The sequence below is a fragment of the Acinetobacter sp. SM34 genome (assembly GCF_022012365.1).
In the GTDB taxonomy this organism is placed as follows: domain Bacteria; phylum Pseudomonadota; class Gammaproteobacteria; order Pseudomonadales; family Moraxellaceae; genus Acinetobacter.
Window position 1 is genome coordinate 172,495 of the sequence record NZ_JAKLTP010000004.1, and the last position, 57,671, is coordinate 230,165.

Below are 57,671 nucleotides of genomic sequence, written 5' to 3' on the forward strand. Positions count from 1 at the left end.
GCACTTGTTCAAACACCGACTTTAATGGCAACGTTTCCACCCAGTAATCTAAGCCGGGACCACAACTCGGTACCTGATCGGGTGGCAAATTTTGCAGCCAGACATGACGTGCTGCCACGCCTGCTGACCAAAGAATACTGATTGAACCCAATAAGGTATAAATACGTTTAACCACATTTGAACTCGGGTTATGCAAAAAAGCGACCAGAGAAACAATCCCCAACCCAATTAAACCAATGCGTTGAAATACACACAGCGGACAAGGTTCAAGCCCTTGTACATGTTCCAGATATAACGCAAACGCCATTCCAATGACGCTGGCTAAAAATAAAAAACCACTCACGAAGCGATAACTCCATTGCATGGTGAATCCTCTTAATTTTATCGATAATCGGCAAGATATTGCTCAAAACTGAGACTGCTATCTTGCTCGAGTTGCTGTTGCTGTTGCAATGACTGCCCCGCTAAATCATCAAAATAAGACAATGTATCCGGGCTTAATTCATGCTGCTCATAGGTCGTTGCATGTTGTTGTGCCATGAAACTACCAAAACTCCATGTGCCGCCATTTTCTAAAGTATCGGCAATCACTTGAGCAGACAGGGTTTCATCCACCTCATCAATACGACCGAGCATAACTGCCAAGGCTGCTGAATACATCTTGGTGTTATAGCTGATATCCAGTAAATCAGCCCAAGGCTGCATTTTGATGACCTGCGCACGCGCCCAATCTTCAATCGGGTGCTTCCCAGCTGCATCCACAATAGTGGCATTTGGCGCACGGCCACGATTGACCACTTCGGCCTGATTACGCTCAATCTGTTCCTGTTCCGGGTCGAGCAAATCCGGGCTATCTTGTACCAGGCAATGCAGTGCCAACACTTCCAGAAATGCCGCCGTATTTTCATCAATCCCGATCGGACTATACGGATTGACATCGACTGCACGCAGTTCGACATAACCGACCCCGCGATTTTGCAGCGCTTGCGACGGAGTTTCTCCTGCTTGAGGCACCTGTTTCGGACGGACTAGGCTGTAGTACTCATTTTCAATTTGCAGTACATGATCATTGATCTGAATCGGTTCACCGTGTTCATCATTTAAGCCTAAACGGCTAAAAGGCGCATAAGGCGTTTTCACCGCTTTCTGCAAGCCCTCCAGATAACCTGACAGGTTGTTGTAGTGAATTCCCAATTGTTTCTGTGCGGAATTTTGATAACCAAAATTGCCCATACGCAATGCAGTCGCATACGGCAAGAACAAGGTGCCTTTTAATAAAGGCAATAAATGATGGTCGCGCCCGATCATAAAGCATTTACACACTGAAGGACTAGCCCCGACCAGAAACATCACCAAGGGGGTTAAACGGATAAAGTTACGGATTAAGCCAAAGTAACGGTGACTGCGATAATCCTGCAAACTGAGGCTTTTTAGGGCTTCATCGTTTTCATGTTGTTGCAGTGCTTCAAACACTTGATCTGGAAAAGATAAATTATAATGCACCCCGGAAATGGTTTGCATACGGCGACCATAACGCACCCCTAAACCACGGCGATATAGAGTCTTGAAGCGTCCAATATTGGAGCTGCCATATTGGGCTAAACGAATGCTTTCTTCGTCATCATTCAGCATACACGGCATCGACAAGGGCCACAATTTTTCATCATTTTCTAAATTGCGATGCGCAACGGCATGAATATCGGCTAAATAATCGAGTGCTTTTTTAATGCTGTCTTGTGGAGGGGTAATAAACTCCATCAAGGCTTCGGAATAGTCAGTGGTAATGTGCGGATGTGTTAATGCCGACCCCAATGCCTTTGGATGCCCTGCTTGTGATAAAAAGCCATTGCTTTGCATACGCAGGCTTTCTCGTTCAATACCACGCAGCATGCCATTAAACAGCGAAGAATCCACCCAAGTTGGTACCACAACTTGAGAGGTCGATTCGGGTTGACTCATTACAATCTCGCTTACCGGAAGATAACTACTAAAATAAAATCATCAGTTTATATAAGTATAACGTGAATTGGGGCAGTCAAATCATGCCCTGTCTAGTTTTCAAGCAAAACAACAACTTATTTTCTGGCAAATTTTTATCACAAAGTTACTCTATAAGACATCTGAATTTTGTGTTTGTATTGAATAATAAGTGCTAAGGAATTGTAAATATTATGAATTATCCAGATATTTTGGACTTTTGGTTTAATCCTGAAACCCAGCCACTGTGGTTTGCTAAAAGTGATGATTTTGATGCACTGATCAAGCAAAAATTTCAGGACATTCACCAAAAAGCTGCACATGCCGAACTGTGGTCATGGCGTAAAACCGCTGAAGGCCGGCTGGCAGAAATTATTGTTCTGGATCAATTCTCACGTAACCTGTTTCGGGATCAAGCCCAAGCCTTTGCTCAGGATTCTCTGGCATTGGTATTGGCACAAGAAGCCATTAGCTTGGATTTGGATAAACAATTAAGTCCAGAACAACGTGCGTTTTTATACATGCCCTTTATGCACAGTGAATCGAAACTGATTCACGAATTCGCGTTAAAATTATTTCAACGCTTAAATAATCCAATGAATCTGGATTACGAAAAAATGCATAAGGCAATTATTGACCGTTTCGGGCGCTATCCGCATCGCAATGACATCCTGGCGCGTACTTCAACTGCAGAAGAGCTCGAATTTTTAACCCAACCGAACAGTCGTTTCTAACCATTTATTGTGTCTCCTCCCGCGCACAGTAAATCGTATGGAGGTTTAACATGAAGAATAGCATTATAGGTTTGAGCATGGTCTTGGCAATGACCCTGTCAGGCTGTGCAACCACACCTTCCAAACCGCTGACTTTTGACCAGCTGGGGCAATTCAGCAATACGCCCTTGAATACGCAAACCTATCGCATCAGCTTTCAGGCGCGTCCCAATATGAGTTTTGGAACTGCCGAAGAAATCACCTTAGTGAAAGCCGCTCAGACCACGATACAAAACGGATTCCGCTATTTTAAGGTACTGAATGATCCGAGTAACCGTAACCAGCCACCACGTCAGGCAGTGGTCTATTCCAGCCCGATGTACTATCCCTATGGTTATTATCACCGTTATCCCGGCTTCTGGCCTGACCCGTTTTATGACATGCCGCGCGTGGTGACTATTGACCCGGTACAAGTTTCCTATACCATTGAATGTTATAAAGATCAGAAAAAAGTACCGGATGATGCCTTTGATGCCTATTTGATTTTAAAATCGTTAGGACAAAAGTATGGCCTAAGCCCGAGCGGCCAGATACTACCGCCACCCGTGCCGAAAACAGCAAAATAACAATAGCCTAGCCACTCACAGGAATCCTGCATGACCACAGCGGAAGCAATCACCACACCGAGTTTGCAACGCAGTAAACGCTTTGCCACCATTGCCCTCATCAGTGCCATTGTGACCTGGTTGGTGTTAATGGTAATGGCCAAACTGATTCCTGAATATGCCTGGCTGGTTCATATTTTCATGCTTTCTGCCGAAGCGGGTGTGGTCGGCGGACTGGCCGACTGGTATGCCATTACCGTATTGTTCCGCAATCCTTTTGGGAAAATGCCAATTCCCAAGTTTCTGCTCGACCACACTGAAATCATTCCGCGCAACAAAGCCCGGATTGCCGAATCCATGGGACGTTTTGTACAGGAAAACTTTTTATCTCCGCAAGTGGTGGAAAGAAGCATAAAAAGTACCGATCTGAGTCTGGCCATCGGGCAATGGTTGGCAAAGCCGGAAAATAACACCCAGGTCACGCAAGTCATTCAGCAAACCGTACCCAAGATTTTTGAATTTGTTGGTCAGGAACAGATTGGAAATTTTATTCAAAACAACAGCGTGCAATGGGTTCGCAACACGCGGGTTAATACGCTGGCCAGTGAAATGTTGCGCGCGGTCCTGGAAAATGACTTTCATCAGGATGTATTGCAACGCGGACTCGATTTGGCCCATGGCTGGATGGTGTCGCACCCTGAGCAGGCGCGGGAGCTGAGCCGCCAACTGTTCAAGGAATTGGGAGTATGGAAACTGGCCAAAGGTGCCAGCTGGATTGGGATTGATGTGCAGCAACGCACCATTGATTCACTGATTGAACGGGTGGAATCCATGCTGGCCGATCCGCAGCATCCCTGGCGGCAAAGAATTGAACAGATGGGCCAGCAGCTGATGCTGGAACTGGCCGATAATGAAAGTGAGGCCAGTGAACGGCTAAACCGTAGCAAAGATGCCCTGCTAGATAGCCCTCAGGTACTGAATTTTATCAGTGGTGCCGTAGTCATTCTTTGTGATGCCATCAAGGCCGATTTACTCAAAGCCGATTCAGGCATTGCGCAAAACCTGCGTATTGCGATTCAACAACTCGGGGAAAATATCATTTTCAATCCGGCAGTACGTCAATTGCTGAATGAACGGATGAGTGGGCTTGCCGTCAATTTAAGTGATCAATACAGTGAAAAAGTGATCCGTTTTATCAGCGAACGTATTCATGAATGGGATTCACGCGAAATGATCGACAAAATTGAAAATGAAGTCGGTGGCGATTTACATATGATCCGGGTCAATGGTGTGGTGGTCGGTGGCTTTATTGGCCTCATTCTGGGCATTATTCGCGCGCTGATTGACTGGGCGCTTTAACGAATTTAAGGCCTCAACATATAATCTTGCTAAACTAAAAAGCAGCATGTATGCCATAAATCATGCTTTTTTGAATCTTTTGCAGAATTTATCTGGCCTCAATTCTGCGCTCGTTGTCGGACAAGATTCATTCAATACAAATGGGTTCACCTAAAGACTGTGAAATTTGTTATATTTGCTGTTTTTCTGCGACATTTATTTTTCGACTGACTATGAATACGGCAATACAAGCAGCTCTCGATCATGCAGTGCAATCTCTTCAAGCTGAAGGTGTACTTCCATCCGACTGGAATAACAGCGGTCATTTAACGCGAACCAAAGACCGAAGCCACGGTGACTTCGCTTCAAATATTGCAATGATTGGTTCTAAAGCTGCGGGTATGAAACCTCGTGATCTTGCAGAAAAAATTCTTGCAAGCCTTCCTGAAGTAGCAGACATCAGCAAAGCAGAAATTGCGGGTCCCGGCTTTATTAACTTCTTTTTAAATGCCGACCAACGCTTCGCTGTTTTAGACCAAATTCAAGCGCAACAAGATCAGTTTGGCCGTACCCAAGCCAATGCCGAAAAACGCATTCAAGTCGAATTTGTTTCTGCCAATCCGACTTCAAGCCTGCACGTCGGTCATGGTCGCGGTGCAGCCTATGGCATGACTGTTGCCAATCTGCTGGAAGCAACCGGTGCCAAAGTTGACCGTGAATATTATGTCAATGATGCCGGCCGTCAGATGGATATTCTGGCAACGTCTACATACTTACGTTACCTAGAATTAACCGGTCAGCAACTGGTTTTCCCTAAAAATGCCTATCAAGGCGACTATGTAAAAGAAATCGCACAAAGCATTATCGACCAAGATGGCGATGCTTATGTACGTCCAGTCGCTGATGTTTATAAAGATGTTCCTGAGGATGTACAGTTTGCGGCTGAACTCGATGCAGATGGCAATAAAGTCGTGCTTTCAGGTGACAAAGAAAAGCACATCGATGGCTTGATTTTCAATTCACAACAATTAATCGGTCAAGGCTACCGCGTATTCTTACAAGCGGCCTTAAAAGCCATTCTTGATGATATTAAAGATGACCTTGGCGAATTTGGCGTCACCTTCAACCAGTGGTTCAGTGAAGAATCATTGACGGATAAAATTGAAGAAGCGCTTCAAACTCTTGATCAACGTGGTTTCTTGTATGAACAAGACGGTAACATCTGGTTTAAATCGACTGAATTTGGCGATGAAAAAGACCGTGTCGTGAAACGCCGTAATGGTCAAACCACTTACTTTGCATCCGACATTGCTTACCACCTGAATAAATTACAACGTGGCTATACCGATATCGTAGATATCTGGGGTTCAGACCACCACGGTTATATCGCACGTGTTAAAGCTGCCATTGATGCCATGGGTTATGACTCGAAAAAATTGACCGTTCTTTTAGTCCAGTTCGTGAGTTTATGGCGTGGTGGCGAGATGGTACAAATGTCATCTCGTTCAGGTCAGTTCGTGACTTTACGTGACCTGCGTAAAGAAGTCGGCAACGATGCTGCGCGTTTCTACTACGTGATGCGCAAGTCTGAACAGCACATTGACTTCGACCTGGATCTTGCTGTGTCGCAAAGTAAAGACAATGCGGTGTATTACATTCAATATGCACATGCGCGTATTTGCCGTATGCTTGAAAAAGCAGCATCCAGCAATGTGAATTTTGATGCCGTGAATGCACGTCAATTTGCTGCGAAACTTGATCTTGATGCTGAAACTGAAATTTTAGCTAAACTTGCGGCTTACCCTGAAATTGTGATTCGTGCAGCCAACAGTTATGAACCGCATCAAGTCGGTAACTATCTGAAAGAATTGGCAGCATTATTCCACGGTTGGTATAATGAGCATAAAGTACTCAATGATGATGCTGAACTTACGCAAGCCCGTTTATTGCTTTCAGTAAACGTACAGCAGGTTTTACGTAATGGTTTAGAATTATTAGGTGTATCTGCTCCTACATCAATGTAATTAGCACAAAAGGAAATCCCACGTGTTTGGAAAAACGCAGCGCGGTGTCTCTGAGCGACCGAATAAGCCGAAAAAGCCATTAATTCCTGCATGGCTGGGAACGCTTGTCGTTATTTTAATCGTGTTGAGTTTTGCTGTAGCTTTGATGCTATGGAAACCGTGGGCACCGGTTAAACCGAAAAATCAGATCAGTTCTGAACATTATCAGGAAGATACCAACAAGGATTATCGTTTCTACGACTTATTGCCACAGCAGCAAGTGACGCCTATTCCAGATCAGGCAGTGCCTGAAACCAAGAACTCTGGAACCGTAGTGATTGTTGAAGCACCGGAAGCAGAAACGGCTCCTCCAGCTAAGACAGCCGAACCAGGACTAGAAACTTCTGAAGCACCAGTTGCCCACCAGCCGAGTTATATTCTGCAGGTTCGTAGCTATCCCGATCCGGATAGTGCCGATGCCCGCCGTGCTGAAATTATCTTGAATGGTTTATCTGCCGATGTGGTGAAAACAGTGGAAGGCGGTCAAACCTGGTATCGGGTGATTTCTGGGCCTTATGATTCTTCTGAAGCTGCGATTATTGCCCAGCAAACCTTACAACGCAGTGGCATTGATTCTATTGTAGTGAAACGTTAATTCAGATTTTTTTCTAAATGACATCAAAAAGAGCCTTTATATAAGGCTCTTTTTATTTTAACAGTAGATTTTCCCTAACCCTCTCCCGGAGGGAGGAGGAATATTATTAAACCGTATGCCCCAAAGCCTCGCCCATTACTACAACAGAGTTGGCTTTAAACATCGCGTCCCACTGCATTTTATCTTTTTCAAATAAAATTACCGCAGTTGAACCCAAGTAGAAACGTCCCAACTCTGCGCCTTTTTCAAGGAACAGGTTGTGCTGGTTCAATTCCAGATGTCCAGTCGGTTTCACCTTACCGGTAGCTACAGTTTCAATGCCTGCAACAATCATGGCACCCACTAAAACCACCGCCATACGGCCCAGTTCAGTATCAAACAGGCAGACCATACGTTCATTACGGGCAAACAGTCCCGGAATGTTTTCCGCTGTGGTTTGATTCACCGAGAACAATTCACCTGGAACATACAGGGTTTCAGTCAAAGTCCCGGCAAAAGGCATATGCACACGGTGGTAATCTTTAGGTGATAAATACACTGTAGCAAAATGACCATTTTTAAATGGCTCCGCCAGTTGCGGATCGGCAATCAGTTTTTCCACCGAAAAGCTTTGCCCTTTGGCCTGAAAAATATCGCCATCTTCGATTTTACCCAGCTGTGAAATTGCGCCATCTGCAGGCGACACAATACTATGCGGATCAGCATCAATTTGACGCACACCCTGTTTTAAAGAGCGGGTAAAAAATTCGTTAAATGATTTGAATTTCAATGCATTGCTTTGTTCAGCAATCGACATATCAATTCCATACTGGGCTTTAAAAGCCTGAATCACGGTATTTTTGATAATCGGATGTTCACTGGCAGCCAGTTTACCCACGACACGTGATAATTGGTGTTGTGGCACAACACGTTGTGCTTGAATAAAAATTTGTTTTTTTAAACGTGATGCGAAGCTCAAGATGGTAACTCTCCGGTAATAATCGGACTGTCGAGGCGGTTGCCCCATTCACTCCACGCACCATCATAAGCCTGTATCTCCCAACCGAGCAATCGGCCCAGAATATAGGCCAAACCCGAACGATGATGTGACTGACAATAGACCACCACAGGTTGTTTTAAATTGAAACCCAGTTGTTCCAAGCGCTGTTGAGTGCGTTGTAAAGGATGCAATTTTAAATGATTTTCACGATTTAGGGCAGTACTCCATTCAAAATGTCGGGCATTTGGAATGTGACCGCCGCGTCGCGCTGCAAGACGAAGACCGGTATATTCATCTTCGGTGCGGCAATCCCACAATTGAATGCTATTGTTTTGTACTTTTTCTAACAGCTCTGCATATTCAATACGGTACTTTTCGATATTGGTTAGATTAATCTCCACCAGAGGCACTACGGGAACTAATTTCTCCACTTCTGAAGAAGTAGGCAAACCGGCTGCCAGCCAGGCATGAATGCCACCATTTAACAGGCTGGTATTTTCAAAACCCAGACAATGCAGGTTCCAGATCAGACGCCCTGCCCAAGCCCCACCTTCATCATCATAAGCCACCACATGATGTTCCGGAGAAATATTCAGATATTCAATCAGGGCTTTTAAGCCCTCTACATCAGGCAACAAACCTGAAGCCTGCTCTTCTTGGCGTACCAGCTGCTTCGGTTGCACATGAATGGCATGCGGAATATGCAATTGATCATAAACAGAACGACGGCTTAAATCGACAATGCGTAATTTTTCATTGCCTAAAAACGGAACCAGCTCTTCTGCTTCTATTAGCAGAGCAAAATTAAACGCAGATACAGTCATACTTTTTTCGTGTTTTATTCAGATCAACATGGACGATCTTAGCATAAGTCATTTTCACTATTATGCTGATTTTTTTGCATTGGTTTAGCAAAAAATCAGCTATAGCCATCATGATTATTCTGTTTCGGTGAGATTAAATACCTGACGTAAATAGGCCAGGAAGGTATCGTTATCGGTCATTGTTTTTCCTGGACTGTCGGAAATTTTTGCTACCGATTGACCATTGCATTCCACTAGTTTTAACACAATATTGAGTGGCGCTTGTCCCAAGTCATTGGTTAAATTGGTACCAATACCAAAGCTGACCTGAAAGCGGTCTTTAAAGTATTGATGCAAGCCCCAGGCTTTTTCCAGATTCAGCCCATCACTAAAGGTCAGCATCTTGGTTTTGCTGTCAATTTTTAATTTCTTATAGTGCGCATAGGCTTTATCACCCCATGCATAGGGATCGCCACTATCATGACGCAAACCGTCAAACAGTTTGGCAAAATACAAATCGAAGTCACGCAGGAATGCATCCATTCCTACCACATCGGTCAGGGCAATCCCTAAATCACCACGATATTCCTGCACCCAGGTTTCCAGTGCCGCTTTCTGAAAATCGCGTAAACGCACATCCAGAGCCTGAAAGGCCTGTAAAAACTCATGTGCCATGGTTCCGATCGGAGTAATTCCCAATTCTTTCGCAATCAACACATTGCTGGTACCACGGAAAATATTCGGTGAGGCTTGGTTAAATACTTCAATCACATGCTTTTGCCAGGCAAAACTATAACGACGACGCGTACCAAAGTCAGACACCAAGAAAGGTGGTTCATGAGGCTTCAATTCTTTTTCATAATGCTTTAACAGTTCGACTTTGGCTTGCAAACGGCGTTCACCTTCTGCCAAAACTTCATCACTGCGAATACGCATGAAATACAGTTCATTGACAATGGCCAGCACAAAGATTTCAAACATCATCGCCTGAACCATGGGTCCCTCAACCCAAATATCCAAACGACCTTGTTCATCAATACTGGCTTTAATAAAACGACGTTTCAGCTGGAACAGTTCCAGATAATCGACGAAGTCACTTTTGATAAAACGTAAACTGCGCAGATAGAGCAGCTCACCTTCTTTAAACTTAAGCTGGCATAAATAGTCGAGTTGCTGATTCAAATCGCCCAGAATATCCGTCAGTGGATAAACGGTATCCTCTAAATTACGGCAACGGAAATGATAAACACTGTGCGTTTGAGGAAATTTATGCAATACCACCTGTAACATGGTGAATTTGTACAAGTCGGTATCAAGCAAAGATTGAATGATTGGAGCCATATCTAATGAAATTTCGCTGTGCTGACTGCATTAAAACACACTTTTTATCTTGATATTGCTAGTTTTGCGTACAGCTGTACCCGTCAAGGCAATAGAGTCACGGTTAAACCTCACTGTTATTCCGTAATAGAGCTGTATTTTATTTCCTGTGAGCGGCCTTGAGTCACGACTCTCGCATTTGCATCTTCATATCCAGTTTCGTTAAAGTCTGCTTGGGTTTATTCATGCAAAGATAGAGTAAAACATCTTTAACCAAACCTGATGATTCTGTTGAGATATTGTGTGTATTTTAAAGCTTAAATTTCTGTCTGTTTGCTACAATGCTGCGGATAAATTGAAGATTTAAATTGGTTAAGTTATGCGTGCATTATTGCAACGGGTTCTAGAAGCAAAGGTTGTGGTGGATGGTGAAACCACTGGGCAAATTGAAAAAGGCATTTTGGTTTTTCTGGGATTAGCTAAAGAAGACAATCTGGAAAAAGGCAAAAAGCTGATCGACAAGATCTTGAAATATCGTTTTTTTGATGATGAACAAGGCAAGATGGGCTGGAATGTCAGTCAAGCGGGTGGCGGATTATTATTGGTTTCACAATTTACCTTAATGGCGCAAACGCAAAAAGGCTTACGTCCTGACTTTGGTCCAGCGATGCCGCCAAGTGAAGCCAAAGCACTTTATGAACAATTGGTTGAATATGCAAAATCACAATTTGAGAATGTGCAAACTGGCATTTTTGCAGCCGATATGAAAGTGCATTTGGTCAATGATGGACCGGTGACGTTTAATCTGGAAGTTGAATAAGGCGACAATATTGCCATCATAAAAAAACCCTCGATTGAGGGCTTTTTTATTTTTAAATGCAGATCTGAAATTATTTACCGGTTTTTTCACGGATAAATGAACGCACCAATTTCACTTTTTCTTGTACTGGCTTAGGTAATTTTGGTGGAATCAGTTTGGCAACTTTGTTAAACCAGACCAAAAGACCAAAATCTCCTTCCATTTTAATGGTTCCATTTTGCATGCCAGTCATGAAAGCGCTGGGATCACCTTTTATTAAAGTTTTTACACCTTGTTCACTGTCTGCAAACTGCAAAATGAAGTCCGCTTTTTCCACATCACCTGCTACTGTGTCAATTTGTCCATTGTTTACAATAATTTGACGTGCAACACCCAGGTCAGTACCAATTTGAATGCGGAATTGACGTTCATGAACCAGCTCAATAAATTTTGGACTGGTACGAGCCAATTGCTTCATACGCAAAGCCAAGCCCGCAACTAACAAATCAAGCGGATCCGTGCTTACATCGACCAGTGGTAATTTTACGACAGGAATCGAAGATAGTTTCATGACATTTAAGCCTATTGTAATTGTTGGAAAATTGACGACTTATCCTACCATAACTTGTGTTTTTTGAAGTAAGGCTTTGTATAACAATAATCAATAAAAAAAGATGTGCCTGAGCACATCTTTTTATTTTTTTAATTTAATTTATAGATCTTACAAATTAACGGCTTGAACACTGTTGCTGTTCATCGTCATAAACTGGTGTATGTTCAATATACTGACGTTTGGCTAAAGCTCGTTCTGCACGACGATCTTCACGTAATAGCAGCATAGTTACAATAACCATCACCGACATTAACGCAGTCAGATAGCTGTATGCCATGGGTAAATCAAAAACGATTTGTGTGCTGAAGCGAATGGCTTCAATCACTCCCCAAAACAGCATACCTGCAAACATATAGCTTAACAAACGACGATAAGGCGAGAAGAAAACAGCTATCAAAGCAGCCGCAATCAAGCTTAAGCCAACAATGGTTGCTAAATTCGCTGTAACCATAAAAACCTCCGTCCTATAAAGGATGTTGACACTTTTATATGGGTCTAAATCAAATCCCCGATAGCGTGAATAAATGCTGAAATATATTTATATCAATTTCTATGCAAGCATTATGCGGAGTTTTTTTAAGAAAAAAAGTCTTGTATTTTCAGTAAGCGACATACCTTGTCGCAATATTATTTTGTCATTACATTTTTTTATTTTTAACTTTTTCTGGAAACGAGATGGGCTCGGACTTGCCGTGTCATTACAAAAAAACAACTCATTTTAATCAATAAAAAAACTTTTTTCCTGAATGGCTTGAATGCTGTTTTTATCGGCAATGCCTGGCTACCGTTCATCGTATTTTGCCTGTTTTTAAACAAAAAACGCGACATCAATGTCGCGTTTAGTCAATAAATTTCAATCTTTAGGCACGACTCAGATCTTTATCATGTACGCCGAGCAGATAGAGTACTCCATCAAGGCCGACACTTGAAATCGCCTGATTGGCATTTTGACGAACCAAAGGTTTGGCACGGAAAGCCACACCTAAACCGGCAATAGACAGCATTGGCAAGTCATTGGCACCATCCCCTACGGCAATGGCCTGTTCCAGTGAAATACCCATTTTCGCAGCCAGTTCACGCAGCAATAAGGCTTTACGGGCACCATCGACAATATGTCCTTTGACTTCACCGGTAACCACACCATCTTGTACATCCAAAATGTTGGCATGGACTTCATCAATCCCCAGTTTTTCTTGCAGGTATTCGGCAAAATACTGGAAACCACCGGAAAGAATGGCGGTCTTGTAACCCAAGGCTTTCAAGGTTGAAATCAGGCGCTCTGCCCCTTCCGTCACGGTTAAGCGCTCGGCAATTTGAGGTAAAACAGAAGCATCCATACCTTTTAATAAGGCGACACGGGCACGGAAGCTTTGCTGGAAATCAAGTTCCCCTTGCATGGCGCGTTCAGTAATTTCAGCAACTTGCTCACCGACACCGGCCTCAATCGCCAACTCATCAATCACTTCCTGCTCAATCAAGGTCGAGTCCATGTCAAAGCAGACCAGACGACGATTGCGACGGTAAGCATTATCTTCTTGCACCGCAACATCGACGCTTAATTCAGTCGATAAACGCAAGCATGCCGCACGCATGGCAGTGGCATCCAGCATTTGTCCTTTCAAGCCAAATTGCACGCAAGAGCGTTTAGGTCCATCGGCTTGAATATCCAGCTCCGGACGACCCGACAAACGGGTCACGGTTTCAATATTAAAGCCCTGGTTGGAGACAATCTGAGTCACTGCCTGCAGGTGTGATGCTGTTAATTCCGGTGCCAGTGCCGTCACGATATAACGGGTCTGTCCCCCTTCACTCACCCATTGATCATATTCTGATGTAGAGATTGGTTTAAAGCGCACTGTTAAGCCAATATCATGTGCTAGAATCAGAATCTCCTTCATGGCTAATGCTGTAGCAGTTTGGTCATCTGACGAAACAACAATACCTAAAGTCAGTTGGTTGTGGATGACGGCTTGTCCAACGTCCAAAATTTGTAACGAATGGACGGACAATACCTGCATTAATCGTGTAAATTGATTAGGCTGGTCGGGTCCCAAAAATGATATAAGAATGATTTCTCGCATGAATTGACTCGGATCTGAGCTACAACTATTGCTAGAATCATAATCGAATTTGAACATAAATGCCTTGGAAGTTTACGTTGAATGCGCCTAGACAAGGGCTATTTGCTAGCCTACTGATTGTAAGTTTTGCTTTTCACACCTTTTTACTGGTACTTGCGACGACGCATCAGTTGAATGCTAACCGCGCCAGTCAGGGACAGCTGATGACCTCGCAACTGGTCACAGACAGCCTGTCCGAGCTGGAACCGGCCAATACGGTGTCATTGGCTTTACTGGCCGACCGTTATGCAACCAACCCGAGTGTGGCCTCTATCCGTATTTTAGATGCGAATAATCAGGTACTGGCAACAGGTGGTTTAACCAAGACACGCCAAGGCGAAGTTTTTGTTCGTGAAGCACTGCAAAATGAAAAGAAAGTCGGCAGTATTGAAATTACCCTGATTCAGCCAAGTATAGGGGAGATTTTACGTACCCAATGGCTGGCGATTTTATTATCGCTGCTGATTCATGGTTTATTATGGTTAGCCTATCGCGCCATTGCCCGTCCAAGCCGTACCGAATATCTAGCGCGTATCAACAATGAATCACGCCTCAAACATGAAATTCAAACCCTGACTCAGGCTTTGGAACAAGAACAGCACAATGCCGCAGTCGCGATTGCTCAGGCGCAGAACAACGCTCAGACTAAAGCTAAAACCAAAGAATCCAAGCCTGTAGTGCTGGATGACAATTGTATTGCCTTAAATATTCAGTTTTATGATCCAAAACAGCTGATGGATTCGGTGAATAAAACCGTTTCTATTCCTTATTTTAATTTATGTCAGATTTTCCTGAATAAAGCCGCTGAACTCTGTGTTCAACACTACAAATTAAATAGTTCCGATATCTCCACTGTACATAAATTTGATGAGCATGGCGCAACCATTAGCATGTCGGTCGAAACACCAAATGCAGTGCAATGTCTGGTGATGATCAGTACCGTATTCCAGTTATTATCCGATGTGCTGTACAAACGCTATCGTGAAGAAAAACGTTTCGTGTTGCAAACACGCAGTGCCATTTCCAGCCATGTTGAGGCTATGCACCTCAGCCCTGTCCAAGCAGCAGAACGTCTGGTACAACAACTGGCAGCCAAAGAAAGTGCCATTCATTTACCGAATGAATTACTTAAAGGCATTTCAGATCGTTACCAGTTGGTCAGCATACCAAATCCAACCAATGTGCTCACCCGTCATGCCTTTATGATGAACGGGATGGACAGCGAAGTGGCCGAATTGGCACAAACCTTTAGAACTGAAATTTTAAAAGCCAAGCAATCCAAAGCATCTTAAAAACAGCTCAATAAAAAAAAGCCGGGTTCATGAACTCGGCTTTTTATTGCTAAAATTCTGTGCTGAAGTACCACTGAAGTCAGCAGAGATCTTTTAAGCATTATTCTATTTTATCTGTCCTGCTTGCCCAATAACTGGCTAATGCAGGTCCTGAAATGTTATGCCATAAACTGAAAATTGCACTTGGCACTGCGGTTATTGGGGATGCAGCAAAATGCACTGCAGCCAAAGCCACGCCTAGACCCGAGTTTTGCATCCCCACTTCAATGGCAATAGCTTTACTGTCTGCATAAGGCAGTTTAAAGAAGCGGCTTGCCCAAAAACCTAGCAAATAGCCCAGACCATTGTGCAGCGCGACCACGCCCAAAATCAATAAACCGGATTGCAGAATCTGCACCTTACTTCCGGCAATAATCGCAGCCACAATCGCCACAATGGCAAATACTGAAATCAACGGCATCACTTGAATATAAGCATCAACTTTTTGCTTGAATATCGAGCGCACAATCAAGCCCAGAATGATTGGAAACAGCACCACTTGCAAAATTGAAATAAACATCGAGCTTGCATTAATCTCAATCCATTGGCTAGCCAAAAGATAGAAAATTGCCGGGGTTAATACAGGCGCCAAAATAGTCGAAACTGAAGTACAGGCCACGGATAAAGCAGTATTGCCCTTGGCCATATAAGTAATGACATTGGATGCCGTCCCGCCGGGGCAACAGCCGACCAGAATTACCCCTATTGCAATTTCAGGCGGCAGTTGAAACAGCTGACATAAAGCATAGGCCAGTCCTGGCATGACAATAAATTGTGCAGCCACACCAATCCCCACGGCTTTAGGACTTTGCAATACCCCTTTAAAATCATCGACAGTCATGGTCATGCCCATACCGAACATGATGATCCCCAGCATCCAGGTGATATAGGCTTTCAGCCAGACAAAGGCTTCCGGGAAAATTAAAGCAATAGCGGCAAATAGTACTACCCACAGGGCAAAGGTTTTCTGAATAAATTGCGTAAAGCGCAACAAATAAGACATAAAGATCAATCCGATATTTATTCTAGTATCTCGTCCAGGAAGTAACCTTTACAACATTAAGCAACAAAAAATTAGACTTTTCCCAGACTGGATTAAACTGTTTATGAGGCCTGTTGCTGAACAATATCTTTGACCAGAATACGTTTTACTCCAGCTGCCAGCATGTCTTGCCAGGCATGTTGCAATGAACCGTGTAAATCGATGCCCTTAGTGGCATCGGAAATCACATAGGTTTTAAAGCCCAGTTTGCAGGCATCTATTGCTGTCCATGCCACACAAAAATCAGTGGCAATTCCTGCAATAAAAACGGTATCAATACCACGTTCTTTTAAATAGCCGGCCAAACCGGTTGTGGTTTTTTGATCTGCTTCCAAAAAGGCTGAATAGCTGTCGATATGGACATGAGTACCCTTGCGGATAATCAATTGTGCCGTCGGTAAATTGAGCTCTGGATGAAGTTCTGCATCAGTAGTGCCTTGTACACAATGGCTTGGCCATAAGACCTGACTGCCATAGTCGAGCTGAATACTGTCATAAACCGCCTTACCAGAATGATTGTCTGCAAAAGAGATATGATTTTCAGGATGCCAGTCTTGAGTCAGGACAATATTGTTAAAATACTGCCCCAATACATTGATATTTGGAATGATCTGATCGGCATTCGCTACGGCCAGATTACCGCCTGGGGTAAATCCTCGTTGTACGTCCACCACCAGTAATACGACATTAGTTTGCATCCGTTTTCATCCCCTGAAATCTCGATTTATGCCCAAGCATAGCGCAAATATAGTAGAGTATTTTTAGCACTACCGATAAAAATAGAATGACTGTTCATTCGGATCAATCTTGGAATCAGTTCAATATCTGCATCATTTTGCAATGAATAATAAATTAAAGAGTTGTTTTTATTTCATCGCAAACGATAAGAAAAACAGAAAATTTTCCCTATCAATAGCATGATGATTTTTTTAAATTCTGAGCATAAAAAAAGCCTGCAAATGCAGGCTTTTTTTAATTTTTTCAGTATTACACCTTGGTGCGGTTCACCAGGATCAGCATACATACTGCAGAGATAATGATACATGGAATCGCTGCGGTAATAACCCCTGCTGCACCGAAGCCTGCAGTCAGTAACTGACCTGCAATCACAGGGCCAAGCATTGCGCCGATACGGCCTACTGCAGAAGCAACACCTACACCAGTACCACGTACTTCGGTCGGATACACGATACTACCAAAGGCATACAGTACGCCCTGACAGCCGATCACAAATGCACCTGCCAATGCTGCTGCCATATACATCTGGTTAAGCGAGCTTGCACCATTTAGTGCCAGTAAACCCGCGAGGATACCACCGTACATCAACAGGATGACGTAAGCTTTCTTCCAGCGATCGGTCAACATACCCAGAATAATCGTACCGATGGTCGCAGTCACCATGAAGTAGAACTGTGCGGTTGAACCGTTTTGACGGGTAAAGCCCAGTTCCATAAACAATGATGGTAGCCAGCTCAGCATGATGTAAACCACCATCAGGGTAAAGAAGTAGCTCACCCAGATACAGATCGTGCGTAACAGGTTATTGGAATTAAACAGGTCCTTAAATGAACCTTGCGGTGAAACGGTAAGTTCTGCTGCAGTTTTGTTCTTGGCCTTCAGGTATTCCTTTGACTCAGGCAAGAACCACATCATGAGTGGAATTACGAAGACAGGTAATAAACCACCCAAGTAGAAAACATTCTTCCAGTTGGCACCAAATTCAGTGGCGGCAATTAAAGATAAAATCGCAGCACCGACTGGCATACCACAGTACATCAAGCCCACTGCACGACCACGATTTTTTGGAGATACTGCTTCTGATGCCAGCGTGATCAAAATCGGCATTGCACCGCCCAGACCCGCACCTGCCAGAAAACGTACTGCCAGCAGACTATTGAAGCTGTTGACCCAAACTGTACATAAGGTAAATACAGCAAATGTTGCTGTCGACCAGACCAACACTTTTTTACGACCAATCCGGTCAGCAAGTCGGCCACCGATCAGTGCACCTGGTAATAAACCCAGAATACCTGCACTAAAAAACACACCCAACTGAGAGCTGTCGAGACCAAAATACTCACGAATACCTGCAGCGGCGATGCCGGCTGCCTGAATATCCAGACCTTCAATCACAGCAATCAGAAAACAGATCGCTACCGTGACGATGGCATGCTTATTATCTGATTTTTCCATTGGATTATCCTTGTTCAATCAGCATTACAAAAAGAAAGCCATCATCTATGAGTCTGGAAATTCAAATAACTACCAATAAGTGGAAGAATCTACACTTTATTGACAAAAATACGGGATATTTAAAACTTTTCGATACCAAAATACATAGTCGCAAAAGCACTTAATCAAGTTTAATCAACACACAAAAAATCAACATGACCCTTATTATTTCAATTCTGAAAATCATCTTATGCAAAAAGGGTTAAAATAGATTAATAGTTTTAACTGATTATTTCTTAAGTTTTTAATGATCATTTGGATAAATTAAATGACCGATTTATATTGATTTAACGTCTATGCTAATCATAATTAAATCTTAAATTCTGATGTTTTTACCCGGAATTATTGATTCTATTGACTTAAACCTACATTTTTTTGTGATATCGACCATTCATTTCTCCAGTTAAAAAACCTCATTTTTAAGATCAGCCCTAAGAAACCTTTCAGCTGTGTTCAATTTAAAAAATTAATTTACTGGTGTTGGCTAGACTTTTCACTTGCTTTTCATAAAGTTTTTAGATGGTTTGACTAAAGCATATTGTTCTTCACCGCTTGTTCGTTCATAATTTGCATAAGCATTATTCAATTTCATTCAATTGAGTTGAATTGGCTATAAATCAAAATACGTAACCATCCAAATTTATGTTTTTCTACCTCACCGGATGGGCAAATAGGATATTTTTTTAAAATGACTCAGCAAGCACAGATCATTCAAGGCTCAATTGTCGCAATCGTCACCCCAATGTTTGAAGATGGCAGCGTAGATTGGAAGGGTCTAGAAAAGCTCGTTGAGTGGCATGTAGCGCAAGGCACCAACAGTATTGTTGCTGTGGGTACTACAGGTGAAGCATCAACTTTAAGCATGGCTGAACATACCCAGGTGATTAAAGAAATCATTCGTGTGGCCAACAAACGTATTCCTGTAATTGCAGGTACGGGTGCTAACTCTACCCATGAAGCGATTGAACTGACCAAAGAAGCCAAAGAACTGGGCGCAGATGCTGCACTCTTGGTCACCCCTTACTACAATAAGCCAACCCAAGAAGGTTTATATCAGCATTATAAAGCGATTGCTGAAGCGGTAGACTTACCTCAAATTCTGTATAACGTTCCAGGCCGTACTGGCGTAGACATGTTAAATGAAACCGTGATTCGTCTGGCAGATATTCCACAAATTGTCGGCATTAAAGATGCAACCGGCGACGTCGCCCGTGGTAAGGAACTCATTGAAGGATTAAACGGCAAAGACATGACTGTTTATTCTGGCGATGATGCTACGGCATACCAGCTTATGGGGCTGGGCGCTAAAGGCAACATATCGGTTACTGCCAATGTGGCACCTAATGAAATGAGCCTGATCTGTGCTGCTGCACTCGCAGGTGATGCAGAAGGTGCTGAAGCATTAAATAATAAAGTTGCAAATTTACACAATATTTTATTTTGTGAATCTAACCCAATTCCTGTGAAATGGGCACTCCATGAAATGGGCTTGATTGGTACCGGTATTCGCTTACCATTAACTCCTCTTGCAGAACAATATCGTACCCCATTGCGTGAAGCACTGAACGCTTCGGGTGTCATTAAATAAAGAGCACAACATTATGCAATTACGTTTTGGTTTAACCCTTGCACTTTCGGCATTCAGTTTAGTGGGTTGTAGTTCCATGGGAATCAGTAACGGTTCACTGGACTATAAAAATACAGCAACCCTTGAACCCCTGAAATATCCGGAAGGTTCAATGGTTCGACCAGCAACGCCATTGTATCCATCTCCAACGGTTGACCCGCTTGCCATTGAGCATGCACCCAAGCTTGAAAATAAGCGTGGCAACCGTTTTGCTCTTCCCCGCCCCGATAAGGCACAGACCACTGTAGTAGCAAATGCTCAGGACGACAGTACAAATGTCGGTCGTCCGCAGCTGGTTCGTGATGGAAACCAAAATCCGTTGCTCAAAATAGACGGAAATTCTGCTACAATTTGGCAGTACACACTTGCTACCCTCAGCAGCCTGAACCATACCATTGTGGGTCAAAGTAAAAATCGTTACGAAGTCACCATTAAGGTCGATCAACAGATCTATGTATTAAGACTGACATCTGTAGGTGCAAGTAATAACATCGCTGTGTTCAATGCCGATAACAGCTTTGCAGACAAAGAAAAAGCTGCAGAACTGTTAACCCAGATTTACCAAAATTGGCCAGCCTAGTCGTACTAGGCATTTTTTTTTGAAAAAGGTTCCCCCCATGTTGAAACAAACCTTGCTCTATACTGGTAAAGCGAAATCTGTTTATGAAACAGACAGCGCAGATCACCTTATCCTAGTCTTCCGTGACGATGCATCTGCATTTAACGGCGAAAAAATCGAACAGCTGGATCGTAAAGGCAAGGTGAACAACCGTTTTAACGCCTTCATCATGGAAAAATTGGCTGCTGCTGGCATTGAAACTCACTTCGAAAAACTTCTTTCTCCAACTGAAGTTTTAGTGAAAAAATTAAAAATGATTCCGGTTGAATGTGTAGTGCGTAACTATGCTGCCGGTTCATTATGCCGTCGCTTAGGTGTAGAAGAAGGTAAAGAACTTGTTCCACCTACTTTCGAATTGTTCTTCAAAGATGATGCGCTTGGCGATCCAATGGTGAACGAGTCTCAAGCGATTGCTTTAGGCTGGGCGACTGCTGAACAACTTGCACAAATGAAAGAGTTAACTTACAAAGTTAACGAAGTGCTAAAAGGCTTGTTCGATGCAGGTAACATGTTACTTGTAGACTTCAAACTTGAATTTGGTGTATTCCACGACCGTATCGTGCTGGGTGATGAATTCTCTCCAGATGGTTGCCGTCTATGGGACAAAGACACCAAGAAAAAACTCGACAAAGACCGTTTCCGTCAAGGTTTAGGCGGTGTTGTTGAAGCTTATGAAGAAGTTGCTGCACGTTTAGGTATCGATCTTACTGATATCTAATCAGTCATCTGATTCAAAAAAACCGGGCTGTTTAGCTCGGTTTTTTTATGCTCTATAAATCGAAAAAACAGATATTAATAATAAAAATGATCGTTTTTACAATATTCTGTTTTTTACTTAATATATCTTACATACCAGGCAGCAAGATGTTGGAGTAGGTGGCTTTATAGCATTTTTCTTGCCGGCCAGAATTTGAGTTTACCCTCTAGGATGTATCTCCCCAAAGACATCCTATTTTCAGCCCAATCCCTCCTATGGATTGGGCTTTTTTTTTTTGCTTATTGCTGCTGTTGTTGCTGTTGCCAACGGCGTTGCTGTAAACGCTCCCCTTCCACTTCACGTTTATTACGTGCCGACTCATACAGCTTGATGCCCTTTAATTCAGGCGGCATATACTCTTGCAAGACAAAATGCTCTGGATAATTGTGCGGATATAAGTAATCCACCCCATAGCCCTGCTCTTTCATGAGTTTGGTCGGTGCATTGCGTAAATGTAACGGCACAGGTAAATTCGAGGTTTTTTCAGCTAAGTCGAGCGCCTTGTTAATGGCCAGATAAGTACTGTTACTTTTGGCACTGGTGGCCAAATACACCGCACATTGACCCAAAATAATCCGGCATTCCGGCATGCCCACCGCTTGTACCGAACGGAAGCATTCTCCTGCCAGCAGCAAGGCATTCGGATTGGAATTGCCGATATCTTCCGAAGCGGCAATGAGCATACGACGGGCAATAAACACCGGATCTTCTCCGCCTTTCAGCATGCGTGCCATCCAGTACAAAGCGGCATCCGGGTCACTGCCGCGAATCGACTTAATAAACGCAGAGACCAAGTCATAGTGCTGCTCGCCCGATTTGTCATAACGGGCAATATTCTGCTGTGCCACTTTAACCACAATGGCATTGGTAATGATATTTTCCAGTTCCGGCTCAAAAGTGCTGGCAATTAAATCCAGCAGGTTGAGTGCTTTACGCGCATCTCCAGCAGCAAATTGCAACAAGGCTTCGTATTCTTCAACTTGAATATAGCGTTCTTTTAAAAAAGCATCTTGCTGGATTGCCTTATTTACCAAGGTCTTAATCGCCTCTTCATCCAAGACATTTAAGGTATAAACCTGACAGCGCGATAACAAGGCATTGTTCACTTCAAAAGAAGGATTTTCTGTGGTCGCTCCAATTAAAGTGATTTTGCCCTTCTCGACTGCATTCAATAAGGCATCTTGCTGTGACTTGTTAAAACGATGAATTTCATCAATAAACACGACCGGGGTCAGTAAATCACCACTTTCGGCAATCACTTCACGCAGTTCTTTTACCCCGGTATTGAGTGCCGATAAACTCACAAATGGCCGATCCACCGCCTGTGCCAAAAGCAAAGCAATCGTGGTTTTTCCTACTCCCGGTGGCCCCCAAAAAATAATCGAAGGTAAATGTCCTTGATCAATCATTTGACGTAATGGCGCACCAGCCCCTAATAGATGATCTTGACCAATAATTTCGGACAAGTCACGCGGGCGAAGTCGTTCAGGAAGTGGAATATGGCTCTCAGACATCTTGTTATTTCTTGACTGTACTTAAAGCAAGTCTACTATGTAATTTTAATATCGCGTATTTCAAATCAACCGATTTACAAAAAAATCATATTGTTGTTTTTAAAAAATATACATCATGATTGTGCCGCTTTTTACGTGAATTTACTTTTAAATAGAACAAAGTAAGCTACCTAAAATAAGTCGACCACCAGAAATACAAACTGAATCATTCTACTGCTGCGCATTCATATGTATAATTATTTATATGAAGTGCATCACATTTTCAAGCATCTTGATTATTTTAACGGGTGAGCTTTATGGAAGATACTTTCAAAAACAAGCGAATACCGCTTAGTCGGGATGGCAAAACAAAGAACCAACAACGTATTAAAACTCATACAACTCAATTGTCTGCCGAAAACATGCTCATTCAAAATATTCTTAATCAGTTACCCCAGCTGGTCTGGGTTAAAAACAAACAAAACCAGTATTATTATAATCAAGCTGTTTGTGACTATCTTGGTCGCAATATCAATCTACAGCATAGCGATGAGTGTCAGAAATTCATTCATCCTGAAGATTACCCACACTTTAGTGTACTTTGGCAAAATGCCTTACACACTCAACAAGGCTTCGAACAAGAATGCCGTATTCATCATCATGAGCAAGGTTATCGGATTTGCCTGGTTTCCGTTCAGCCAGCCCAACATTTAGATGATATTGAATGGATGGTGACCGCCACCGATATCCATGATCATTATTTAAAGCATACTGAATTGCATCAGCAAGTGCTTGCCCAGACCAAAATGCTGGATGCCAGCGTGGACTGTATTAAAATTTTAACACCACAGGGTCATGTCACCCATATGAACCGTTCAGGTTGCCTCGCCTTAGGTGTACCGGTCAATGAAAATAAGTTTGGTATGCCGTGGTTAAATTTACTGCCCGAGCCAATTCGGAATTCGGGGCAACATGCGTTAAAACAAGTGGCAAAAGGTCATAATGCCCGTTTTGATGGTATGAGTATTACTCCAGGTCAGCCTCCGCAATATTGGGACAATATTTTAACCCCCATACTCAGTGAAGATGGATCAACCCAAAGTATTCTGTGTGTTTCCCGTGATATTAGCCAACAAAGAATTGCAGAAAAAAATCTTCAACAGGTGAGTGAACTTGACGAATTAACGGGCTTATATAACCGCCGTGCATTTAATAAAATTTTTAAAAAGACCATTCTAAACGCACAGCATCAACACCAATCTGTGGGCTTTTTGCTGATTGATTTAGACTATTTCAAGCATATTAATGATACCTTGGGTCATATTGCGGGTGATTATTTACTCCAGATTTTAGGTCAACGCTTGAGTGGCTGTTTTAACGAGCACGTTGTGGTCTCACGTTTAGGCGGTGATGAGTTTGCGATTATTGTGCCGCAGTTGCATGATGAATCTGAATTGCTGAACATTGCAAAAATAGCGCGTCAGCAACTGGATATCCCGATTTGTTATGCCGGGCAATATATTAATGGCGGGATGAGCATCGGCTGTGCCATCTACCCGCGTGATGCAAACAATAGCTCAACACTGTTACGCTGTGCCGATGTCGCGCTGAATGATCTTAAAGTCAGTGGTCGTGGCGGTATCCGGATGTTTAAGAGTGCCATGATTAAAAGCATAGAGCTGACGACCAAACAGCTTTCGCTGGCCCGAGCCATTATTCATAACAATAAAGTTTTTCCGGTCTATCAGCCCAAGGTCAATCTTGCAGATGGAAAAGTCATTAGTTTTGAAGCCTTGCTGCGCTGGCATGATGCAGAAGATCAAATCCAGCTTCCCTCGGATATTTCTTCCGCTTTTCAGGACTATGAACTGGCTACGCGGATCAGTGAAATTATCCAGTTTCAAGTCTTTCAGGATATGAGCCAATGGCTGGAAGCAGGCTTGCAACTGTTACCCATTTCCATCAATGCAGCGCCGGTCGAATTTTTAAGGGATAACTACGCAGAAACGCTTTTAAACCGGCTAGCTCAATTTAAGATTCCCTACCAGCTGATTGAAATAGAAATTACCGAACAAAGCCTTTCTGAACATGGCGCAGACTATGTGATCCGTGCGCTTAGACTATTAAAACAAGCGGGTCTGAGTATTTCACTCGATGATTTTGGTACAGGCCATTCATCCTTGACCCGATTAAGGGATTATCCGGTCGACTGCCTCAAGATTGACCGCAATTTTATTGAAAATATACCGGACAATCTTTCTGACTTGGCGATTGTAAAAGCGATTAGTCAGATTGGCGCGAGTATATCTTTGGATATACTGGTTGAAGGCATTGAAACCAGTGCACAGGTAGAAGCACTCAAAGCTTGTGATTGCTATATTGGACAAGGCTTTTATTTTTATCATCCCCTGAAATTTCAGGATGCTATGCAATTATTAAATCCTGTAGCTCATGCAGCTCAGCCGCTCAGTTCTTCTGGTTGATCATTCAAGTGATTTAAGTCTGCATGCTCGCAGTCATTCTACTTTGCTGACTGAAGAAGTGACTTCAGCAGAAACGTTGATGCTGAAACAACCGCCGATTAACGCACCCAGCGCACAATATATTCCTCAAGATCATCTTCATTAACTTCCGTTTCGGAAATACAACGGCCTGCTGCCGATTTTCTGGCTTTGATCACACTGTCACGTGTTCCTGTATTTAAATAATGCCAGGTCGGTAAATTCTTGCCTTCTTTTAAACGGCGGTAAGCACAGCTCGGCGGGAGCCAGTGAATAGTATCTAATTTTTCTGGGGTCAGCTGAATACAATCCGGTACATATTCAAGTCGCTGCGCATAATTACTACAACGTGCAGTTTTGCAATCTAAAAGTTTGCAGGCCACCTTGGTATAAGCGACTTCTTGCAGCTCTTCATCTTCCAATTTGATTAAACAGCATAAGCCACAACCATCACACAATGCTTCCCATTCAGCTGTTGTCAGTTCAGCCAAAGCATATTTTTTCCAGAATTGTGGACGTAATTGTTCAGTCATAGCAGTGAGAAAACCAGAAAAGTGATAACGATGATAAGGGGTACAAGTTTACAGGGAATAAACATGATTTTTACTTCAAATCATAGATTTGCCGTCAAAGTGAACATTTTTTAAACACAAGCATAACACTGTTGGAAATTTTCCGCCCCTATACTGAAACAACCCTGAAAATAACAACACATGGAGAAAGCTTATGTTCCGTTGGGCGATTATTTTTGCTGTGATTGCACTGATTGCCAGTCTACTAGGTTTTGCTGGTGTCGCAGGATTATCTAAAGATTTTGCGGTTATTTTACTCGTCGTTGCCGTTATTCTGGCAATCGTCGGCTTCCTCTCCCGGGGAAGAGTTTAGTTGAATGACCTCCGCTTAAAAATATCTCACTTGATCAAAAAAAGAGCCTATACAGGCTCTTTTTCATAGTTGATTCATTCAGTCTCAATCTCAAGCATTAGATCACTCTTTATATAACTGATCTAACGCTCTAAAGTTTTGATCTAAAGATTAAGGTCGTAAGTGGCGTGGTCTAAAGCCTGTTGCCAATAAACCAATCGCATAAGCCACCACACCCACTACACACAAACCGATTACTTCAAGTATACGCATCCACTGGGACACATCCCCGTTGTACCAGCTTAAGCCATACCACAGTGCAGCAATCATGGCAGCATTGGCAATCGCATATTGAAGGAAAAGTTTTTTCCAGTGCCCGGCAAAGCGGAAAATATTGCGTTTATGCAGATAAAAATACAGCATGCCGGCATTGACCAAGGCTGAACCTGATGAAGCCAAGGCCAAAGCCATATGCTCGGCATGCCAGTCAATTAACTTAAAGAAACCAATAAAGACTATATTTAAAATGGCATTGGCTGCCACCGCCATCAAGCCAACGCGTACCGGTGTGCGGGTATCTTGCTGCGCATAAAAACCTGGGGCAAAGACTTTAATCAGCATAAAGGAAATGACCCCGGCACTCATACATTGCAAGGCCAATGCAGTCATTTGCGTATCTTCAAGGGTAAACTGGCCACGCTGGAACAAGGCTTGAATAATAGGTGTCGACAGCATAAATAAGGCGATGCTGGCTGGAATGCCAACCAACATAATGACTTTGGCCGCCCAATCAATCATGCCACGGAACTTGTGCAGATCTTGCTCGGCATGGCGTGCAGACAATGACGGTAAAATCACCGTACCAATGGCTACCCCAATTAAACCCAAAGGCAATTCGGTCATACGTTCTGCACTGTATAACCAGGATACCGAACCATCCTGCATGAACGATGCCCAAATGGTATTCAACAACAGGTTAATTTGCGTGACCGAAACACCAAACAGTGCCGGGAGCATCAATTTCATGATGCGATCCACACCTTCGTGTTTGAAATCCACTTTAGGCGGAATCAGCAATTTTTTACGCCACAGCTCTGGAATTTGAATCACCAGCTGCAAAATACCGGCAATTACTACTGCCCAGCCCAAGGCCATAATCGGTTCGGCCATATAGGGCGTTAACCACCATGCTGCTGCAATCATGGTGATATTCAGCAACACAGGTGAAAAAGCCGGGGTTGAAAAAGACCCATAACTGTTCAAGATACTGCTGGCAAAAGCGGTCAGTGACATAAATAGCAAATACGGTATGGTCAGACGGAACATGTCTGTCGCCAAGGCGAATTTCTCTGGGTCGTCATGGAAGCCGGGCGCATAGATGTACAGCACCGCAGGTGCCGCAATCATGGCAATAAAAGTCAGGGCGGTCATAAATGTCGCAAGACAACCAAAGACCCGACTAATTAGAATTTGTACTTCTGCATGGGTTCGCGTGGTTTTATATTCAGTTAAAACTGGAATAAAGGCTTGCGAAAATGCCCCTTCGGCAAATAGCCGCCGAAAGAAGTTTGGAATACGAAAGGCCACCACAAAGGTATCGAAATCTTTACCCGCACCAAACACATTCAGCAATACCACATCTCGGACTAAGCCCAAAACCCGAGACAACATGGTCATTGCACTAACAATAAAGGTCGATCGCCAAAGCGCCATCGTAACCACCCAGTGAAAAATTAAGCCGCTATTGTAATGAAACTCAACATGGAATTTCGTTGTTTAATCATAAAGCCCATGCATTATTGAGGAGTTTTATGCTGTTGTAATAAAGTTCTGAATTTGACCCAGTCAAAAATTGAGCCCGGATCGGTTTTACGTCCAGGTGCAATATCGGAGTGACCGGCCAAATGTTGTAAAATTTTTGGATAAGCCGCCTGCAATGCAGCCGTCACTTGTGCCAGCACCGTATACTGTGTCTCGTCAAAAGGCAAATCATCACTGCCCTCCAGCTCAATGCCAATGGAATAGTCATTACATTCTTTTTTGGCCAAATAACTTGAACGCCCGGCATGCCAGGCACGATCATTAAAATTGACGAATTGCAGCACTTCACCGCTACGTAAAATCAGCAGATGTGCAGAGACCTGCATGCCTTTTATGGTTTGAAAATAAGGATGCTGTGACCAATCCAGCTGGTTTTGAAAAAACTGTTCAATATAGCCTCCACCAAATTGTGACGGCGGCAGACTGATGTTATGCACCACAACCAGTTGAATTTCGGTGTGTTCGGGACGTTGATTATAATTTGGGGAAGGTACTTGCCTGGCACCGATTAACTGACCGTCGATGACCTGAAAAAAGGGTGCCTGTTGCATAGTCCAATCCTGAGTCTTGTTCGCATAAGCTGATGATTTTAGCGCAATCCTAAAACTTTAAACTTAAAATCTCAAATTCTGCAGATAAAAATCGCTTGAAAAAACGTTTCTTTTAAATGAACAATGCTAATATAACGCGCAATTTTCATGGGTTAAAAAAGATACGGGAATCCTTATGAGCATATCTCAATCCTTGCTTGAACAATCGATCCAAATCAACATTCAACAAGCATTACAAGAAGATATTGGCGAAGGTGATATCACTGCTTTATTAACCCCTGAAGATGAACAGGCTACAGCAACCATCATTAGCCGTGAAGACATGGTGCTGGCCGGTCAGCCTTGGGTCAATGCCCTGATTCAGGCTTATGATCCAAAGGTACAGGTGATCTGGCTAAAAAATGATGGTGACCGCGTACAAGCCAATGAAGCCTTTTTAAAACTGGCCGGTTCTGCACGCAGCCTGCTGACGGTGGAACGCCCTGCCCTCAACTTTGTGCAAACACTTTCTGCGGTTGCGACCAAAACCGCTTTATACGTCAAAGAACTTGAAGGCTTAAATACCAAATTGTTAGATACCCGTAAAACCTTGCCGGGTTTACGTATTGCACAAAAATATGCCGTGGCAATTGGTGGTGGTCAGAACCATCGTCTCGGTTTATTTGATGCCTTTTTGATTAAAGAAAATCATATTATGGCAGCGGGCGGTATTGCTCAGGCGATTAGCAAGGCACATAACATCGCACCGGGTAAGCCAGTGGAAGTCGAAGTGGAAACTTGGGATGAACTGAACCAGGCTTTAGAAGCAAAAGCGGATATCGTGATGCTGGATAACTTCAGCCAGCAGCAAATGATTGATGCGGTGAAGCATGTTGCCGGTCGTTGCAAACTGGAAGCATCAGGCAATATTACTATTGCAAACTTACGTGAAGTGGCAACGTCAGGTGTGGATTATATTTCGATGGGTGTGTTAACCAAAGATGTGAAAGCGGTGGATTTATCCATGCGTTTTAATGCTTGATCTCCCCGCCTCAACTCAATAAAAATTGAGTAAATAAAAAACGCACCGATGGGTGCGTTTTTTATTGCTGAGATGCTTAAACCAACAACTTACCAGCCTAAAGCTTCCTGCTGTTTTTTAATCAATTCTTGGATGCCTTTTTCCGCCAATTCCAGCATTTCGTTACATTGCGCACGGGTAAATGGCTTGTCTTCAGCCGTACCCTGCAGCTCAATAAACTCGCCCGCTTGAGTCATCACTACGTTTAAGTCTGTTTGGCAATTTGAATCTTCTTCATAGCAAAGATCCAATAAGGCTTTGTCCTGATACATCCCAACAGAAATTGCAGCAACCAAGCCTTTAAGCGGATCTTGCTTAATTTTCTTGTTTTCAAGCAATACATTCATGGCATCAATTAAAGCCACTGCTGCACCGGTAATAGATGCAGTACGCGTACCGCCATCGGCCTGAATTACATCACAGTCGATGGTAATCGTGTTTTCACCGAGTTTTTTCAAATCCACCATGGCACGCAAGCTACGGCCAATCAAACGCTGAATTTCCTGAGTACGGCCACTTTGTTTACCACGCGCCGCTTCACGGTCACTACGAGTATGGGTTGAACGTGGCAACATACCGTATTCTGCAGTTACCCAACCTTGTCCCTTACCTTTCAAGAAACGCGGCACTGAATTATCAATACTTGCAGTACAAAGAACTTTAGTATGACCAAATTCAATCAATACTGAACCTTCCGCATAACGCGTATAGTTACGGGTAATTTTTACTTCACGTAATTGATCTAATGTACGTTGGTCGATACGCATAATCGGTTCTCTTTGGCTAAAATTCATTGCGGCCTAGTATAACAGAAGCAAGCCGCAAGGTTTTGCCAGCAGATTCTCCATTGGCAAAAACCATTAAGCCCTTTTACTGCAATTCAGCCTTGAATGACTACTCTACCCATCACGCGTATTTCGTCATTTGAATTAAAAGCTAAATAATTTTTTTAATTTTTGCGTCGATTGTTCAAGGCTTGAAGTCCATGAATTTGGCAATGAACATTTGGCTAAGCGCACCCAGACACTACCAAACTGTTTCATGAAACTGGCTTCATTATAGTGAATGCCATATTCGGTGCATAAGGCACGGATTTTCGGTGCAGCTTCGGCATAACGATTCGCCGGCATATCCGGGAATAAATGGTGCTCAATTTGATGGCTCAAATTACCACTTAAAATATGCAGCCATTCTGTGCCGCTAAAGTTACTCGATCCGCGAATTTGACGTAAATACCATTCAGCACGGGTTTCCGTTTCAGTATTGTCCGGTTCAAAAGTTTCTGCATCTTCAGTGAAATGTCCATTAAAAATCACCGCGGATGCCCAGAGGCTACGAATTACGTTTGCCACTGCGTTACCAGCAAATACCGGCAGTGCATTCGGGCCAGCAATTAATGGAAAAAATACATAATCTTTAGCAATCTGACGGGTGGCTTTCTTGCGGAATTTTGCCGACTCTTTCCACACGTCTTTCCAGGTTTTGGTTTTATAGACCAATACTTCTTCTAGAAGTAAGCCTTGTATACCGACATACCATTCGAAAAACACCATGAGCTGAATGGCTAAAGGAATGTTGAATAAAAAGCGTGGTTCCCATTTTTGCGACTCACTGACCCGAATCAAGCCATAACCGACATCATGGTCCTTACCAACAATATTGGTATAGGTGTGGTGGATATAGTTATGGGTGTGTTTCCAGTCATCCCCGGTCGCCATGGTGTCCCAGTCATAATTGGCACCGTTCAGGTTCGGGTCATTCAGCCAGTCGAACTGACCGTGCATCACGTTATGACCCAGTTCCATATTTTCGACGATTTTAGACAGGCCCAATAAACCGGTGCCCGCTAACCATACTGGTGGAATCCAGCCACCAAACATCAGCATGCCACGTGAGGCAATTTCGCTATAACGCACAAAATCACGAATTTTATAAATGTATTCAGCATCTTTTTCACCAATGCTGTCCATGATTTCACGGCGAATGGCATCGACTTTTTCACCAAATTCGGCGATTTGTTCAGCACTTAAATATTTTGATTTACTATTTTCTGGAAATTTAACTGACATATTCATTGTTTTTCTCCTGAGTAAGCATCGAACCCTGTGTTAAAAGTGCGATCACTCACTGAACGGCGCTATTAAAGCGTTTTTATTTTTTAAAGGTTAATCACTACCGGACTCACGGCCTGGCTAATACACAATTTAATCTGGGTATTGCTATCGTGATCGATTTCACCAGTCTGCAAGTTTTTGGTCGAACCGCTCACTTTGGTACAAGTACAGGTATTACAAATCCCCATACGACAGCCATATGCGGGTCTTAAGCCTGCCTGTTCAGCACTTTCCAGCAAATTGGTTCTGGCTTCAAATTCCTGTTGGGCACGTAAAAATAGCACCGGTTGTACTGCGGCATTTTCATCAACAACAGTATGGAAATATTCCTGTTTAAGTCTGTCGGCAATTCCCAGCTGTTGATAGATCTGGTTCAGGCTTTGCATCATGCCCTTGGCACCACAGGCATAACTCTGACGTTGTTGGAAATCAGCAACTGTGTTTTGCAACAAACCCAAATCGAGATGTTGTTTCTGTGCAAGTGTATTGAAATGGTGATAGTGGAACTGTGAATTTTGTTCTGATAATTGCTGTAATTCGGTATGAAAAGCGTCATCTCGGGTAAAATAGATCAGATCAATCTGACTGACTTTTTGACGGATCGCCTGCTGCAATAATGAATAAGTTGCAGTGATGCCACTCCCCGAAGCCAATAATAAAACAGGTTCTACAGATGAATCCAAGGTGAAATCGCCTTGAACCTGGGAAATTTCCACCACACTGCCGACAGCCAAGCGAGTTAAAGCATTGGATACTTTGCCCTGACGTTTTACTGCAATCACCACGTTGCCGTGTTCGGTGATTTTCACAATCGAATAACTACGTTGCTCACGCACACCAGCAATCACCACAGTCACTAAAACACTTTGCCCGGCAGAGAAAAGACAAGCACGGAAGTTATGATTCGGTTGTAGCTGAATTTGATAAAAATCTGCACTCAGTGTCTGTACATCGACAATGCTGGCTTTGACTTTTTTCCATGCCCAAACTGGATTTATTTTTTCAGCAATAAAATCGACGAAATCTTCTCGAATCCATTGCGGCTGATATTGGATCACATGACTCATATGATGTTCCTCTTTTATTGCTGGCTATTTATTTGAGTGAACAGGTGTTCTTATAGTGAACACTTGTACACTATAATGGTTTTTTAATTCAGTCAACACATGTTCACTGACATTCGTCGTTTATTTTGTTTTTTTTTGATAGACTTCATGCAGAATTTTTTTAGGGTAGTCGCATGTCGATACGGGATGAGCGTAAACAGCAGAGCCGCCAAGCACTTTTAGATGCAGCGTTGGCTTTAAGCACGTCTGGGCGTTCGTTCAGCAGCATCAGTTTGCGTGAAATCGCACGCCATGTCGGTTTGGTTCCGACGGCATTCTATCGTCATTTTCAAGACATGAATGAGCTGGGACTGGAACTGGTCGATCAGGTTGCCATGCATTTAAAAGGCATTTTGCATCAGCTGGGGCAGGCCTATATTTATCAGCCGAACACCAAAACCCAAATCAGCCTGAACCTGTTTTTCCAGGCAGTTGAACATCATCCTGAACCGTGGGTATTTATGATTGCCGAGCGCTGGGGTGGTTCAGAAGTGATTCGTCATGCCATTACACGGGAAATTACTTTTTTAATTGAAGACCTGGCCAATGATTTGGGCCAGGTTGAAACCGTGCAGCACATTCGTAATCTCCAAGACTTGCAGGTGCTTTCTAATATTTTAATTAACTTGTCTTTTACCTGGGCCATGACCTGGATGGACATTAACCGCCAATATCAGGGTCCAGAACGATCAGTTCAGCAAAACCAGTTTAAGCTGCAAACCATTACCCAGGTTCATCTCATTTTCCGGGGGATTTCAAACTGGGATCCTGTCAAGCAATAAGTGCTCGGTCACTCAGACTTCATAAAAAACAATAGACATAAAAAAACCCGCAAGCATTGCGGGTTTTTTCACTGCATCAGATTTATTTGGCTTTACGCTCTTTTTCAACCAGATAGCTGATCACTTGAGTGACTTTGGCATCTTCGCCTTGGACCACATATTTACCATTGACCACTACAGCAGGCACACCGCTCAATTGATATTGCTGTGCCAATTGCTTGGCTTGTGCAACTTTTGAGGTAATGGCGAATGAATTAAACAGGCCGTTGAACTTGGCTTCAGGTACGCCATATTTCACAAAAAATTTGGCCTGTGAGTTTTGATCAAAAATTTGCTGGCCACCTGCATGAATGGCATGGAATAAAGGCAAGTGAGTTTTCTTGCGTACCCCTAATGCTTCAGACACATAATAGCCACGCGCGCCCTGTTCCCACACCGGATTCATTGCCGCAGGAGTACGTACGAAACGTACATCTTTAGGTAATTTTTTCAGCCAGGTCTGCATATGCGGCTCTAAGCGATAGCAATGCGGGCAGCCATACCAGAAGAATTCACGTACTTCAATTTTTCCCGGTACCTCAACTTTACCCGGGTTAGCCACCACGGTGTAATCTTTACCTGCAACAAAATTTGCTGCCATTGCAGTACCGGATAAGGCAAAAATAGCCGTCGCTATGCTACCTAAAAGAAATTTTTTCATTGACCTTATTGTCCTCTAAATCGTTATGCTTAATTTATGCGATCACTATAAATCAATTATGCCGAATTGGTTTTCATTCTGTGAACTTTTTTACGGCATTTATCGCTTTTTTTAGAATTAACGCTACACTAAGCTTCTGTAACTTTTTTAAATTATAACGACTTGATTGAGGTGATACCGATGTCGCAATTGAATGTTGATCCACAAGAAATTGCCAAATTTGAAGCATTCGCTGCCATATGGTGGGATCAGCATTCTGAGTTCCGCCCATTACACATGATCAATCCGCTACGTTTAAACTGGATTGATGAGCATGCAGGTGGCCTGACGGGCAAAAAAGTGCTCGATGTCGGTTGTGGTGGCGGTATTCTGTCAGAAAGCATGGCACGTCGTGGTGCCGATGTTTTGGGTATCGACATGGGTGAAGCGCCTTTAAATGTGGCACGCATTCATGCCGAACAGGAAGGCGTGCAGAATATTCAGTATCGCCAGATTCCGGTAGAACAGTTGGCACAAGAACAAGCTGGACAATATGACGTAGTGACCTGTATGGAAATGCTGGAGCATGTTCCAAATCCGGCATCGATTATTCAGGCCTGCCATGCACTGGTCAAACCGGGTGGTCATGTGTTCTTCTCGACCATTAACCGTAATCCGAAATCGTATTTATTTGCCATTATCGGTGCGGAATACGTACTGCGTATGCTGGCCAAAGGCACACATGATTACAGCAAATTTATTAAGCCTTCCGAGCTGGCACATGATATCCGTGCTGCCAATCTAGAACTGAAAGACATGACCGGTCTGCATTATAACCCGCTAACCAAACGTTACTGGCTGGCACCGAATGTCGATGTGAACTACATGGTGTATACGGTAAAAGAAGGTGCTGAATGAAAGCGGTACTGTTTGACCTGGATGGCACCCTGATTGACACCGCGGCTGACTTCATTCGTATTATTCAGGACATGTGCCGTGACAAGCAATGTGAAATCGTGGCTGCCGATTTGATTCGCACCCAGGTCTCTGAAGGTGCGCGGGCCATGGTGAAACTGGTCTATCCGGAACTGGAAGTCGACGATCCGATTTTTCTCGCCCATCGCCAGCGCTTTCTGGATTTGTATGGTGAAGATATTGCAGTAGAGACTGACCTGTTTGCAGGCATGTATCCCTTGCTGGAACAGCTGGAAAGCCAGGATATTCCTTGGGGCATTGTCACCAACAAGCCACGTTGGTTAAGCGAATCTTTATTAAAAGCCCTGAATTTGACCGAGCGCTGTTCGGTTCTGGTTTGCCCTGAAGATGTCAGCAAAACCAAACCTGATCCGGAGCCGATGTATCTGGCAGCCAAGCAGATTGATGTCAGACCGGAAGACTGCATTTATGTCGGTGATCATCCCCGTGACATTGATGCGGGCCGGAATGCCCATATGTACACCATCCTGGCCGGCTATGGTTATTTACCATTGCAACACAAAGATGACTTAACAGCCTGGCAAGCGGATTGTATAGTGAAGACAGTTACAGAATTACATCAAGTGATTAATCAATTAGTCGGCGTAAAACAAGATCATCATTCACTTATTTCATAACGACATAAAAATACGATAAACGAGGAGGTAGACAATGAAATATTCAGAATATCAACCTCGCCCCGATCTGTTAAAAGATCGCATTATCCTGATTACAGGTGCGGGCGATGGTATTGGTCGTGCTGCTGCAATGAGCTATGCCCTGCATGGTGCCACTGTAGTGCTGCATGGACGTGCCTTAAACAAACTGGAAGTCATCTATGATGAAATTGAAAGTCTGGGTGCGCCACAACCGGCTATTCTACCTTTGCAACTGTCCAGCGCCTCTCCTCGTGACTATGAATTACTGGTCGATACTTTAACGCAACAGTTCGGTCGCCTGGATGGCATTTTGCACAATGCTGGCATATTGGGAGAACGTACCGAACTGGCGCATTACCCGGTGGATGTCTGGGATGATGTGATGGCGGTGAATTTGCGTGCTCCCTTTATTTTGACCCAGGAACTGCTGCCCTTACTGGCAAAATCCGAGCATGCTTCGGTGGTATTTGCCAGTTCGGGTGTCGGCCGTGAAGCGCGGGAACGTTGGGGAGCCTATTCGGTATCCAAAATTGCCATTGAAGCGGTGAACCAGATTTTTGCCAAAGAAAATGTCTATCCGAATGTACGTTTTAACTGCATTAATCCGGGTGCTACCCGTACTGCCATGCGTGCCAAGGCCTATCCAGATGAAGATCCAAAAACCTTAGCGACGCCTGAAATGATTATGCCGGCTTACCTGTATTTAATGGGGGATGACAGCCTGCATATGAATGGACAAAGTATTGATGCGCAGGATTAATCCCTGGGCAATACGTTTAACTAAAGGGAGCAGATAGTGCTCCCTTTTTATCCTCAAGCCGCTTCCAAACATTCAGCCTGATTTTAATCCTCAAATCATAAATCGTATTTTTAAATAAATTTAATAAAAATATTCGGTTTTATAAATCAATAAAATCAGCCTATGCTGATCTTCATTGAAAAACATACAAAATGAGGAAACTCAACATGGCTGATCAGAAGCGTAAGCTTGAAACGATTCGCAGCATTGAAAATTTACAACTTTCGAATGTCTTGATCCGTGGTCTGGATGATGCCCAACAGGCAGAGACCATTGTGGAAGCCATCAATTCCTTACAAGAGCTCACAGAACAATGGAACTAGTCTCTTACTTATGACTCACTCATGAACAGTCTGTCTGGCTGCTTATTTTTTAAAAAAGAAAATTTTTTACTCCCTACAATAATTTGCAGAACTTTGATACAAAATTTTCATCCGCAGAAAGTTTTCGAGTATTTTATAGCTCTATAAAATTGCTCAAGATTTTTACATAATGAGAGATGTTGCAAGAATATCCTTATTATCTCTGCATTTTTTAAGAAATGTGTGATCTATCTTCACAGTTTCTCTGCAATTTTTTCGTACATTAGCAGCCATGAAATTAATAACTTTTCTATGAGGGTTCAACATGAAAAAGATTTTGACAGTTTTGGCAATTTCTTTCAGTGCATTGATGGCAAACAGTGCCACCATTGCCGGACCTCATGAAAAAAACAATAATCATCGTGGCTGGGATCAATCCGATCAGCCAAAATTTAACCGCAGTCGCGATTTTCGTGAAGATGATAATGATGATGACATGCAGGACAAACGCCGTATGCGTGAAGAACGCGGATTTAAGCGTCTACAACAGCATAAATGGCAACCCGGTTATGTGATGCCGCAGCATTATCGCGGTGATGGTTATAAAGTCGATTATAAAAGCCATGACCTGCCTAAGCCGTCACGCAATCAGCAGTGGTACAAAATCAACAATGACTACATTTTAGTCGATACGGATAGCAATAACATTGTGCGTATTCAAGGTTTTTAAACACTATTTAAACTTCTCCACGCCCAAACTCCGGTTTGGGTTTTTTTATTTTTGCGCTGTGATTTTTTTCAATATCACACTTTAACTGTATGACTTTCAGCACTTTTACAATCTTCTTTTTTTCTCCATCAATTTCACAATTCAACTAAGATTCCAACATCGTTTATCTCTACTTTTCCGCTAATTTTGAATCATCGAAAACATATACCGAAATAATCCAGGGTGAAAGTAATGAAAAAAGTTCTGACTACAATTGCACTTTCTTTATCTGCATTAATGGCAACTTCAGCGATGGCAGCACCAGACCATCGTTATGATGATCATCGTTATCAGCAGGCACATTCACAACATGACCAGCGCTGGGACAATAACAATCGTTACGACCACAACCGTTATGACAATAATCGCTATGACAACAAACGAGTAAACCCAAGCCGTGACTGGCGTTCAGGCCAAAACTTCCCGCGCGTATTTAGCTCATCTGGCTATAAAGTGAGCGACCGTGAAGCACGCCGCTTACCGGATACCGGCCGTTATCAGCAATGGTACAAAGTCAACGGTGACTATGTGTTAGTGAATGAACGTACTGACCGCATTGTACGCATCATTAACTAAAAACTTCGTTTAAGTCTCCTGTTCCCCCAAGAAGCACCTGAATTTGTTCAGGTGTTTTTTTATTTTGACCCTTCCCCTATGCCGTTTTTTGATTAGAATCAAAGCAGGAAATTTTTATTTTGAGATAGGCATGCAAACGAATTCATCTGAAACATCACAAAGCACAAATTTACAATATGTGCATTGGTTTCGACATTCTGCGCCTTATATCAATGCCCACCGCAACAAAACTTTTGTCATCATGTTTGATGGTGAAGCGGTACAACATGAAAATTTCCAGCATATTATTCATGACATTGCCCTGCTGCATTCTTTAGGCATTCGTCTGATTCTGGTGCATGGCGCCCGTTCGCAAATCAACCAGAACCTGAAAGCCAGCGGCATTCAAACCCCTTTTCATAATCACCGCCGGATTACCACACGCGAATCTTTAAGCTGCGTCATGAATGCAGTGGGTTCGATCCGTTTACAAATTGAAGCGCTGCTTTCCATGGGACTGGTCAATTCCCCCATGTATGGCGCACGCATTGATGTGATCTCGGGCAATTTTGTCACCGCCAAACCCTATGGCATTCGCGATGGTGTTGATTTCCAGCTGACGGGTGAAGTACGTACCGTAGATACCGATGCCATCCAAAGACATCTGAAAAATCATAATATTGTCTTGCTTGGACCAACCGGTTATTCCAATACTGGTGAGGTGTTTAACCTGGTCGCGGAAGAAGTTGCCACCAATACCGCCATTCTGCTTAAAGCCGACAAGCTGATATTTTTGGGTAAGCAACAAGGCTTGGTGAACGAGTTCGGACAATTGCAACGTGAAATTGCCCCGCATCAGCTGGATCAGCAGATCTTGCAATATCAGGATTCCAACCCCGATATTGCCCTGCAATTACGCGGGGCCAAAAATGCCTCCCTGCAAGGGGTACATCGTGTACATCTGATTTCTTATACCTATGATGGGGCCTTGCTGGAAGAACTGTTCACCCGTGATGGTGCGGGCACCATGATGACCGATGCCCATTATGAAGATGTGCGTACGGCTACGATTCAGGATGTCGGCGGCTTGATGAACTTGCTTCGCCCACTGGAAGCAGAAGGCATTCTGGTCTATCGTTCACGTGAAAGATTAGAAAGTGAAATTGAACAGTTTTCGGTGATTGAACGCGATGGCATGATTTTGGCCTGTGCTGCCCTGTACCCGATTCCAGCTTCAGCCAATGAAATCAAATCGGCCGAGATTGCCTGTGTCGCGGTCGATCCAACTTATCGAAAGTCCAACCGCGGCAGCGAGATTTTGCATTATCTGGAAGACAAGGCCAAAAGTTTGGGGATTCAGCAACTGTTTGTTTTAACCACTCGGACTGCACACTGGTTTGTCGAGCATGGTTTTGAACCCGCCAGTGTCGATGACCTACCGAATGCCCGTCAGGCCTTATATAACTATCAACGTAATTCCCTGGTGTTTAAAAAGTCACTTTAAAGTGGCTTTTTTTATCACCGCTATAGCTTTATTTTTTATATCTTTATTCTGAATGTCCTGAAATTTATAATGATTTATTTAGGTGGTTTTTGCATAACCTTATACTGGCTCAAGATTTAGAATTTAATGATTTAAATATCAATAACTTATTTTATTAAAACTATATATTTTGTGGTTCTTATAAATCACTTTTCTACATAAGTTTTTCTCTTTTTTATTTATCTTTTTTCCTCATTAAGAATTTCAATTTTTTTATTTTTTTCGAAAAAGAAAAAGCTTTAGCGTATGTGTTCAATATTCAACACTTCATTGTTGCGGAGCACACATACATGAGCGCCATTCAAACAAAATTCTGGGCGAAATCACTGGTCCTTTCTTCAGTAGTTGCTGGCGCAATGATGATGTCAGGTTGTGGAAAAAAAGAAGCTGAAACGGTCACTTTAAATATTGGCTTCCAAAAATATGGCTTGTTACCGATTATTAAAGAACGCGGCATTTTAGAAACGGCGTTGAAAGAGCAAGGCGTCAATGTGAAATGGGTAGAATTCCCTGCAGGTCCACAACTGCTTGAAGGCTTAAATGTCGGCAGTGTTTCCTTGGGTGAAGCAGGTGAAGCACCGCCTATTTTCGCACAGGCCGCCAATTCAAATCTGGTTTATATCGCCAACCAGCCGGAAGCGCCTAAAGCAGAAGCGTTAATTGTGCAAAAAGATTCAGCCATTCACAGCATCCAGGATTTAAAAGGTAAACGTGTTGCCCTCAATAAAGGCTCAAATGTTCATTATCTACTGTTAAAAGTATTAGAAGCCAACAAGCTCACCCTGAATGACATCCAGGTGGTGTACTTGCCGCCTTCGGATGCACGCGCAGCCTTTGAGAAAGGTGCAGTCGATGCCTGGGTGATTTGGGACCCGTTCTTTGCTGCCGCTGAAAAGCAGATTGGCGCACGCGTAATCGCAAACGGCGAAAACCTGGTCAGTAACCATCAGTTCTATCTGGCAGACCGTAAATTTGCCGAGCAACATCCGGATGTACTGAAAGCGGTCGTGAATGAATTAAACACCACCACCCAATGGGTATCCCAGCATCAGGACGAAGCCGCCAAGCTACTGGAAAAACCAACAGGCCTATCTAAAGACATCCTGAAAACCTCCATTTCCCGCATGGGCTTTGGCGTGCAACCAATTTCTAATGAGGTGGTGCAAAAGCAGCAATATGTTGCCGATGCCTTTTATCAGCAGAAACTGATTCCAAACAAACTCAATATTCAAGCCGCAATTTTAGCGAAGTAAGCCATAGAACAAAACTCAGGGGATTTAACAATGACTCAGCATCAGCTACACAACAAAGCAATCACATGGTTAAAGACCTCCAGTCATGGCATGAATGCCATGTTAGTTGCTTGTGCGATGTTGGGTTCAAGTGCCGCTTGGGCTGTGGATCCTTCGGTGAAACAGCTACGTGTGGGTTATCAAAAATCTTCTGTCAATCTGGTGATTGCACAACAGCAAAAGTTATTTGAACAGGAATTTCCCAACGCGAAAATTAGCTGGAATGAATTTCCGGGCGGTCCACAAATTTTAGAAGCCCTAGCCGTCGGTTCTGTGGATATCGGTTCAACTGGCGATACACCGCCTGTCTATGCGCAGGCAGGCAACAAGCCACTATATTATTTTGCTTATGAAACGGCAAAACCTTTGGCTTCTGCCATTTTGGTGCCAAGCAACTCCAAAATTACCCAGCTCAGTCAATTGAAGGGTAAACGTATTGGGGTTCACCGCGGTTCAAGCTCACATTATCTATTGGTACAGGCAGTACGTAAGGCCGGTTTGCAATGGACAGATGTTCAACCGATCTGGTTAAGTCCGGCTGATGCCCGTGCGGCTTTCCAGAAAGGTGCGATTGATGCTTGGGCCATTTGGGATCCGTACTATGCTGCGGCACAACTGGAAGATAAGGCCAAGGTACTGACCACAGGTAAAGGCTTAAGTCCAAATTACACATTCTATCTGGCTTCAAATGATTTGGTTAAAAATCATCCTCAGGCACTCAAAGGCATTATCAAGCAGCTTAATGTTGCCGATAAATGGGTACAAAGCAACAAGGCTGCGACTGCAAGCCTGTTTGCTCAAAGCACAGGTCTGAAACCGATTGTCAGCCAGACTTTTATCCAGCGCCGTCCTAACCCGTCTGGTGCTGCTCTGCTCAGCAAAAAAGTGATTGCCGATCAGCAAGAGCTCGCCAACCGTTTTAGCGAACTCAAGATCATTCCGAAATCTATCAATATTCAGCAAGCCGTTTGGGCAGGCAAATAATCTAAGGATCAATGCAATGAAAATTTTCTGGTTTATTCCTACGCATGGTGACAGTCGTTATTTAGGCACAAGCAAAGGCGCCCGTCAGGTCGATCATGCTTATATGAAACAGATTGCGGTCGCAGTAGATAACCTGGGTTATGAAGGTGTACTCATTCCAACCGGCCGTTCATGTGAAGATCCATGGATTACCGCTGCCAGCCTGATCGATGCCACTAAAAATTTGAAATTCCTGGTGGCATTACGTCCAGGCGTCACCACACCTGCACTGGCTGCGCGTATGGCAGCAACTTTTGACCGTTTATCTGGCGGTCGCGTTCGGCTGAACCTGGTCACCGGTGGTGATGAGCAAGAGCTTAAAGGTGACGGCGTATATGAAGATCATGCGACACGTTATGAAACTGCGGCTGAATACACCACCATCTGGCGTGAAATTTTAAAACGTTCACATACTGGTGAAAGTTTTACTTTCCACGGTGAACATTTAAGTGTCGATGACGCAAAACTGCTTTATCCACCAGTACAACAACCTTATCCACCGCTTTGGTTTGGCGGCTCTTCCGATGCAGCCGTGGAATTGGCCACCGACCAGGTCGATACTTACCTGACATGGGGTGAACCACCAGCAGCAGTGAAAGAAAAAATTGAAAATGTCAAAGCCAAAGCTGCCACCAAAGGCCGTAGTTTAAGTTACGGTATCCGTTTACACGTGATTGTCCGTGAAACCAATGAACAGGCATGGGCTGCTGCTGAAGAGCTGATTCAATACGTTGATGATGCCACCATTGTCGCTGCACAACAAAAATTCAAACAGATGGATTCGGTCGGTCAACGCCGTATGGCAGAACTGCACAACGGTGACCGCACTAAACTTGAAGTATCTCCAAACCTTTGGGCAGGTGTAGGCCTGGTTCGTGGCGGTGCAGGTACAGCACTGGTGGGTGACCCTGAAACTGTTGCTGCACGCATTCAGGAATATGCCGATTTAGGCATTGATACCTTTATTTTCTCAGGCTACCCACATCTGGAAGAGTCCATTCGTTTTGCCGAACTGGTGTTCCCGCTGTTGCCTTTAGAAACCCGTAAAAAACTGGCTCAACCGAACTTGACTGGTCCTTTTGGTGAAATCGTGGCAAATAACTATGTTGCTGATGAGGCCAAGAAGGAAGTGAAACATCAGGAGCCGGCTTAATGAGCACAAGCATCTCTGCTGGAGCCCTGGCGAAACCCAAGGTTTCACGTGGAACACAATTTGGGCAGCGTTTGCTGCCCTGGTTGTTCCCGATTGCACTGATTGTCATCTGGCAAATTGCCTCCAGTACCGGGCTGTTGGAAAGCCGTATTCTACCTGCACCGACGGCGGTCGTAGCTGCATTCTGGCATCTACTGATCAGTGGTGAACTTTGGCAACACGTCAAAGTGAGTGCCGGACGTGCCCTGCTCGGCTTATTGGTCGGTGGCGGTTTGGGTTTATTACTCGGCCTGCTCAATGGTTCTTCGAAGACAGCCTCCACCCTGCTGGATACTACTTTACAGATGATCCGTAATATCCCGGCTTTGGCCTTAATCCCTTTGGTGATTTTATGGTTCGGGATTGATGAATCCGCCAAGCTGTTTTTGGTCGCTGTCGGGGTGTTCTTCCCGCTGTATATCAATACCTATCATGGCATTCGCTCAGTCGATCCGCAGCTGATTGAGATGGGTAAAAGTTACGGCTTAACGCGCTGGCAGTTGTACAAAGAAATTATTTTACCCGGTGCGATGCCGTCAATTCTGGTTGGTTTACGCTTTGCACTAGGTCTGGTCTGGGTACTGCTGATTGTGGCCGAAACCATTTCAGCACAATCCGGCATTGGTTATATGACCATGAATGCCCGTGAGTTCTTGCAAACTGACGTGGTCTTGGTGGGGATTTTACTTTACGCCCTGCTTGGAAAACTGGCTGATGTATTGGCCGTCGCTTTAGAAAAATACCTGCTGCGTTGGCATGCTGGCTATCAAAAATAAGGAATAAGACATGACTGATTTAAGCATCGGGCGTCATGCTTCTGAAGAACGCTCCATACCTCAACAACCTGACCATACAGATATCAACCCCAACGCTGTGGTGGGTGCAGAAATTCTGATTGAACAGCTGCACAAATTCTATGGTGAAGTGAAAGTTCTGGAAGATCTGGACCTGCACATTCAACCGGGTGAATTCCTGGCCATTGTTGGACGCAGTGGCTGTGGTAAAAGTACCCTGCTGCGTCTGATTGCCGATTTGGAACAACCGAGCTATGGCGAAATCAAGTTTAAATCAGCACGTCATATTCGCGAAGGCATCACCAGCGATGACATTCGGGTCATGTTCCAGGACCCACGACTGTTACCTTGGCGTAGCATTGAGCAAAATGTACAATTGGGTTTAGCCAAAGAGCAGCAAGACAATGCTTCTGCACTACTGGAAAAAGTCGGCTTGAAAGAAAAGGCCGGACTCTGGCCATCACAACTTTCAGGCGGTCAGCGTCAGCGTACTGCACTGGCCCGGGCCTTATCACATAAACCTCGCATTTTGCTGCTCGATGAGCCTTTAGGTGCACTGGATGCACTCACCCGTTTGGACATGCAGAACCTGATTGAAAAACTCTGGACTGAACAGGGCTTTACCGCCATTTTAGTAACCCATGATGTCAGTGAAGCCGTACAACTGGCCGACCGGATTATCCTTTTAGATAAGGGGCACATTGCCCAGCAGTTTAAAGTGGATTTGCCTCGACCACGTAAAAAAGATTACACCTTTACCGAGCTGGAACAGCAAGTATTAAATGCAGTATTGGCAACCTGAGCATGCAACACGGCGATAACGAATCTAAACAATCCGTTATCCTTCCTCGGTTTATACATCTTTTAGTCCAGCCTAAACATACTCTTTAATTTTTTTAAAACTGCACCAAATCTGAACACAAAAGACCAGTCGTATCATTTATCCAAAAAATCAATCCCATTTAATCATTTATATAAAAAATGCAATGTTTGCCTATCTGTAGGTCCTATAGGATTTTTAACTCATTAAATAGCTAACCTACAGAATAAACTATCAATTATGATAAAAATGCAATTTTTAGTAATGCACAAATCTGCCGATTTGCCGTACAATTTGCCTTTCCCCTTTAATTTTTTAAATTTGCCAATGGAACAAAAAAAGAGTACACAAAAAAGACATCAATTGCTAAATGCCGCACTCGATGTATTTTCCCTTTACGGTTTTAATGGAGCAAGCTTAGACGAGATTGCTCAGATTGCTGAAATGCATAAATCGAATATTTTCTATTATTATGAAAATAAAGAAGCTTTATATGTAGAAGTGCTCACCACCGTTCTACAGAAATGGCTTGCGCCACTGCAAATGCTGGAATCGGAGCTGGAACCAGAAGAAGCCATTAGCAACTATTTAATGCAAAAAATTGAGGTTTCTCGCACTCAACCGAAAGCATCCCGACTGTTTGCATTGGAAGTAATTCAAGGTGCCCCACATATTTTGCCAATTCTAAAAGGTCCTTTAAAGAAACTGTTTAAGCGCAAGGCTAAAGTGATTAGCGTGTGGCAGGAACAGGGGAAAATTGCCAAAGAAATTGATCCTGAACTGCTGATTTTGAATATTTGGGCATTGACGCAAAACTATGCAGATTTTGCTACCCAAATGGAAATGGTCACGGGTAAAACCTTGCGTAACCGTTCAATGCAGCAACGTTGCATCCAGCATACTGTACATATGATGTTATATGGCGTGATTCCCCGTTCATAAACCTTAAATTATCATTGATGATAGTTTTGGCATACGACCATAGCCCACTATGGTCGCCGAATTACCACTCTTCGCAGTTTTATCTTATCGTTTGATATAATTTTGACAGCTTTTGCGCACCCAATAATAAATTTTCTTCCCAATCCAAATGCGCAGTTTCATTGGCCCCATCGGTAATATATTTCACTGAAATAAATCGTACACCCAATTTCTTGCAGACTTTGGCCATCGCATAGCCCTCCATGTCCACCAAATTGCACGGCACTTTGGGCAATCCTATTTCAAAGCTATCGCCCGTTCCGCAAATGCCTTGAGGCAAATGCTGAAAATAGGACTGCAAATGAATTTCTGCCGGATGCTCCTCATCCATCGGCGTCACACCGACTGCAAAACCGAGGGGCGATACATCCATATCGCGTTGCACAAAGGTGGTGACTTCCACCAGTTCATGCGCATTAAAATGTGAACTTCCGGCAGTGCCCAGGTTGAGCAAGGTCTTGCAACCGGTCTTGTAAATCACTTCAAAGGCTTTAAATGCCGCATTGACTTTACCAATGCCACTGTAATGCACCTCTATGCCTGCCTGTTCAAACAGACCTTTAGATTCATTCGGCAATGCCATAATTAAAGCCAAGTCAGACATAGCGAAACCTTATGTATGTGTAAATTTTAAAGTGTGCACATTAGAAAAGAATTAGCGAATGAGTGCAAATTTAAAATCGTGATCATCCTTCTAGCTAAGCATTTAATACATCCTGATTCACTTGAATATTTGAACTGACTGATCTGTTCTTCAAGCATTTCAATGTTCTTCAACTCTATTGATCTTCTGCATCCCGATCATTTTCAAACACTATTTTTTTGACAAAAATCCAATATTTTTTTGTATGAAAACACAACAACAAGACGAAAGCCTAAGATTATGGCAATATATAGCCCTGATAACTTTTCACTTATTGATTCGCCCATGAAGCTGCTCCGCCTGAATGCTTTAGCGCCAGATTTTCAATTGCCAAAAACTGCCGTGACCCTTGGTAATTTCGACGGCGTACATTTGGGTCATCAGGCAATGATCAAACAGCTTCAAGAACAGGCAGCAGCCCAGAATCTAAAAACCCTGGTGATGATTTTTGAGCCGCAACCTCTGGAATTTTTTAAAGCTTATGAGGCGCCGCCACGGATCACTTCTTTACGTGAAAAAGTCGAATATCTCACCGAGCTGGGTGTCGACTATATTGCAGTCGCCAAATTTGATAATCATTTCCGCAGCTTAAGTGCTGAAGAATTTGCCGACATTTTAAAACACAAACTCAATGCCGATTCCCTGGTTTTAGGCGACGACTTTCATTTCGGTAAAAACCGCCAAGGCAATAGTGAATTTTTAAAAAATTATGGTTTTCAGGTGACCAATTTAAGCACCGTAGCCTTAGCGGGTGAACGTATCAGTTCCACCCGAATCCGCCAGACGCTACAAGCGGGTGACTTAGCCTTGGCTGCCAAATTGCTGGGACGTCCCTATAGCATCACTGGTCGGGTACAATATGGTGATCAAATTGGACGCACCATTGATTTTCCAACCATTAATGTAGCGTTGAAACGTCATAAACCCTGTTTGAACGGGATTTACGGCGTAGAAGTGATATGTGAAACCGAATCTTTAAAAGATAAAGTGAAAGCCGACAATCCTGAAAAATTGGGGATTGCAGGCTATGAATCCACTGCCCTGTTTGGTGCAGGGCATGTGGGTACACGACCGGCCATCAAACAAGTCCATCCCGAATGGCGATTAGAAGTACATTTTCCTGATGTTTCTGCTAATCTGTATGGCCTGTTAATGCGGGTGACATTCTTGAACTATTTACATGGTGAAAAGGACTACCCTTCGCTTGAAGCATTGAAAGCGGGAATTGACGATGATGTAGAAAAACTGCTTGAGTTTAGACACAACACCCCCAATTTTCCCTTTTAAATCCCCATATTTTTTTATTGTAAAACGCGTCAGCCTAAGACTGATTAAATTGGAAGACAACTTGCATGAGCGATAAGCAAACTCCTGAAAATGCAGTGGATTATAAAGCCACGCTAAACCTCCCAGGTACTGAATTTGCAATGAAAGCAAATTTGGCAGTACGTGAAGCGAAATGGTTAGAAGAGTGGTATGCCGACAACATTTATCAGCAGATTCGTGCATCGCGTATTGGCAAGAAAAAATATGTGCTTCATGACGGCCCTCCCTATGCTAACGGTCAAATCCACTTGGGCCACGCGGTCAATAAAGTCTTAAAAGACATCATTATTAAAAGCCGTATCATGGACGGTTTTGATGCACCGTATGTACCGGGCTGGGACTGTCACGGTTTGCCAATCGAACTCAAAGTAGAAGAAAAAGTCGGTAAAGTGGGCGTTAAAGTTGATGCGTCTACCTTCCGTAAAGCCTGCCGTGAATATGCCTACACTCAAGTCGAACTACAAAAGAAAGACTTCATACGTATGGGCGTGTTTGGTGACTGGGACAATCCTTACCTCACCATGAACTTCAAACAGGAAGCCGACATTGTTCGCTCGCTGGGTGCCATTGCCAAAGCCGGTCATATTGAACCGGGTTTAAAACCTGTGAACTGGTGTCTGGACTGTGGTTCGGCATTGGCTGAAGCAGAAGTTGAATACGAAGATAAAAAATCGGACGCGATTGATGTCGGTTTTACCGTCGTTGATTTGGCAGATCTGTCTGCACGTTTAGGCATTCAAGTTACTGACCGCACTGACATCGTAATCTGGACCACTACCCCTTGGACACTTCCTGCCAACCAGGCAGTTGCCCTGCACGCGGAAATTGAATACCAGTTGGTAAAAGCACGTGGTGAAGATAAATCTGCACAAAACTTCATCCTGGCGAAAGATCTGGTTGAATCTGCAACTGAACGTTATGGCTTTAGCACCGTTGAAGTGATCGCAGATTTTGCCGGTAGCAAACTTGAAAACCTACAACTGCAACATCCTTTAATTAGCGACCGTCAAGTACCCGTAATTTTAGGTGAACACGTGATTGCAACCAGCGGTACTGGTGCGGTACATACTGCGCCTGGCCATGGTGTGGACGATTATAAAGTTGGCCTACTGTATAACTTGAAAGTCGATAATCCAGTCGGCGGTAATGGTGTGTATTTACCAACTGCACCGATTTTTGCCGGTGAGCACATTTATAAAGCCAACCCTAAAATTATTGAAGCATTAAGTGAAGCGGGCAAACTTTGGGCACATCACCCCATCAAGCATAGCTACCCACATTGCTGGCGTCATAAAACCCCGATTATCTTCCGTGCGACACCACAATGGTTCATCAGCATGGATGCCAAAGGCTTACGTCAAAATGCACTCAATGCAATTGAAAATGACATCAGCTTTGTACCGGATTGGGGTAAAAACCGTATCCAATCAATGATCGAAGGTCGTCCGGACTGGTGTATTTCACGTCAACGTACCTGGGGTGTGCCAATTCCGTTCTTCGTACATAAAGATACCAATGAATTGCACCCACGTACCCCGGAATTGACCGAAGAAGTTGCGAAACTGATCGAACAGGAAGGGATTGATGGCTGGTATAACCGTGATGCTTCTGAGTTCATCGGTGCCGATGCTGAACAGTACAATGCAGTACGCGATACCCTAGACGTATGGTTCGACTCTGGAACAACCCACTTTGCCGTGCTTCGTGAACGTGAAGAATTGACAGACCCTGCTGATTTGTATCTTGAAGGTTCAGACCAGCACCGTGGCTGGTTCCAGTCTTCATTGTTGACTTCAATTGCCATCAATGAACGTGCCCCTTATAAAGGACTGTTGACTCACGGCTTCGTGGTAGATGAAAAAGGCCGTAAGATGTCGAAGTCGATCGGTAACGTGATCACTCCGCAAGACATCATTAAAGATATGGGTGCAGACGGCTTACGTTTCTGGATCGCCTCTGCGGATTACCGTTATGAAATGACTGCCGGTAAAGAAATCTTTAGCCGTGCCTCGGACGGTTACCGCCGTATCCGTAACACATTGCGTTTCTTGCTTGCCAACTTGAACGGTTTCCAGGCAGCAACTGATGCATTGCCAGTCGATCAATTGATTGCCTTGGATCAATACATCTTGCAACGCGCAAGCGATGTACAAAAAACCATTCAGCAAGCTTATGAAGATATGAACTTCCATATCGTCACCAATGCCTTGACTAACTTCTGTATCAATGACTTGGGTGGTTTCTACCTCGACATCATCAAAGACCGTCAATACACCACCAAAGCGGACTCTCAGGCACGTCATTCTGCACAAACTGCACTATATCATCTGGTACAAGCTTTCGTTCGCTGGATGGCACCAATCTTGACCTTTACTGCTCAAGAAGCTTGGCCACTGATTCCAGGTCAAACCGAGAAATACGTGTTCACAGCTGAGTGGTATGACATTCCAGTGGCTTCAACTGCAAACCTGGTTTCAGAAGCCGACTGGCAGACTTTAATTAGCGTTAAATCTGCGGTAAACAAGCAAATTGAAGCGGCACGTAATGCCAAACTGATTGGTTCTAACCTTTCAGCCAAAGTTGAACTTTGGGCCAATGCGGCATTAAAAGCGGTATTGGATCAACTTGGTGATGAACTTCGTTTCGTACTGATTACTTCACAAGTGCTGGTGAATAACTTGGATGAAGCCCAAGGTGAAGCGACCGATCTTGAAGGTTTACGCGTTAAAGTTTCAGCAGCAGATGGCGAAAAATGTGCACGCTGCTGGCATGTTCTGCCTGATGTAAATACACATCACGAACATCCAGGTCTTTGTTCTCGTTGTATTATTAACCTTCCTACAGGTCAAGGCGAAGAGAGAAAGTATGCCTAATCCGCAAAATAAAAAGGGCTTATTTCAGTTCTACCCACACAATTTGCTGTGGGTGGGATTATCCATTGTTGCGATTATTCTGGATCAATGGACCAAATGGTTTGCAACAACCCATCTGAATTATGCAGATCCTGTGCCTGTACTGCCCTTTTTAAACTGGACATTGCTACATAACTATGGCGCAGCCTTTAGTTTCTTGTCCGATGCCGGTGGATGGCAACGCTATTTCTTTACTTCGCTGGCAGCGTTAGTGTCTGTGATTTTTGTGTTTTGGCTGATGCGTATGCCGAAAAAAACCGTGATTTTGCCTATGGCGATTGCCCTGATTCTGGGGGGTGCCATCGGTAACCTGATTGACCGTGTAAGCTTGGGTTATGTGGTCGATTTTATTCACGTGTATTATCAGAACCACCACTTTCCTGCTTTTAATATTGCCGATAGTGCCATTACCGTGGGTACTATTTTGCTCCTGATCGATACGTTTTTCCTAGAAAAACAACGTATTCAACGTGCGGAAGCGCAACACAATGACTGATTTTATTAATCCAAACGAGGAAACTCGTATTGAAGATGGCTCTAAAGTAGAGCTGCATTTTTCGGTGGCCATTGAAAATGGCGTGGAAATTGACAACACTCGTAGCCGTGAAGAACCTGTCAGCCTCGTGATGGGTGATGGCAGCTTGTTGCCGGGCTTTGAAAAAGCCCTGTTTGGTTTACGTGCCGGGGACCGTCGTACCGTGAGCCTTCCTCCGGAAGAAGCTTTTGGTCCTTGGAACCCTGAAAACATACAAAAGTTTGATACCGTTAAATTCGAGCAGACACCTGTTGTAGGCCATATGATTGAATTTGAAGATAAAGCCAAGCAAAGCTTATTTGGCGTGGTGAAATCGGTCGGTGAAGACATTACTGAAATTGATTTTAATCACCCGCTTGCCGGAAAAGATATTACCTTTGAAGTAGAAATCTTCAAAGTGACCCCTGCTGGCCAGCAAGGCATTAAAATTATGTAAGGTTTCAGCCTTATACCTTTAAAAGCTCCCTCGGGAGCTTTTTTATTTTCTGTTTTTATCATAAGAGTAGAAGATACAAATCCATAATATTCAATGAATAACATTCATAATAAGTTAGAGATGAAAATTTTAAAAATTTAGGCTCAATACATGAAAATATATATTGTCGTGGGTAGCGTGCGTGAAGGCCGGACTGCAATCAAAGTGGCACGCTGGGTAAAACGCAGCATCGATCAAGCCAGTTTTAGTACCGTTCAGGCCGAACTAGTCGATTTAAAAGAATGGAATCTGCCAATTTTTGCCGGTAGTCATCCGCCTATTACCGGTATTTATGATCAACCCAAACAACAGGACTGGGCCGACAAAGTTGCTTCGGGCGATGCCTTTATTTTTATCAGCCCTGAATATAATCATGGCTACAGTCCGGCACTTAAAAATGCATTCGATTACGTCGGTAAAGAATGGCAAGGTAAACCGGCTGCCTATATTGGCTATGGTGCAACCAATGGCTCCCGCTCCATCGACCAGATTCGCCAGGTCGGCACCCAACTTGGTTTAATCGACAGTAATGCGATTATTGAAATTCGCGATATTTTTTCACGTAATAAAACCGAAGAATTTGAACCCAATGAATTTGACCAGAAGACCTTAAAAGATGTGCTGGATAAACTGATTCAATACGTAAGCGCTTGATACGTGGAAGATCGTTGTACGCTTAAGCTTACAAGGGTTGCCGAATATATCCACTTTTCACACATTACCTTTCACGATATATTTAACTCATACCGAGACAGGAAGTCTCTAAGCTTAAAATTAAAAAGATAAGCGATATAACAGCAGGATGCTGCAAGGTACGACAGGAGTTATACCTTAAAATGAATATGAAAAAGCCTCGACAGGATGTCGGGGCTTTTTTTTGCCCAAGATGTTAATCTGACTGACCATTTATCTAAAACTTGAACCCAAACCACTAAAATTTACATGCGACTGAAATTTCAAACCCTATAATCATCACCATTCAAAAATGATGAATCACTGGAATAAAACTCGGAATTATTCCAGCCATCCTCAACCAAATAATAAAATGGAACGATCATTGTAAAAGCCCCCACCTAGGACTTTTGAATTGTATAAGCCGTCTTATTTCGCAGTCATTTTCAGCAGTCTGGCATTGTTACCATCTTCCAGTACCCAAATTGAACCGTCTGGGGCTTGCAGCAAATCACGGATACGTTGCTTCATATCCACGCGCTGAACTTCAGTCACAGGTTTCATGGCTGTATCTACGACAATAATGGCTTTGGAAGATAAACCACCTATCAGGGCTTTATTTTTCCATGCAGGAAATTGAGAACCGCTATAAAAAATCAGGCTGGATGGTGAGATGACGGGGGTCCAGCTGATCTCAGGCGCTTTAAATTCAGGATGGGTATCATGATCAGGAATATCTCGACCATCATAATGATCGCCATTTGAAACCATGGGATAACCGTAATTTTCACCTTTTAGAATCAGATTCAGTTCATCCCCACCTTTGGGACCCATTTCGGCAACCCAAAGTTTTCCTTGTGCATCAAATGCAATACCTAATGGATTACGATGCCCCAACGACCAGACCTGTTTTGCAACCTCATCCTGACCACTAAACGGATTAGCTGCAGCAGCTGTACCATCTGCATTTAAACGTAATATTTTGCCTAAATTGGATTGCATATCTTGGGCAGGATTAAATTTCTGACGTTCACCCGAACTCACCCAAAGTTTTCCATCCTGACCAAACAGGAGCCGATGAGCATAATGTCCCTGTCCTTGTACCTTAGGCACTTGTCGCCAAATAGTTTTCAGATTTTTAACTTGTGGTTTTTGGCTATTGGACAAGTCTAATTCACCACGTGCCACCACAGCCCCGTAGCCTCTCTGTCCTGCTTCTGCATAACTTAAGTAAATGATGTGGTTATGTTCAAATTGAGGATGCAAGGCGATATCGCCCAAGCCTCCTTGTCCACCATAGGCCACTTTAGGCATGCCTTTAACTTCGGTCTTCTGTTTGGTTTGAGGATCAAATAGCTGTAACTTTCCCTTTCTTTCCGTGACCAGTAACCGGCCATCCTTTAGCTCTGTCATGGCCCAGGGTTCATTAAACTGTGCAATGTTCGTCAGTTGATAAGTTTGATTGACTGAACCTGAAGAAGGTTTGGAAGATGTGGTTTCTGAAGCTGACTTGGATGCTGAGTTTACAGCGTCAGTTTGTGCATTACAGGCTGTTAAACTTGATGTACTGATTAATATAGTTGTAGTCAGCATACGCTGTCGGAATATTTTCATCCTGATTATCCTCTGCCATTCAAATCGCTCACCCGTTTTATTCTAAGTAAAATATTGAAAATCACTATTTTTTATTGGTAACAAACTTTCATTTGCTCTGGTGGGATGTGTAAGACATAACGTACACAAAATGGTTCTATTAGCCTCTATCTGCCTCAAGATAAATTTCTTATTCTAAATTCATCAGGAAACAGGACGTTTCCCAAACAGAAAACAACAATAATAAGGTTTGAACATCAGGACGTGAGGTAGAACAACTGTTCTATCTAAGCAACGCATACAAAGAAGCCCTATCAGGATGATGGGGCTTCTTTTTTATTAAAGTGATTTAAGCCATGCCTTTTAAGCTTTTGAAATAAGCTGCAACGTCTTTATTTCCTGCCATTTCAGCAAGTTCTAATGCCGTATAGGTACTGCGATGATTAATATCCGCACCTTTACTGATCAATAGTTTCACGACCTCTAAATGATCATTTTCAGCCGCCGCGTGTAAAGCGCTATAGCCTTCTTCATCGGCAGAATTGACGTCTAGACCTTCCTGTAAGGCCTGCTCGACTTGGTCGATGTCGCCTAAAGAGGCCCAGTACACCAGTTCAGGAAGATGGAGTTCGTCATCATCTTCAGGGATTGGGGAGATAGAATTAAATTGCATATTAATTTTTCCAAGAACTTTAAGTGATTAAAACATAAACTCTAAAATAGAAATAGGATTCAAATTTCACCATTTATTTCAATGTAATTTTTTACAATATCAAAGGTATCTTTAAAATTTTGATCATATTCTGAGTGATGTTGATAACCATATCTTTCATTATGAATATCGGTAAAATCATCATGCCAATGTCCAAATCTTCCCTTCTTTCGACATAAGGCAGTGTAAGGAAAAATTTTTCCTTTATATAAGTCATTGAAAATTTTATTAGAAACGATTACTCCTTTAGTTATATATTTCTTTTCTATTATAAGGGTCATGATCAATTTTCTTAACTCAACTAATGAAAGGATACCACCATGGCCATTCTGAATACTAAAGTGAAAAAAGGTATTTAAAACAATGAAATGATGATCATCAATTTCAAGCATTATGCAGGTTTCGCCATTTAAACTATCAGATCTAATGAAATAAATAATTTGAGGATTTAATTTTTCAATTTTATTTAAACAATTAGCATAGTAATGAATATATGTATCTTGATCCCATTTGAAAGGATATTCTTTCCCTTCAGTCAGCCATTTGATATTAATTCCAAATTCATTTGAAAATTTTTTTAGAAATTTGAAAGTTGGTTCATCTTCATTCAGAAAGTATTTTTCTAGGTCACTTACTTTCTTTAATTTTAATATTTTACCAAATTCCGCAATTGTAAACTTCTCATCCCGTTCTTCATTCATTAATTTAAGAATGAGTTGAAGACGTTCAGAAATTTTTTTTGATTCCGATTTCTTTTTTGAAGGTTTAATCTTCTTTATGCCATAACTAATTAAATTAGTAATTACCCCTAACCCTATTGTTTCTAAGCCGCTCATATTTTTTAATATTATAAATTATCAGATATATTCAATATACAATAAAAAGCCCCCTTTCGGAGGCTTCTTATTTCAAACTTAATTTAAGCTTTTGAAGGAATGGTATTCGCTGAACTAATCTTTTCAGACTCATCGTCATGCATAATCAAAGCAACCGCAATCGCTGTAATCAGTACCGGTAAACCCACTGCCATAAAGTTGAAGTACGCAGGTAAGTTCATACCCAATAATCCACCAATCAGAATTGGCCCTACAATCGCGCCCATACGACCAATTGCAGATGACCAACCAATACCTGTTGAACGTATTGCCAAAGGATAGAACTGTGCAACATAACTATAAAGAAGCATTTGCGAACCAATCGAAGCTGCACCCGCCAGGAATACCAAGATGTAAAGCAGGAACTGGTTAGACTGGAAGCCCATAAGACTCATCACAATCGCACCCATCATACCTAAAACCATCAATACAGGTTTTAAATGGAAACGGTCCGCAAGAATACCACCACCGACAATACCAACCACAGCACCTATGTTCATGACCATCATGAACATCAGGCTGTTATCCATTGAATAGCCTGCAGCCATCATCAGCTTCGGTAACCAGCTGCTGAGTGCATACATAGTCAGCAAGCAGGTGAAGAATGCAACCCAGAACAATAAGGTATTGGTTGCACGACCTCGACGGAACAGGCTCACCACGTTTGCAGCTTCAGGCACATTTTCCTGAGGTAAGGTAAAGGTTGTTGTATCTGTTACTTTTACATTCGGCGCTAAGCGACGCACAATACGACGTGCTTCAGCCTGCTTATTTACCTTCACAATGAATGACAGAGATTCTGGTAGGAATTTCCAGATTACAGGCAGTAAAAATAAAGGAATACCCGCAATAAAGAACATGATTTGCCAACCAAAATCCGGGGTAAACCATGAGCCGAGTAAAGCAGCCATTACGCCACCTACCGCATAACCACTGAACATGGTAGTCACAAGTGTGCTACGCATCTTTTGTGGGGCATATTCAGAAGTCAGTGCCACCAGGTTTGGCATCACACCACCAATACCAAGACCGGCAAGGAAGCGTAACATACCAAATTCAGTGGGATTAGAAGCAAAACCACCTGCAAAGGTTAAACCACTGAATAAAACAATACAGATCATAATCACTTTCTTGCGACCAATCTTGTCCGCCAAGGAACCAAAGATCATCGCGCCAAACATCATGCCTGCAAGCGCAGTACTGGCAAGCATTCCCGCTTGAACGGCACTTAGGCCCCAGTCCTTCATTAATAGTGGTAAAGTTACACCATTAATCGCCAAATCATAACCATCAAATAAAATTACCAGTAAACACCAAGCAACTACATTGAAGTGAAAAGGCGTAAATTTCGCATTGTCGACTACAGAATTAATATCTACAGTTTCCGTTGTCATCGTTCTCATCTCCCATGAGTACTTGTCCACATACCTAACAATCAATTGTTAAGTAAAATTTATCGCAGCCAATATACGCATATGTTTTTTTATAAACAATAAGACTAAAGATTATGAATTTTCCTTAAAATATTAAAGATATCCATATGTATTAAAAGGATTTATTTACAAAATAAATGACTTTTGATTTGGTATTAATTAGAGTGATACATGTCACATTTTTGAATAAAAACCAATCAATCATTTTATTTTTATTAATATAATCTAAACAATATCGAATATAAAAACGACTATAAAATTTTCTAATTTAAAAAAATATATGTTCT

Annotated in this window: 56 protein-coding genes (1 of these 56 running past the window's edge); 32 read left to right on the forward strand and 24 right to left on the reverse strand. The window is 43.1% G+C overall.

The window, feature by feature from the left end; all coding sequences use genetic code 11:
• Both LZZ98_RS05260 and gshA read right to left on the reverse strand, forming a co-directional pair.
• On the reverse strand, window positions 1-364 hold the 5' portion of the coding sequence (locus tag LZZ98_RS05260; protein ID WP_237786954.1) for a disulfide bond formation protein B. Its footprint begins 161 nt before the window's first position; 364 of the gene's 525 nt are visible here — the first part of the coding sequence; the start codon lies at window positions 362-364; the stop codon falls past the left edge of the window.
• A 17-nt stretch (window positions 365-381) separates the two neighbouring features.
• On the reverse strand, window positions 382-1,959 hold the full coding sequence (gene gshA / locus LZZ98_RS05265) for a glutamate--cysteine ligase (RefSeq protein ID WP_237786955.1): 1,578 nt from the start codon (window positions 1,957-1,959) through the stop codon (window positions 382-384).
• Between the two features lie 212 nt (window positions 1,960-2,171).
• On the opposite strand from gshA, the gene LZZ98_RS05270 reads away from it, so the two are divergent.
• The 5 genes from LZZ98_RS05270 to LZZ98_RS05290 all read left to right on the forward strand — a co-directional run bounded on the left by LZZ98_RS05270 (window position 2,172) and on the right by LZZ98_RS05290 (window position 7,291).
• Window positions 2,172-2,711: a DUF924 family protein gene (locus LZZ98_RS05270; RefSeq protein ID WP_237786956.1), complete on the forward strand. Its 540-nt coding sequence runs from the start codon at window positions 2,172-2,174 to the stop codon at window positions 2,709-2,711.
• Between the two features lie 50 nt (window positions 2,712-2,761).
• Complete coding sequence (locus tag LZZ98_RS05275) at window positions 2,762-3,316, forward strand: CC0125/CC1285 family lipoprotein (RefSeq protein ID WP_237786957.1); 555 nt, start codon at window positions 2,762-2,764, stop codon at window positions 3,314-3,316.
• A gap of 30 nt (window positions 3,317-3,346) precedes the next feature.
• Window positions 3,347-4,654 (forward strand): DUF445 domain-containing protein, encoded by a 1,308-nt coding sequence (locus tag LZZ98_RS05280; RefSeq protein WP_237786958.1) that lies wholly within the window; start codon window positions 3,347-3,349, stop codon window positions 4,652-4,654.
• A gap of 212 nt (window positions 4,655-4,866) precedes the next feature.
• The gene (gene argS, locus LZZ98_RS05285; RefSeq protein ID WP_237786959.1) at window positions 4,867-6,657 is read left to right on the forward strand and encodes an arginine--tRNA ligase; all 1,791 of its coding nucleotides are present in this window, start codon (window positions 4,867-4,869) and stop codon (window positions 6,655-6,657) included.
• A 22-nt stretch (window positions 6,658-6,679) separates the two neighbouring features.
• Window positions 6,680-7,291 (forward strand): SPOR domain-containing protein, encoded by a 612-nt coding sequence (locus tag LZZ98_RS05290; protein WP_237786960.1) that lies wholly within the window; start codon window positions 6,680-6,682, stop codon window positions 7,289-7,291.
• Between the two features lie 106 nt (window positions 7,292-7,397).
• Here the strand turns inward: LZZ98_RS05290 and asd are convergent, their stop codons facing one another.
• The 3 genes from asd to pncB form a co-directional block, all read right to left on the reverse strand.
• Window positions 7,398-8,249: an archaetidylserine decarboxylase gene (gene asd / locus LZZ98_RS05295; RefSeq protein WP_237786961.1), complete on the reverse strand. Its 852-nt coding sequence runs from the start codon at window positions 8,247-8,249 to the stop codon at window positions 7,398-7,400.
• Window positions 8,246-9,094 carry a sulfurtransferase gene (locus tag LZZ98_RS05300; protein WP_166170553.1) on the reverse strand — a complete coding sequence of 283 codons (849 nt, stop codon included), beginning with the start codon at window positions 9,092-9,094 and terminating at the stop codon, window positions 8,246-8,248. Before LZZ98_RS05300 ends, asd begins: the two co-directional genes overlap by 4 nt.
• 114 nt (window positions 9,095-9,208) lie before the next feature.
• A complete protein-coding gene (gene pncB / locus LZZ98_RS05305; RefSeq protein WP_237786962.1) occupies window positions 9,209-10,414 on the reverse strand; it encodes a nicotinate phosphoribosyltransferase in 1,206 nt (401 codons plus the stop codon).
• Window positions 10,415-10,772: 358 nt separating this feature from the next.
• Between pncB and dtd the strand changes: the two genes are divergently transcribed.
• Window positions 10,773-11,213 carry a D-aminoacyl-tRNA deacylase gene (gene dtd, locus LZZ98_RS05310; RefSeq protein ID WP_237786963.1) on the forward strand — a complete coding sequence of 147 codons (441 nt, stop codon included), beginning with the start codon at window positions 10,773-10,775 and terminating at the stop codon, window positions 11,211-11,213.
• A gap of 70 nt (window positions 11,214-11,283) precedes the next feature.
• Here dtd and LZZ98_RS05315 read toward each other — a convergent pair whose 3' ends face one another.
• From LZZ98_RS05315 to serB, 3 genes are all read right to left on the reverse strand, one after another.
• The gene (locus LZZ98_RS05315) at window positions 11,284-11,763 is read right to left on the reverse strand and encodes an SCP-2 sterol transfer family protein (RefSeq protein WP_237786964.1); all 480 of its coding nucleotides are present in this window, start codon (window positions 11,761-11,763) and stop codon (window positions 11,284-11,286) included.
• 157 nt (window positions 11,764-11,920) lie between these two features.
• Window positions 11,921-12,256 (reverse strand): ciprofloxacin tolerance protein AciT, encoded by a 336-nt coding sequence (gene aciT, locus LZZ98_RS05320; protein ID WP_237786965.1) that lies wholly within the window; start codon window positions 12,254-12,256, stop codon window positions 11,921-11,923.
• A gap of 409 nt (window positions 12,257-12,665) precedes the next feature.
• Window positions 12,666-13,886 carry a phosphoserine phosphatase SerB gene (serB, locus tag LZZ98_RS05325; protein WP_237786966.1) on the reverse strand — a complete coding sequence of 407 codons (1,221 nt, stop codon included), beginning with the start codon at window positions 13,884-13,886 and terminating at the stop codon, window positions 12,666-12,668.
• 77 nt (window positions 13,887-13,963) lie between these two features.
• Between serB and LZZ98_RS05330 the strand changes: the two genes are divergently transcribed.
• Complete coding sequence (locus LZZ98_RS05330) at window positions 13,964-15,217, forward strand: hypothetical protein (protein ID WP_237787004.1); 1,254 nt, start codon at window positions 13,964-13,966, stop codon at window positions 15,215-15,217.
• Between the two features lie 100 nt (window positions 15,218-15,317).
• On the opposite strand, the gene LZZ98_RS05335 is transcribed toward LZZ98_RS05330, so the two are convergent.
• The 3 genes from LZZ98_RS05335 to mhpT form a co-directional block, all read right to left on the reverse strand.
• On the reverse strand, window positions 15,318-16,259 hold the full coding sequence (locus LZZ98_RS05335; protein WP_237786967.1) for a bile acid:sodium symporter family protein: 942 nt from the start codon (window positions 16,257-16,259) through the stop codon (window positions 15,318-15,320).
• Window positions 16,260-16,360: 101 nt separating this feature from the next.
• Complete coding sequence (pncA, locus tag LZZ98_RS05340) at window positions 16,361-16,996, reverse strand: bifunctional nicotinamidase/pyrazinamidase (protein ID WP_237786968.1); 636 nt, start codon at window positions 16,994-16,996, stop codon at window positions 16,361-16,363.
• Between the two features lie 289 nt (window positions 16,997-17,285).
• On the reverse strand, window positions 17,286-18,491 hold the full coding sequence (gene mhpT / locus LZZ98_RS05345; RefSeq protein ID WP_237786969.1) for a 3-(3-hydroxy-phenyl)propionate transporter MhpT: 1,206 nt from the start codon (window positions 18,489-18,491) through the stop codon (window positions 17,286-17,288).
• Between the two features lie 727 nt (window positions 18,492-19,218).
• Here mhpT and dapA point away from each other — a divergent pair.
• Genes dapA through purC form a run of 3 tightly spaced genes read left to right on the forward strand, consistent with a single transcriptional unit; the run spans window position 19,219 to window position 21,494 of the window.
• Window positions 19,219-20,118: a 4-hydroxy-tetrahydrodipicolinate synthase gene (gene dapA / locus LZZ98_RS05350; protein ID WP_237786970.1), complete on the forward strand. Its 900-nt coding sequence runs from the start codon at window positions 19,219-19,221 to the stop codon at window positions 20,116-20,118.
• A gap of 13 nt (window positions 20,119-20,131) precedes the next feature.
• A complete protein-coding gene (locus LZZ98_RS05355; protein WP_237786971.1) occupies window positions 20,132-20,737 on the forward strand; it encodes a lipoprotein-34 precursor (NlpB) in 606 nt (201 codons plus the stop codon).
• A 37-nt stretch (window positions 20,738-20,774) separates the two neighbouring features.
• Window positions 20,775-21,494, forward strand: a complete 720-nt coding sequence (gene purC / locus LZZ98_RS05360) for a phosphoribosylaminoimidazolesuccinocarboxamide synthase (protein ID WP_086176415.1) — start codon at window positions 20,775-20,777, stop codon at window positions 21,492-21,494.
• Window positions 21,495-21,772: 278 nt separating this feature from the next.
• On the opposite strand, the gene LZZ98_RS05365 is transcribed toward purC, so the two are convergent.
• Window positions 21,773-23,047, reverse strand: a complete 1,275-nt coding sequence (locus LZZ98_RS05365) for a replication-associated recombination protein A (RefSeq protein WP_237786972.1) — start codon at window positions 23,045-23,047, stop codon at window positions 21,773-21,775.
• 296 nt (window positions 23,048-23,343) lie between these two features.
• Between LZZ98_RS05365 and LZZ98_RS05370 the strand changes: the two genes are divergently transcribed.
• Window positions 23,344-25,509, forward strand: a complete 2,166-nt coding sequence (locus tag LZZ98_RS05370; RefSeq protein ID WP_237786973.1) for an EAL domain-containing protein — start codon at window positions 23,344-23,346, stop codon at window positions 25,507-25,509.
• A 98-nt stretch (window positions 25,510-25,607) separates the two neighbouring features.
• On the opposite strand, the gene LZZ98_RS05375 is transcribed toward LZZ98_RS05370, so the two are convergent.
• On the reverse strand, window positions 25,608-26,060 hold the full coding sequence (locus LZZ98_RS05375; RefSeq protein ID WP_237786974.1) for a YcgN family cysteine cluster protein: 453 nt from the start codon (window positions 26,058-26,060) through the stop codon (window positions 25,608-25,610).
• Between the two features lie 193 nt (window positions 26,061-26,253).
• Here LZZ98_RS05375 and LZZ98_RS05380 point away from each other — a divergent pair, with 193 nt between their 5' ends.
• Complete coding sequence (locus LZZ98_RS05380) at window positions 26,254-26,412, forward strand: DUF1328 domain-containing protein (RefSeq protein ID WP_086176419.1); 159 nt, start codon at window positions 26,254-26,256, stop codon at window positions 26,410-26,412.
• A gap of 150 nt (window positions 26,413-26,562) precedes the next feature.
• On the opposite strand, the gene murJ is transcribed toward LZZ98_RS05380, so the two are convergent.
• On the reverse strand, window positions 26,563-28,113 hold the full coding sequence (murJ, locus tag LZZ98_RS05385) for a murein biosynthesis integral membrane protein MurJ (protein ID WP_237786975.1): 1,551 nt from the start codon (window positions 28,111-28,113) through the stop codon (window positions 26,563-26,565).
• Between the two features lie 74 nt (window positions 28,114-28,187).
• On the reverse strand, window positions 28,188-28,763 hold the full coding sequence (ampD, locus tag LZZ98_RS05390; protein ID WP_237786976.1) for a 1,6-anhydro-N-acetylmuramyl-L-alanine amidase AmpD: 576 nt from the start codon (window positions 28,761-28,763) through the stop codon (window positions 28,188-28,190).
• 175 nt (window positions 28,764-28,938) lie between these two features.
• On the opposite strand from ampD, the gene nadC reads away from it, so the two are divergent.
• Complete coding sequence (gene nadC, locus LZZ98_RS05395) at window positions 28,939-29,784, forward strand: carboxylating nicotinate-nucleotide diphosphorylase (RefSeq protein ID WP_237786977.1); 846 nt, start codon at window positions 28,939-28,941, stop codon at window positions 29,782-29,784.
• An 89-nt stretch (window positions 29,785-29,873) separates the two neighbouring features.
• Here the strand turns inward: nadC and rph are convergent, their stop codons facing one another.
• The 3 genes from rph to LZZ98_RS05410 form a co-directional block, all read right to left on the reverse strand.
• Window positions 29,874-30,590, reverse strand: a complete 717-nt coding sequence (gene rph / locus LZZ98_RS05400) for a ribonuclease PH (RefSeq protein ID WP_237786978.1) — start codon at window positions 30,588-30,590, stop codon at window positions 29,874-29,876.
• 162 nt (window positions 30,591-30,752) lie between these two features.
• Window positions 30,753-31,898: a fatty acid desaturase family protein gene (locus LZZ98_RS05405; RefSeq protein ID WP_442862688.1), complete on the reverse strand. Its 1,146-nt coding sequence runs from the start codon at window positions 31,896-31,898 to the stop codon at window positions 30,753-30,755.
• An 83-nt stretch (window positions 31,899-31,981) separates the two neighbouring features.
• Window positions 31,982-33,004: a ferredoxin reductase gene (locus LZZ98_RS05410; RefSeq protein WP_237786979.1), complete on the reverse strand. Its 1,023-nt coding sequence runs from the start codon at window positions 33,002-33,004 to the stop codon at window positions 31,982-31,984.
• Between the two features lie 173 nt (window positions 33,005-33,177).
• Here LZZ98_RS05410 and LZZ98_RS05415 point away from each other — a divergent pair, with 173 nt between their 5' ends.
• Window positions 33,178-33,825 (forward strand): TetR family transcriptional regulator, encoded by a 648-nt coding sequence (locus LZZ98_RS05415; protein WP_237786980.1) that lies wholly within the window; start codon window positions 33,178-33,180, stop codon window positions 33,823-33,825.
• A gap of 82 nt (window positions 33,826-33,907) precedes the next feature.
• Here LZZ98_RS05415 and LZZ98_RS05420 read toward each other — a convergent pair whose 3' ends face one another.
• On the reverse strand, window positions 33,908-34,525 hold the full coding sequence (locus LZZ98_RS05420) for a thiol:disulfide interchange protein DsbA/DsbL (RefSeq protein ID WP_237786981.1): 618 nt from the start codon (window positions 34,523-34,525) through the stop codon (window positions 33,908-33,910).
• A 180-nt stretch (window positions 34,526-34,705) separates the two neighbouring features.
• On the opposite strand from LZZ98_RS05420, the gene ubiG reads away from it, so the two are divergent.
• From ubiG to LZZ98_RS05485, 13 genes are all read left to right on the forward strand, one after another.
• Complete coding sequence (gene ubiG / locus LZZ98_RS05425; protein WP_237786982.1) at window positions 34,706-35,422, forward strand: bifunctional 2-polyprenyl-6-hydroxyphenol methylase/3-demethylubiquinol 3-O-methyltransferase UbiG; 717 nt, start codon at window positions 34,706-34,708, stop codon at window positions 35,420-35,422.
• Complete coding sequence (locus LZZ98_RS05430) at window positions 35,419-36,117, forward strand: HAD family hydrolase (RefSeq protein WP_237786983.1); 699 nt, start codon at window positions 35,419-35,421, stop codon at window positions 36,115-36,117. Before ubiG ends, LZZ98_RS05430 begins: the two co-directional genes overlap by 4 nt.
• Window positions 36,118-36,151: 34 nt before the next feature.
• Entirely contained in the window at window positions 36,152-36,898 is a 747-nt protein-coding gene (locus LZZ98_RS05435) for a YciK family oxidoreductase (RefSeq protein ID WP_237786984.1), read from the forward strand.
• A 206-nt stretch (window positions 36,899-37,104) separates the two neighbouring features.
• A complete protein-coding gene (locus LZZ98_RS05440) occupies window positions 37,105-37,260 on the forward strand; it encodes a hypothetical protein (protein ID WP_237786985.1) in 156 nt (51 codons plus the stop codon).
• Window positions 37,261-37,564: 304 nt separating this feature from the next.
• Window positions 37,565-37,969 (forward strand): RcnB family protein, encoded by a 405-nt coding sequence (locus LZZ98_RS05445; RefSeq protein ID WP_237786986.1) that lies wholly within the window; start codon window positions 37,565-37,567, stop codon window positions 37,967-37,969.
• Between the two features lie 231 nt (window positions 37,970-38,200).
• The gene (locus tag LZZ98_RS05450; RefSeq protein ID WP_086176432.1) at window positions 38,201-38,584 is read left to right on the forward strand and encodes an RcnB family protein; all 384 of its coding nucleotides are present in this window, start codon (window positions 38,201-38,203) and stop codon (window positions 38,582-38,584) included.
• A 130-nt stretch (window positions 38,585-38,714) separates the two neighbouring features.
• The gene (gene argA / locus LZZ98_RS05455) at window positions 38,715-40,067 is read left to right on the forward strand and encodes an amino-acid N-acetyltransferase (RefSeq protein WP_237786987.1); all 1,353 of its coding nucleotides are present in this window, start codon (window positions 38,715-38,717) and stop codon (window positions 40,065-40,067) included.
• Window positions 40,068-40,396: 329 nt separating this feature from the next.
• Window positions 40,397-41,359, forward strand: a complete 963-nt coding sequence (locus tag LZZ98_RS05460; protein ID WP_237786988.1) for a sulfonate ABC transporter substrate-binding protein — start codon at window positions 40,397-40,399, stop codon at window positions 41,357-41,359.
• Window positions 41,360-41,449: 90 nt separating this feature from the next.
• Window positions 41,450-42,382, forward strand: coding sequence for a sulfonate ABC transporter substrate-binding protein (locus LZZ98_RS05465; RefSeq protein ID WP_228146617.1), 933 nt, complete (start codon window positions 41,450-41,452; stop codon window positions 42,380-42,382).
• Between the two features lie 16 nt (window positions 42,383-42,398).
• Complete coding sequence (ssuD, locus tag LZZ98_RS05470; protein ID WP_237786989.1) at window positions 42,399-43,574, forward strand: FMNH2-dependent alkanesulfonate monooxygenase; 1,176 nt, start codon at window positions 42,399-42,401, stop codon at window positions 43,572-43,574.
• Window positions 43,574-44,389 (forward strand): aliphatic sulfonate ABC transporter permease SsuC, encoded by an 816-nt coding sequence (gene ssuC / locus LZZ98_RS05475; protein ID WP_237786990.1) that lies wholly within the window; start codon window positions 43,574-43,576, stop codon window positions 44,387-44,389. Before ssuD ends, ssuC begins: the two co-directional genes overlap by 1 nt.
• Window positions 44,390-44,399: 10 nt before the next feature.
• Window positions 44,400-45,209 (forward strand): ABC transporter ATP-binding protein, encoded by an 810-nt coding sequence (locus LZZ98_RS05480; protein WP_237786991.1) that lies wholly within the window; start codon window positions 44,400-44,402, stop codon window positions 45,207-45,209.
• 345 nt (window positions 45,210-45,554) lie between these two features.
• On the forward strand, window positions 45,555-46,169 hold the full coding sequence (locus tag LZZ98_RS05485) for a TetR/AcrR family transcriptional regulator (protein WP_086176453.1): 615 nt from the start codon (window positions 45,555-45,557) through the stop codon (window positions 46,167-46,169).
• 79 nt (window positions 46,170-46,248) lie between these two features.
• Here the strand turns inward: LZZ98_RS05485 and LZZ98_RS05490 are convergent, their stop codons facing one another.
• Window positions 46,249-46,812 carry a 5'-methylthioadenosine/S-adenosylhomocysteine nucleosidase family protein gene (locus tag LZZ98_RS05490; protein WP_237786992.1) on the reverse strand — a complete coding sequence of 188 codons (564 nt, stop codon included), beginning with the start codon at window positions 46,810-46,812 and terminating at the stop codon, window positions 46,249-46,251.
• 324 nt (window positions 46,813-47,136) lie between these two features.
• Here LZZ98_RS05490 and ribF point away from each other — a divergent pair, with 324 nt between their 5' ends.
• The 5 genes from ribF to LZZ98_RS05515 all read left to right on the forward strand — a co-directional run bounded on the left by ribF (window position 47,137) and on the right by LZZ98_RS05515 (window position 52,753).
• Window positions 47,137-48,138, forward strand: coding sequence for a bifunctional riboflavin kinase/FAD synthetase (gene ribF / locus LZZ98_RS05495; protein ID WP_237786993.1), 1,002 nt, complete (start codon window positions 47,137-47,139; stop codon window positions 48,136-48,138).
• Window positions 48,139-48,203: 65 nt separating this feature from the next.
• Complete coding sequence (gene ileS, locus LZZ98_RS05500; protein WP_237786994.1) at window positions 48,204-51,050, forward strand: isoleucine--tRNA ligase; 2,847 nt, start codon at window positions 48,204-48,206, stop codon at window positions 51,048-51,050.
• Entirely contained in the window at window positions 51,043-51,585 is a 543-nt protein-coding gene (gene lspA, locus LZZ98_RS05505; RefSeq protein WP_237786995.1) for a signal peptidase II, read from the forward strand. The genes ileS and lspA overlap by 8 nt, the downstream gene beginning before the upstream one ends.
• Entirely contained in the window at window positions 51,578-52,060 is a 483-nt protein-coding gene (locus tag LZZ98_RS05510) for an FKBP-type peptidyl-prolyl cis-trans isomerase (RefSeq protein WP_237786996.1), read from the forward strand. The genes lspA and LZZ98_RS05510 overlap by 8 nt, the downstream gene beginning before the upstream one ends.
• A 150-nt stretch (window positions 52,061-52,210) precedes the next feature.
• Entirely contained in the window at window positions 52,211-52,753 is a 543-nt protein-coding gene (locus LZZ98_RS05515; RefSeq protein WP_237786997.1) for an NADPH-dependent FMN reductase, read from the forward strand.
• 447 nt (window positions 52,754-53,200) lie between these two features.
• Here the strand turns inward: LZZ98_RS05515 and LZZ98_RS05520 are convergent, their stop codons facing one another.
• From LZZ98_RS05520 to LZZ98_RS05535, 4 genes are all read right to left on the reverse strand, one after another.
• Window positions 53,201-54,385 (reverse strand): PQQ-dependent sugar dehydrogenase, encoded by a 1,185-nt coding sequence (locus LZZ98_RS05520; protein ID WP_237786998.1) that lies wholly within the window; start codon window positions 54,383-54,385, stop codon window positions 53,201-53,203.
• Between the two features lie 328 nt (window positions 54,386-54,713).
• The gene (locus LZZ98_RS05525) at window positions 54,714-55,037 is read right to left on the reverse strand and encodes an ankyrin repeat domain-containing protein (RefSeq protein WP_237786999.1); all 324 of its coding nucleotides are present in this window, start codon (window positions 55,035-55,037) and stop codon (window positions 54,714-54,716) included.
• 59 nt (window positions 55,038-55,096) lie between these two features.
• Entirely contained in the window at window positions 55,097-55,912 is an 816-nt protein-coding gene (locus LZZ98_RS05530; RefSeq protein WP_237787000.1) for a hypothetical protein, read from the reverse strand.
• A gap of 83 nt (window positions 55,913-55,995) precedes the next feature.
• Window positions 55,996-57,345 (reverse strand): aromatic acid/H+ symport family MFS transporter, encoded by a 1,350-nt coding sequence (locus tag LZZ98_RS05535; RefSeq protein ID WP_237787001.1) that lies wholly within the window; start codon window positions 57,343-57,345, stop codon window positions 55,996-55,998.
• Between the last annotated feature and the right edge of the window lie 326 nt (window positions 57,346-57,671).

Coding starts and splice junctions, on each gene's coding strand:
- pncA (WP_237786968.1), bottom strand. CDS start 16,996: ATGCAAACTAATGTCGTATTACTGGTGGTGGACGTACAACGAGGATTT.
- rph (WP_237786978.1), bottom strand. CDS start 30,590: ATGCGTATCGACCAACGTACATTAGATCAATTACGTGAAGTAAAAATT.
- LZZ98_RS05270 (WP_237786956.1), top strand. CDS start 2,172: ATGAATTATCCAGATATTTTGGACTTTTGGTTTAATCCTGAAACCCAG.
- LZZ98_RS05450 (WP_086176432.1), top strand. CDS start 38,201: ATGAAAAAAGTTCTGACTACAATTGCACTTTCTTTATCTGCATTAATG.
- LZZ98_RS05415 (WP_237786980.1), top strand. CDS start 33,178: ATGTCGATACGGGATGAGCGTAAACAGCAGAGCCGCCAAGCACTTTTA.
- LZZ98_RS05315 (WP_237786964.1), bottom strand. CDS start 11,763: ATGAAACTATCTTCGATTCCTGTCGTAAAATTACCACTGGTCGATGTA.
- ileS (WP_237786994.1), top strand. CDS start 48,204: ATGAGCGATAAGCAAACTCCTGAAAATGCAGTGGATTATAAAGCCACG.
- ampD (WP_237786976.1), bottom strand. CDS start 28,763: ATGCAACAGGCACCCTTTTTTCAGGTCATCGACGGTCAGTTAATCGGT.
- LZZ98_RS05375 (WP_237786974.1), bottom strand. CDS start 26,060: ATGACTGAACAATTACGTCCACAATTCTGGAAAAAATATGCTTTGGCT.
- LZZ98_RS05335 (WP_237786967.1), bottom strand. CDS start 16,259: ATGTCTTATTTGTTGCGCTTTACGCAATTTATTCAGAAAACCTTTGCC.
- gshA (WP_237786955.1), bottom strand. CDS start 1,959: ATGAGTCAACCCGAATCGACCTCTCAAGTTGTGGTACCAACTTGGGTG.
- LZZ98_RS05410 (WP_237786979.1), bottom strand. CDS start 33,004: ATGAGTCATGTGATCCAATATCAGCCGCAATGGATTCGAGAAGATTTC.
- LZZ98_RS05485 (WP_086176453.1), top strand. CDS start 45,555: ATGGAACAAAAAAAGAGTACACAAAAAAGACATCAATTGCTAAATGCC.
- LZZ98_RS05355 (WP_237786971.1), top strand. CDS start 20,132: ATGCAATTACGTTTTGGTTTAACCCTTGCACTTTCGGCATTCAGTTTA.
- mhpT (WP_237786969.1), bottom strand. CDS start 18,491: ATGGAAAAATCAGATAATAAGCATGCCATCGTCACGGTAGCGATCTGT.
- ssuC (WP_237786990.1), top strand. CDS start 43,574: ATGAGCACAAGCATCTCTGCTGGAGCCCTGGCGAAACCCAAGGTTTCA.
- LZZ98_RS05365 (WP_237786972.1), bottom strand. CDS start 23,047: ATGTCTGAGAGCCATATTCCACTTCCTGAACGACTTCGCCCGCGTGAC.
- LZZ98_RS05520 (WP_237786998.1), bottom strand. CDS start 54,385: ATGAAAATATTCCGACAGCGTATGCTGACTACAACTATATTAATCAGT.
- LZZ98_RS05480 (WP_237786991.1), top strand. CDS start 44,400: ATGACTGATTTAAGCATCGGGCGTCATGCTTCTGAAGAACGCTCCATA.
- ssuD (WP_237786989.1), top strand. CDS start 42,399: ATGAAAATTTTCTGGTTTATTCCTACGCATGGTGACAGTCGTTATTTA.
- nadC (WP_237786977.1), top strand. CDS start 28,939: ATGAGCATATCTCAATCCTTGCTTGAACAATCGATCCAAATCAACATT.
- LZZ98_RS05275 (WP_237786957.1), top strand. CDS start 2,762: ATGAAGAATAGCATTATAGGTTTGAGCATGGTCTTGGCAATGACCCTG.
- LZZ98_RS05300 (WP_166170553.1), bottom strand. CDS start 9,094: ATGACTGTATCTGCGTTTAATTTTGCTCTGCTAATAGAAGCAGAAGAG.
- LZZ98_RS05525 (WP_237786999.1), bottom strand. CDS start 55,037: ATGCAATTTAATTCTATCTCCCCAATCCCTGAAGATGATGACGAACTC.
- LZZ98_RS05420 (WP_237786981.1), bottom strand. CDS start 34,525: ATGAAAAAATTTCTTTTAGGTAGCATAGCGACGGCTATTTTTGCCTTA.
- LZZ98_RS05370 (WP_237786973.1), top strand. CDS start 23,344: ATGGAAGATACTTTCAAAAACAAGCGAATACCGCTTAGTCGGGATGGC.
- ubiG (WP_237786982.1), top strand. CDS start 34,706: ATGTCGCAATTGAATGTTGATCCACAAGAAATTGCCAAATTTGAAGCA.
- LZZ98_RS05405 (WP_442862688.1), bottom strand. CDS start 31,898: ATGAATATGTCAGTTAAATTTCCAGAAAATAGTAAATCAAAATATTTA.
- lspA (WP_237786995.1), top strand. CDS start 51,043: ATGCCTAATCCGCAAAATAAAAAGGGCTTATTTCAGTTCTACCCACAC.
- argS (WP_237786959.1), top strand. CDS start 4,867: ATGAATACGGCAATACAAGCAGCTCTCGATCATGCAGTGCAATCTCTT.
- aciT (WP_237786965.1), bottom strand. CDS start 12,256: ATGGTTACAGCGAATTTAGCAACCATTGTTGGCTTAAGCTTGATTGCG.
- LZZ98_RS05460 (WP_237786988.1), top strand. CDS start 40,397: ATGAGCGCCATTCAAACAAAATTCTGGGCGAAATCACTGGTCCTTTCT.
- LZZ98_RS05515 (WP_237786997.1), top strand. CDS start 52,211: ATGAAAATATATATTGTCGTGGGTAGCGTGCGTGAAGGCCGGACTGCA.
- LZZ98_RS05510 (WP_237786996.1), top strand. CDS start 51,578: ATGACTGATTTTATTAATCCAAACGAGGAAACTCGTATTGAAGATGGC.
- pncB (WP_237786962.1), bottom strand. CDS start 10,414: ATGGCTCCAATCATTCAATCTTTGCTTGATACCGACTTGTACAAATTC.
- dtd (WP_237786963.1), top strand. CDS start 10,773: ATGCGTGCATTATTGCAACGGGTTCTAGAAGCAAAGGTTGTGGTGGAT.
- purC (WP_086176415.1), top strand. CDS start 20,775: ATGTTGAAACAAACCTTGCTCTATACTGGTAAAGCGAAATCTGTTTAT.
- argA (WP_237786987.1), top strand. CDS start 38,715: ATGCAAACGAATTCATCTGAAACATCACAAAGCACAAATTTACAATAT.
- LZZ98_RS05490 (WP_237786992.1), bottom strand. CDS start 46,812: ATGTCTGACTTGGCTTTAATTATGGCATTGCCGAATGAATCTAAAGGT.
- LZZ98_RS05440 (WP_237786985.1), top strand. CDS start 37,105: ATGGCTGATCAGAAGCGTAAGCTTGAAACGATTCGCAGCATTGAAAAT.
- LZZ98_RS05465 (WP_228146617.1), top strand. CDS start 41,450: ATGAATGCCATGTTAGTTGCTTGTGCGATGTTGGGTTCAAGTGCCGCT.
- LZZ98_RS05430 (WP_237786983.1), top strand. CDS start 35,419: ATGAAAGCGGTACTGTTTGACCTGGATGGCACCCTGATTGACACCGCG.
- LZZ98_RS05280 (WP_237786958.1), top strand. CDS start 3,347: ATGACCACAGCGGAAGCAATCACCACACCGAGTTTGCAACGCAGTAAA.
- ribF (WP_237786993.1), top strand. CDS start 47,137: ATGAAGCTGCTCCGCCTGAATGCTTTAGCGCCAGATTTTCAATTGCCA.
- dapA (WP_237786970.1), top strand. CDS start 19,219: ATGACTCAGCAAGCACAGATCATTCAAGGCTCAATTGTCGCAATCGTC.
- LZZ98_RS05380 (WP_086176419.1), top strand. CDS start 26,254: ATGTTCCGTTGGGCGATTATTTTTGCTGTGATTGCACTGATTGCCAGT.
- LZZ98_RS05435 (WP_237786984.1), top strand. CDS start 36,152: ATGAAATATTCAGAATATCAACCTCGCCCCGATCTGTTAAAAGATCGC.
- serB (WP_237786966.1), bottom strand. CDS start 13,886: ATGCGAGAAATCATTCTTATATCATTTTTGGGACCCGACCAGCCTAAT.
- LZZ98_RS05530 (WP_237787000.1), bottom strand. CDS start 55,912: ATGAGCGGCTTAGAAACAATAGGGTTAGGGGTAATTACTAATTTAATT.
- LZZ98_RS05535 (WP_237787001.1), bottom strand. CDS start 57,345: ATGACAACGGAAACTGTAGATATTAATTCTGTAGTCGACAATGCGAAA.
- LZZ98_RS05445 (WP_237786986.1), top strand. CDS start 37,565: ATGAAAAAGATTTTGACAGTTTTGGCAATTTCTTTCAGTGCATTGATG.